48 protein-coding genes (1 of these 48 cut by a window edge) are annotated in these 55719 nt (G+C 60.2%); 40 read left to right on the top strand and 8 right to left on the bottom strand.

Annotated elements, in window-relative coordinates; all coding sequences use genetic code 11:
* Positions 1–351: 351 nt before the first annotated feature.
* The 5 genes from RAC79_RS14000 (at position 352) to RAC79_RS13980 (ending at position 6382) form a co-directional block, all read left to right on the top strand.
* Positions 352–1416 (top strand): HlyD family secretion protein, encoded by a 1065-nt coding sequence (locus tag RAC79_RS14000; RefSeq protein WP_065657681.1) that lies wholly within the window; start codon positions 352–354, stop codon positions 1414–1416.
* An 11-nt stretch (positions 1417–1427) separates the two neighbouring features.
* Positions 1428–4196 carry a ribosome-associated ATPase/putative transporter RbbA gene (gene rbbA / locus RAC79_RS13995; protein WP_374997166.1) on the top strand — a complete coding sequence of 923 codons (2769 nt, stop codon included), beginning with the start codon at positions 1428–1430 and terminating at the stop codon, positions 4194–4196.
* The gene (locus RAC79_RS13990) at positions 4193–5299 is read left to right on the top strand and encodes an ABC transporter permease (protein WP_374997165.1); all 1107 of its coding nucleotides are present in this window, start codon (positions 4193–4195) and stop codon (positions 5297–5299) included. Before rbbA ends, RAC79_RS13990 begins: the two co-directional genes overlap by 4 nt.
* Before the next feature lie 115 nt (positions 5300–5414).
* The gene (locus RAC79_RS13985) at positions 5415–6017 is read left to right on the top strand and encodes a hypothetical protein (RefSeq protein ID WP_162934241.1); all 603 of its coding nucleotides are present in this window, start codon (positions 5415–5417) and stop codon (positions 6015–6017) included.
* Between the two features lie 218 nt (positions 6018–6235).
* Positions 6236–6382, top strand: a complete 147-nt coding sequence (locus tag RAC79_RS13980) for a DUF1127 domain-containing protein (RefSeq protein WP_003521716.1) — start codon at positions 6236–6238, stop codon at positions 6380–6382.
* A gap of 432 nt (positions 6383–6814) precedes the next feature.
* Here RAC79_RS13980 and RAC79_RS13975 read toward each other — a convergent pair whose 3' ends face one another.
* A complete protein-coding gene (locus tag RAC79_RS13975; protein ID WP_065657684.1) occupies positions 6815–7258 on the bottom strand; it encodes a response regulator in 444 nt (147 codons plus the stop codon).
* Between the two features lie 477 nt (positions 7259–7735).
* Between RAC79_RS13975 and ftsZ the strand changes: the two genes are divergently transcribed.
* The 3 genes from ftsZ (at position 7736) to RAC79_RS13960 (ending at position 10717) form a co-directional block, all read left to right on the top strand.
* Positions 7736–8698, top strand: coding sequence for a cell division protein FtsZ (gene ftsZ / locus RAC79_RS13970; RefSeq protein ID WP_003521714.1), 963 nt, complete (start codon positions 7736–7738; stop codon positions 8696–8698).
* Between the two features lie 245 nt (positions 8699–8943).
* Positions 8944–9642 carry a GntR family transcriptional regulator gene (locus RAC79_RS13965; protein WP_031234148.1) on the top strand — a complete coding sequence of 233 codons (699 nt, stop codon included), beginning with the start codon at positions 8944–8946 and terminating at the stop codon, positions 9640–9642.
* Positions 9643–9751: 109 nt separating this feature from the next.
* A complete protein-coding gene (locus RAC79_RS13960) occupies positions 9752–10717 on the top strand; it encodes a dihydrodipicolinate synthase family protein (protein WP_003521712.1) in 966 nt (321 codons plus the stop codon).
* Between the two features lie 289 nt (positions 10718–11006).
* On the opposite strand, the gene RAC79_RS13955 is transcribed toward RAC79_RS13960, so the two are convergent.
* On the bottom strand, positions 11007–12044 hold the full coding sequence (locus RAC79_RS13955; RefSeq protein ID WP_374997164.1) for an Ldh family oxidoreductase: 1038 nt from the start codon (positions 12042–12044) through the stop codon (positions 11007–11009).
* A 440-nt stretch (positions 12045–12484) separates the two neighbouring features.
* Between RAC79_RS13955 and RAC79_RS13950 the strand changes: the two genes are divergently transcribed.
* The 7 genes from RAC79_RS13950 (at position 12485) to RAC79_RS13920 (ending at position 19412) form a co-directional block, all read left to right on the top strand.
* Positions 12485–13291, top strand: a complete 807-nt coding sequence (locus RAC79_RS13950; protein WP_003521709.1) for a transporter substrate-binding domain-containing protein — start codon at positions 12485–12487, stop codon at positions 13289–13291.
* A gap of 72 nt (positions 13292–13363) precedes the next feature.
* Positions 13364–14029 (top strand): amino acid ABC transporter permease, encoded by a 666-nt coding sequence (locus tag RAC79_RS13945; RefSeq protein ID WP_078053901.1) that lies wholly within the window; start codon positions 13364–13366, stop codon positions 14027–14029.
* A gap of 12 nt (positions 14030–14041) precedes the next feature.
* A complete protein-coding gene (locus RAC79_RS13940) occupies positions 14042–14695 on the top strand; it encodes an amino acid ABC transporter permease (RefSeq protein WP_078053900.1) in 654 nt (217 codons plus the stop codon).
* On the top strand, positions 14688–15410 hold the full coding sequence (locus RAC79_RS13935; RefSeq protein ID WP_078053899.1) for an amino acid ABC transporter ATP-binding protein: 723 nt from the start codon (positions 14688–14690) through the stop codon (positions 15408–15410). The genes RAC79_RS13940 and RAC79_RS13935 overlap by 8 nt, the downstream gene beginning before the upstream one ends.
* A complete protein-coding gene (locus RAC79_RS13930) occupies positions 15410–16651 on the top strand; it encodes an FAD-binding oxidoreductase (RefSeq protein ID WP_078053898.1) in 1242 nt (413 codons plus the stop codon). Before RAC79_RS13935 ends, RAC79_RS13930 begins: the two co-directional genes overlap by 1 nt.
* A 12-nt stretch (positions 16652–16663) precedes the next feature.
* The gene (locus RAC79_RS13925) at positions 16664–18373 is read left to right on the top strand and encodes an aconitase X (protein ID WP_078053897.1); all 1710 of its coding nucleotides are present in this window, start codon (positions 16664–16666) and stop codon (positions 18371–18373) included.
* A 10-nt stretch (positions 18374–18383) separates the two neighbouring features.
* Entirely contained in the window at positions 18384–19412 is a 1029-nt protein-coding gene (locus RAC79_RS13920; protein ID WP_078053896.1) for a proline racemase family protein, read from the top strand.
* Positions 19413–19474: 62 nt separating this feature from the next.
* Here RAC79_RS13920 and RAC79_RS13915 read toward each other — a convergent pair whose 3' ends face one another.
* Positions 19475–20497, bottom strand: a complete 1023-nt coding sequence (locus tag RAC79_RS13915) for a LacI family DNA-binding transcriptional regulator (RefSeq protein WP_174037898.1) — start codon at positions 20495–20497, stop codon at positions 19475–19477.
* A 157-nt stretch (positions 20498–20654) separates the two neighbouring features.
* Positions 20655–20975 carry a hypothetical protein gene (locus RAC79_RS13910; RefSeq protein WP_003505663.1) on the bottom strand — a complete coding sequence of 107 codons (321 nt, stop codon included), beginning with the start codon at positions 20973–20975 and terminating at the stop codon, positions 20655–20657.
* 294 nt (positions 20976–21269) lie between these two features.
* Here RAC79_RS13910 and RAC79_RS13905 point away from each other — a divergent pair, with 294 nt between their 5' ends.
* From RAC79_RS13905 to RAC79_RS13880, 6 genes are all read left to right on the top strand, one after another.
* Positions 21270–22073 (top strand): transporter substrate-binding domain-containing protein, encoded by an 804-nt coding sequence (locus RAC79_RS13905; protein ID WP_220317878.1) that lies wholly within the window; start codon positions 21270–21272, stop codon positions 22071–22073.
* Between the two features lie 67 nt (positions 22074–22140).
* Positions 22141–22845 carry an amino acid ABC transporter permease gene (locus tag RAC79_RS13900; RefSeq protein WP_003505665.1) on the top strand — a complete coding sequence of 235 codons (705 nt, stop codon included), beginning with the start codon at positions 22141–22143 and terminating at the stop codon, positions 22843–22845.
* On the top strand, positions 22842–23501 hold the full coding sequence (locus tag RAC79_RS13895; protein ID WP_374997163.1) for an amino acid ABC transporter permease: 660 nt from the start codon (positions 22842–22844) through the stop codon (positions 23499–23501). Before RAC79_RS13900 ends, RAC79_RS13895 begins: the two co-directional genes overlap by 4 nt.
* Positions 23482–24213, top strand: a complete 732-nt coding sequence (locus RAC79_RS13890; protein ID WP_003521699.1) for an amino acid ABC transporter ATP-binding protein — start codon at positions 23482–23484, stop codon at positions 24211–24213. Before RAC79_RS13895 ends, RAC79_RS13890 begins: the two co-directional genes overlap by 20 nt.
* Positions 24214–24236: 23 nt before the next feature.
* Positions 24237–25172 carry a 2-hydroxyacid dehydrogenase gene (locus RAC79_RS13885; protein ID WP_374997162.1) on the top strand — a complete coding sequence of 312 codons (936 nt, stop codon included), beginning with the start codon at positions 24237–24239 and terminating at the stop codon, positions 25170–25172.
* 229 nt (positions 25173–25401) lie between these two features.
* Entirely contained in the window at positions 25402–27576 is a 2175-nt protein-coding gene (locus tag RAC79_RS13880; RefSeq protein ID WP_174000733.1) for a bifunctional diguanylate cyclase/phosphodiesterase, read from the top strand.
* A gap of 23 nt (positions 27577–27599) precedes the next feature.
* Here the strand turns inward: RAC79_RS13880 and RAC79_RS13875 are convergent, their stop codons facing one another.
* Complete coding sequence (locus tag RAC79_RS13875; protein WP_143240761.1) at positions 27600–28043, bottom strand: hypothetical protein; 444 nt, start codon at positions 28041–28043, stop codon at positions 27600–27602.
* Here RAC79_RS13875 and RAC79_RS13870 point away from each other — a divergent pair.
* From RAC79_RS13870 to RAC79_RS13835, 8 genes are all read left to right on the top strand, one after another.
* Positions 28036–29187 (top strand): porin, encoded by a 1152-nt coding sequence (locus tag RAC79_RS13870; protein WP_374997161.1) that lies wholly within the window; start codon positions 28036–28038, stop codon positions 29185–29187. The genes RAC79_RS13875 and RAC79_RS13870 overlap by 8 nt on opposite strands.
* A gap of 318 nt (positions 29188–29505) precedes the next feature.
* A complete protein-coding gene (locus tag RAC79_RS13865; protein WP_078053892.1) occupies positions 29506–30135 on the top strand; it encodes a flavin reductase family protein in 630 nt (209 codons plus the stop codon).
* 349 nt (positions 30136–30484) lie between these two features.
* Entirely contained in the window at positions 30485–31420 is a 936-nt protein-coding gene (locus tag RAC79_RS13860; RefSeq protein WP_003521693.1) for a LysR family transcriptional regulator, read from the top strand.
* 106 nt (positions 31421–31526) lie between these two features.
* Positions 31527–32006 (top strand): formate dehydrogenase subunit gamma, encoded by a 480-nt coding sequence (locus RAC79_RS13855; protein WP_065657697.1) that lies wholly within the window; start codon positions 31527–31529, stop codon positions 32004–32006.
* The gene (locus RAC79_RS13850; RefSeq protein ID WP_174040636.1) at positions 32003–33559 is read left to right on the top strand and encodes an NADH-quinone oxidoreductase subunit NuoF; all 1557 of its coding nucleotides are present in this window, start codon (positions 32003–32005) and stop codon (positions 33557–33559) included. Before RAC79_RS13855 ends, RAC79_RS13850 begins: the two co-directional genes overlap by 4 nt.
* 4 nt (positions 33560–33563) lie before the next feature.
* Positions 33564–36446, top strand: coding sequence for a formate dehydrogenase subunit alpha (gene fdhF, locus RAC79_RS13845; protein ID WP_059756356.1), 2883 nt, complete (start codon positions 33564–33566; stop codon positions 36444–36446).
* 71 nt (positions 36447–36517) lie between these two features.
* Positions 36518–36862 (top strand): formate dehydrogenase subunit delta, encoded by a 345-nt coding sequence (locus RAC79_RS13840; protein ID WP_080858059.1) that lies wholly within the window; start codon positions 36518–36520, stop codon positions 36860–36862.
* A gap of 115 nt (positions 36863–36977) precedes the next feature.
* Positions 36978–38630 (top strand): OFA family MFS transporter, encoded by a 1653-nt coding sequence (locus tag RAC79_RS13835; RefSeq protein ID WP_003521686.1) that lies wholly within the window; start codon positions 36978–36980, stop codon positions 38628–38630.
* A 90-nt stretch (positions 38631–38720) separates the two neighbouring features.
* Here the strand turns inward: RAC79_RS13835 and RAC79_RS13830 are convergent, their stop codons facing one another.
* Genes RAC79_RS13830 through RAC79_RS13820 form a run of 3 tightly spaced genes read right to left on the bottom strand, consistent with a single transcriptional unit; the run spans position 38721 to position 41308 of the window.
* Positions 38721–39617, bottom strand: coding sequence for a dihydrodipicolinate synthase family protein (locus RAC79_RS13830; protein WP_080858061.1), 897 nt, complete (start codon positions 39615–39617; stop codon positions 38721–38723).
* A 31-nt stretch (positions 39618–39648) separates the two neighbouring features.
* A complete protein-coding gene (locus RAC79_RS13825) occupies positions 39649–40530 on the bottom strand; it encodes an SMP-30/gluconolactonase/LRE family protein (protein WP_374997160.1) in 882 nt (293 codons plus the stop codon).
* Positions 40531–40588: 58 nt separating this feature from the next.
* Entirely contained in the window at positions 40589–41308 is a 720-nt protein-coding gene (locus RAC79_RS13820) for a FadR/GntR family transcriptional regulator (RefSeq protein WP_374997159.1), read from the bottom strand.
* Between the two features lie 301 nt (positions 41309–41609).
* Here RAC79_RS13820 and RAC79_RS13815 point away from each other — a divergent pair, with 301 nt between their 5' ends.
* The 11 genes from RAC79_RS13815 to RAC79_RS13765 all read left to right on the top strand — a co-directional run.
* Complete coding sequence (locus RAC79_RS13815; RefSeq protein ID WP_374997158.1) at positions 41610–43559, top strand: ABC transporter substrate-binding protein; 1950 nt, start codon at positions 41610–41612, stop codon at positions 43557–43559.
* A 120-nt stretch (positions 43560–43679) separates the two neighbouring features.
* Positions 43680–44666, top strand: coding sequence for an ABC transporter permease (locus RAC79_RS13810; RefSeq protein WP_003521681.1), 987 nt, complete (start codon positions 43680–43682; stop codon positions 44664–44666).
* 9 nt (positions 44667–44675) lie between these two features.
* Complete coding sequence (locus RAC79_RS13805; protein ID WP_003521679.1) at positions 44676–45800, top strand: ABC transporter permease; 1125 nt, start codon at positions 44676–44678, stop codon at positions 45798–45800.
* A gap of 8 nt (positions 45801–45808) precedes the next feature.
* The gene (locus tag RAC79_RS13800) at positions 45809–47533 is read left to right on the top strand and encodes an ABC transporter ATP-binding protein (RefSeq protein ID WP_374997157.1); all 1725 of its coding nucleotides are present in this window, start codon (positions 45809–45811) and stop codon (positions 47531–47533) included.
* Between the two features lie 44 nt (positions 47534–47577).
* Entirely contained in the window at positions 47578–48765 is a 1188-nt protein-coding gene (locus RAC79_RS13795) for a galactarate dehydratase (RefSeq protein WP_104680032.1), read from the top strand.
* A complete protein-coding gene (locus tag RAC79_RS13790) occupies positions 48752–49618 on the top strand; it encodes an aldose 1-epimerase (RefSeq protein ID WP_374997156.1) in 867 nt (288 codons plus the stop codon). The genes RAC79_RS13795 and RAC79_RS13790 overlap by 14 nt, the downstream gene beginning before the upstream one ends.
* A gap of 160 nt (positions 49619–49778) precedes the next feature.
* Entirely contained in the window at positions 49779–50552 is a 774-nt protein-coding gene (locus tag RAC79_RS13785; RefSeq protein WP_065657709.1) for a FadR/GntR family transcriptional regulator, read from the top strand.
* A 78-nt stretch (positions 50553–50630) separates the two neighbouring features.
* Complete coding sequence (locus RAC79_RS13780; protein WP_338808894.1) at positions 50631–52139, top strand: ABC transporter substrate-binding protein; 1509 nt, start codon at positions 50631–50633, stop codon at positions 52137–52139.
* Positions 52140–52207: 68 nt separating this feature from the next.
* Positions 52208–53155, top strand: a complete 948-nt coding sequence (locus tag RAC79_RS13775; protein ID WP_020810606.1) for an ABC transporter permease — start codon at positions 52208–52210, stop codon at positions 53153–53155.
* A 12-nt stretch (positions 53156–53167) separates the two neighbouring features.
* On the top strand, positions 53168–54040 hold the full coding sequence (locus tag RAC79_RS13770; protein ID WP_174016266.1) for an ABC transporter permease: 873 nt from the start codon (positions 53168–53170) through the stop codon (positions 54038–54040).
* 21 nt (positions 54041–54061) lie between these two features.
* Positions 54062–55719 carry the 5' portion of a gamma-glutamyltransferase family protein gene (locus RAC79_RS13765; protein ID WP_104680035.1) on the top strand. 127 nt of this gene lie beyond the right edge of the window, so only the first 1658 of its 1785 coding nucleotides appear in the window; it begins with the start codon at positions 54062–54064; its stop codon lies off the right edge, out of view.

Genomic DNA, 55719 nt, shown 5'->3' with positions numbered 1-55719 from the left:
AATCAACACCGTGCGCCATGTCCACCAAATTTAAACCGGACAGCAGTGGATCAAGCCCCGGGGTGACGGGGTGCGGATGTTGCGGCTTTGCCGAACGAGGCCGTTTCATAGGGCTTTGCAACCCCTGAGGCCTGCCATCATCAGCCGGTTTAGGCGCCTGTCCGAAACCCTCAAAGCATTTGACTTGTGTCAAGGCCACAAGACACCTTGACGTCTAGACATCACCTGAACCCGATCTATCCCCTCTTAAATAGGAGAAATGTCGGGTGCGAATACTAAACGCAATGGTGGGTGGCTTCTTCGGTTTCATCGTATTAGGGTTGAAATTCGAAGGGTTCATGGGGAAAACGGATGTCTAAAAAAGGCTTGCTCGTTGGTCTGGTGATTCTGGTTCTTGCCGGTGTCGCCTATTTCTCCTGGTCAAAGCTGAAGGGTGAGGGACTTCCCGCCGGTTTCGTGGCCAGCAACGGCCGTATCGAGGCCGTCGAGATCGATATTTCCACCAAGACCGCCGGTCGCCTTCAGGACATCATGGTGCGTGAAGGCGATTTCGTGAAGGCCGGGCAGGTGCTTGCCCAAATGGATACGGCGCAACTGGAGGCGAGGAAACGTCAGGCGGAAGCACAGTTTCGCCGTGCGAAAATAGCAATCGATACGGCCCACAGCCTTGTCGCCCAGCGGGAGGCGGAAAAGACCTCGGCACTGGCAGTGGTGGAACAGCGCAAGGCCCAGCTCGATTCCGCCTCCAAGACCTATGCGCGCTCGAAACAGCTGCTGACCGGCAACGCCGTCTCGCAGCAGATTGTCGATGACAGTGAAGCCGCCGAGCAGTCCGCCCGCGCCACGCTCGCTTCCGCCGAGGCCTCGCTTGCCGCCTCCGATGCCGCAATCAACGCCGCCAAGGCGCAGATCGTCGATGCCGAGGCGGCGGTGGATGCCGCGCAGGCCGATATTGAAAGCATCGAGACGGATATCGCCGATGCGACGCTGAAATCGCCCCGCGATGGCCGCGTGCAATATCGGATCGCCCAGCCCGGTGAGGTGCTGTCCGCCGGTGGACGGGTTCTGAACCTGGTAGATCTCGGCGATGTCTATATGACGTTCTTCCTGCCGACGGCCGAGGCCGGCCGCACGTCCATGGGCTCGGATGTGCGCCTGATATTGGATGCCGCCCCGCAATATACCATCCCCGCCAAGGTTTCCTTCGTCGCCGATGTTGCGCAGTTCACACCGAAAACGGTCGAAACCGAAGAAGAACGCCAGAAGCTGACATTCCGGGTGAGGGCGCAAATCCCGCAGGAGCTGCTGCAGAAATATATCCAATATGTCAAAACCGGGCTGCCCGGCATGGCCTATGTCCGGCTTGATCCGCAGGCCGCCTGGCCGGAAAACCTCGAACGCAATCTCGTCAAGTGACGGTGGCCACCATGGTCGCGTCTCCCGCAACGAATGACAGGCATGCACCGGTCGCGCGATTGGCCGATGTGCGGTTGACCTTCGGAAGCACCATCGCGCTGGCCGACATATCGGTCGAGATCCCCGCCGGGCGGATGATCGGGCTTATCGGGCCTGACGGTGTGGGCAAATCGAGCCTGTTGTCGCTCGTCTCGGGCGCGCGCGCCATCCAGAAAGGCAAGGTGGAGGTTCTGGGCGGCGACATGTCCGATCCCCGCCACCGCGAGGATACCTGCCCGCGTATCGCCTATATGCCGCAGGGTCTTGGCAAGAACCTCTATCCCACCCTTTCCGTCTTCGAGAATATCGATTTTTTCGGGCGGCTGTTCGGGCAGGGCGGCAGGGAGCGGCAGACGCGCATTGCCGAGCTGCTGAAAAGTACCGGCCTCGAGCCCTTCGCCGACCGCCCCGCGATGAAACTTTCCGGCGGCATGAAGCAGAAGCTGGGGCTCTGCTGCGCGCTGATCCACGATCCCGACCTGCTCATTCTCGATGAGCCGACCACGGGCGTCGATCCGCTGTCGCGGCGGCAATTCTGGGAACTGATCGATTCCATCCGGGCCGGGCGTCCGGGCATGAGCGTTATCGTTGCCACGGCCTATATGGAAGAGGCCGCCGGTTTCGACTGGCTGGTCGCGATGGATGGCGGCAAAATACTCGCCACCGGCTCGCCTGCCGAACTTCTCGAGCGCACCTCCGCACCCAATCTCGATGCGGCCTTCATCGCGCTCCTGCCCGAAGAAAAGCGCGAAGGCTACCACGAAGTCCATATCGCGCCGCGCAAGGTGGCGGGTGAGGGCGATTATGCCATCGAGGCGTCGCATCTCAGCATGCGTTTCGGCGATTTCACCGCCGTCGACAATGTCAGCTTCAAGATTCCGCGTGGCGAGATTTTCGGCTTTCTCGGCTCGAACGGTTGCGGAAAATCCACCACCATGAAAATGCTGACGGGGCTTCTGGCCGCCAGCGAAGGCGAGGCGAAGCTTTTCGGGCACAGGGTGGATGCCAGCGACATGGCGATCCGTCACCGCGTCGGCTACATGAGCCAGGCCTTCTCGCTCTATTCCGAGCTGACGGTGCGGCAGAACCTCGATCTTCACGCCCGCCTGTTCAAGCTGCCGGAAGAGAAAATTCAGCCGCGTATCGCCGAAATGGCCGAGCGTTTCGATCTCGGTGCGGTCATGGACACACTGCCGGACGACCTGCCGCTCGGCATCCGGCAGAGGCTGTCGCTGGCGGTGGCGATGATCCATTCGCCTGATATTCTCATCCTCGATGAACCGACCTCAGGTGTCGATCCGGTGGCGCGGGACGGGTTCTGGCAAATCCTTGCCGATCTCTCCCGCAACGACGATGTCACCATCTTCATCTCCACCCATTTCATGAACGAGGCGGAGCGCTGCGACCGGATTTCGCTGATGCATGCCGGCAAGGTGCTGATCAGCGATACGCCTGACGCGATTACCAAAAGCCGCAATGCGGCAACGCTCGAAGAGGCTTTTGTTGCCTATCTCGAGGATGCTTCAGGCGTCAAGAAGGCGGCACCTGCCGCCGCTCCTGTCGCGGCAGCGCAGGTGCCGGCGACGCAACATGCTGCACCCAATCGTAAGAGGTTTTTCGATTTCAGGCGCATGTTCAGCTATACCCGCCGCGAGGCGCTGGAACTGCAGCGGGATCCCATTCGCGGCACGCTGGCGGTGCTCGGCAGCGTCATCCTGATGTTCGTCATCGGATACGGTATCAATCTCGATGTCGAGGACCTGACCTTCGCGGTGCTGGACCGTGACGATTCCACCATCAGCCGCGATTATGTGCTCGACATTGCCGGCTCGCGTTATTTCATCGAGAAGGAACCGATCCGCGATTATGCCGATATGGACCGGCGGATGCGTGACGGGGAACTGAGCCTTGCCATTGAAATTCCCCCTGGTTTCGGCCGCGATGTCTTGCGCGGCAAGACGGTGGAGGTGGGCGCCTGGATCGACGGCGCCATGCCGCAGCGGGCGGAAACCGTTCGCGGATACGTGCAGGGCATGCACCAGACATGGCTGGCGCGCAAGGCGGCCGAGATTTACGGCAGCGCGGCGACGCAAAGCACTTTCAGCATCGAAACGCGCTATCGATACAATCCGGACGTCAAAAGCCTCGTCGCCATGGTGCCGGCGGTCATTCCGCTGCTGCTCATGCTCATTCCCGCCATGCTGGCGGCGCTCAGCGTCGTCAGGGAAAAGGAACTCGGCTCCATCGTCAATCTTTACGTGACGCCGACCACCCGGCTGGAATTCCTGATCGGCAAGCAGCTTCCTTATGTCGCCCTCGGCATGCTCAATTTCCTGCTTCTGACGGCCTTCGCCATCTTCATCTTCCAGGTGCCCTTCACCGGAAGTTATCTCGCCTATGCGACGGGAGCGCTGCTCTATGTCGTCATCGCCACCTCCATCGGCCTTCTCATGTCGTCCTTCATGAAGAGCCAGATCGCGGCGATCTTCGGCACGGCCCTGCTGACGCTCATTCCGGCAACGCAATATTCGGGAATGATCGATCCCGTTTCGTCGCTACAGGGGGCGGGCGCCTTTATCGGCAATATCTATCCCGCCACCTATTTCATGACCATTTCGCGCGGCACCTTCTCCAAGGGGCTGGATTTCGCCGGGCTTTCCGGCTCGTTCCTGCCGCTTCTCATTGCCATTCCGCTGCTTCTCATTGCCGGCGCCGCACTTTTGAGGAAACAGGCGTCATGAGGCTGTTTTCGTCCAACATCTTCCAGCTCGGCATCAAGGAACTGCGCGGCCTTGCGCGTGACGGCATGTTGCTGCTGCTCATCGTCTACGCCTTCACGCTGCAGATCTACACCGGCTCCAGCGCGCTGCCGGAGACGCTGAACAATGCCGCTATCGCCATCGTCGACGAGGATCAGTCGCCGCTTTCAGGCCGCATCAGCACGGCTTTTTATCCGCCCTATTTCTCTCCGCCGAAGCAGATTTCAATTGCGGAAATGGACAAGCGCATGGATGCGGGCCTCGATACATTCGCGCTCAACATCCCGCCGGATTTCCAGCGCCGGCTGATGGCCGGGCAACAGCCGGCCATCCAGCTCAATATCGACGCCACCCGCATGAGCCAGGCTTTCAGCGGGGGTGGTTATGTGACGAGCGAAGTTCAGGAATATATCAACCGCTATCGCGGTGCGACTTCGGTGCCGGTGGACCTGGCGCTACGCTCCCGTTTCAACCCGGAGCTCGACAAGTCGTGGTTCGGGTCGATCAACAACATCATCACCGCCATCACCATGCTGTCGATCGTGCTGACGGGGGCGGCGCTCATTCGCGAGCGCGAGCATGGCACGGTCGAGCATCTGCTGGTCATGCCGGTCACGCCGCTGGAAATCATGCTCAGCAAGGTCTGGTCCATGGGCCTTGTCGTGCTGGTGGCCTCCGCATTTTCCCTGTTCGTCGTCGTCAGGGGCCTGCTCGCCATTCCAATCGAAGGCTCGCTCTTGCTCTTCCTGCTCGGAACGGCGTTGCAGCTCTTCGCCATGACGTCGATGGGTATCTTCCTTGCGACCGTCGCAGGGTCCATGCCGCAATTCGGCATGCTGCTGATCCTGTTCCTGCTGCCGTTGCAAGTGCTCTCCGGCGCCATGACGCCGCGTGAAAGCATGCCTGATATCATCCAGTACATCATGCTTCTCGCACCCAACACCCATTTCGTCATACTGGCGCAATCGGTGCTTTTCAGGGGGGCGGGGCTGGATGTGGTCTGGCCGCAATTGCTGGCGCTGCTGGCCATCGGCTCCGCGCTTTTCGTTTTCGCGCTTCGCCGTTTCAGGCGTTTCCTGCGCTGATTCCGCCTATTTCCGCGCAAGTTGAATTAATTGTGTTCGGTAACGGTATGTTCGCCTTCCGTGAATATGCCTATGAGGACGGCTGGGTAAGCGGGCTTTGTTCAGGAGTAGCAAAATGAATATTGCAGCACGTCTGTCACTGGCAGCCATGATTGCACTGGCGGCAACCCCATCTCTTGCGTCAGAAGATATGACGTCGGAGACGAGCGAAGCGATATTCGGTTTCGGCGGCGTCCTGACGAAAGAGGACATGCTGAAAAGTGCAGCCCTCATTCCGGTGGAATATGAGCGCAATGCCATTCTGGGCGGCGGCTATCAGTTCTACCCCTACCACATCGGCAACGTGAAACTCGGCGGCGAAATCGGCGTCGCCGCCAGATTTGGCAAGGGCTTTACCAGTGAAGTCTGGGCGGGTCCGGTTGCACGTTACGAGCAGATCAGGCTCGGAGAACGGCTGTTTATCACGCCGAGCTTCACGGCGGGCCTCAGCCTCGTGACGGATGCGCAGCCTGGCCGCGAGCGGGAACAGGAAATCAAGGACAACGGCAATGCCAATGTCCTGTTTTATCTGGGACCGGAAATCAACGTGTCCTTCAGCGAGGATTCCTCGACGGAATTCTTCTGGCGTCTTCACCACCGCTCCGGTGGCGGCAAGACGCTCGGCAACATGAAGGGCGCGACAAACGCCAATGTCTTCGGCGTCCGCTACAAGTTCTGAGCGGCAGGGGGCGGTTCCAGGCCCGGCGAACCGTCTCAATTTTAGTCACGTTTCTTTTTCGTCGCAAAGCGTCATGGGGAACCCTTGCGTCTGGCGCATGGGTGGATTGCCTTATTCTGCCTGTTAATTCGTCATCGAAAAGCGCATATAGGGGGCATCAAAGGACGCCGGAACGAAAACGTTACTGACGTCACCTAAACCTCAGAAAGGGTAATGTCATGAACGTAGCACGCAGCTTCAATAACTGGCGCAAATATCGTCAGACCATCAACGAACTCGGCCGTATGAGCACCCGTGAACTGCACGATCTCGGTATCGATCGTAGCCAGATCACCAGCGTCGCCCGCGCCGCCGTTGGCAGGTAATCAAGGCGATATCGCCTCTTTTGAATGCCTAAACGCCCGCTCAGCGGGCGTTTTTGTTTTGGAGATATGGGATGCTTCTACGGCGAATATCCGGCAGATAATCCGGCGATGTCGAAGTGCGAGCCGAAGGGTGGGGTTTCTCGACGTCGGGCGATGAATATCGCCATGCAATGAATGCATATCTGTACTGCAAGCTTATGCCTGTCAAATACGCAGAAAAATGTTATCTTCCAATCATCGAAAGGGATGTACCTCCTCCCACATCCTTTTGGTAAAGCGGGTGATCCTACTCCTCCTCCCAAAGGATTGCCCCGGGGACAGCGGTTTTCCTCCTCCCATATCGCTGTTCATCTTTTCAAAAAGCCTGCCGCACCTCCTCCCGCGGCAGGCTTTTTTGTTTTCAGAAACTTGCCTTTGTCTTCAGGAAATATCTCAGTCGAAAGCCATCATGCCGATGGGCGTCACGGCGTGGGCGCCTGCACGTTTGGCAAGGGCATAGGCGAGGCACTGCTCCACGGCATCCTGCGGCACGGGTTTGGCGATTACGCCGGCGCCGATGCCGAGATTGACGACGACTTCGGGGTTTGCCGTCATGAAGATCACCACCACGCCATGATCTTGTGAAAGCCGCCGTCCGATTTCCGGGCCGGTCTGTCCGTCTGCAAGGTTGACGTCGACAAAGGCGATATCGGCGCGGCTGCCAAGCGCCACGGCGTCTTCCAGCCGGTTGGCGATACCGATGACATCTGCCTCTTCTTCCGCCTGCAAAATGGAATCCTCTATATCCATGGCGATGAGGAATTCGTCTTCCACGATCAGCACACGCGGCTGTTCCGTGCGGAAACCCGGTTCGTTTTGCAAGACGTCTGCCAACATATGCCTGCCTCCATTCTGTGTTTCAGAGCAACGGATTGAAAACTGAATCGCGGTTGCGGATCATCCGAGGCTTCAACTAAACCCGGAGCGGCGGGACCGGTTCCGTTTTATTTCCCGCCGCTCCAGCGCGGTCGGCATGCAAACACTTCTCGGCGCAACTCGTTCCAAAGTGAGATAAACATAGTGAATGGAGTGTAAACGGTGTGCCTTTTCGGCTATCACCTTACAAGAGCGAAGCAGTTGATTCGGTTCGGTTTTCATCCGGGGAAGGGGTCGGAGAACGTCGCCGTGGAGCATCTTTCGCCCCCTGGAACACCGTTCTTTCGCCATTATGGGGTGAAAGGCCGGCATGAAAATTCAAAGCGTTACAGCCTCTTTTCCCCATCGGGGAGGAAGCGCTGGAACCTTGCCGATCATTCGCGTGCCGCAGTCAAAGAACGGCGCGGGACCCTATGAGTTTAGAAAGAGAATAAGACGATGACCCAGTCTCCGCGCGCCACCATTGCCCGCAACACGCCCAATATCGCCGTCGTCGGCGTCGGTGGCGGTGGCGGCAACGCGATCAACAACATGATTGCCGAGGGCATCGGTGGCGTCGATTTCATCGCCGCCAATACGGATGCGCAGGCGCTGAAGAAGACCAACGCGCCGCGGCTCGTGCAGCTCAGCTCCGAACTGACCGGCGGGCTCGGCGCAGGCGCCGATCCCGAGGTTGGCCGGCAGGCAGCGATCGATTCACTTGACGAGATCATGGATCACCTGAGTGGCTACGACATGTGTTTCATCACCGCCGGCATGGGCGGCGGCACCGGCACGGGCGCTGCCCCCGTCATCGCCGAAGCCTGCCGGGCGAAGAACATCCTCACCGTCGGTGTCGTGACGCTTCCCTTCAGTTTCGAAGGCGCGCGCCGCATGCGGGCTGCCGAATATGGCTTCGCCAACCTGCTCAACACGGCAGATACCGTCATCGTCATCCCCAACCAGAACCTGCTGCGCATTGCCGATGCCGGCACGACCTTCGAAAATGCGCTGAAGACGGCTGACAAGGTTCTGTCGCTTGGCGTGCGCTGCATCACCGATCTCATCCTGCGCGAAGGCCTGGTCAATCTCGATTTCGCCGATGTGCGCTATGTCATGAAGAATGGCGGCCGGGCGCTGATGGGCACGGCGCAGGCCAAGGGTGAAAAGCGCGCCTCGGAAGCGGCGGCCGCAGCCATTGCCAACCCGCTGCTCGGCGAACCGTCGCTGAAAGAAGCACGCGGCGCATTGGTTTCCATCTCCGGCGGCAACGATCTGACGCTCTATGAAATCGATGAGGCAATGACGCTGGTGCGCGAGGCGGTCAGCGAAGAAACCGATGTGGTGATGGGCGCTTCTTTCGACCCGACGCTGGACGGCGCTTTCAAGATTTCGGTCGTCGCCACCGGCCTGCGCAACTGAGGCTTGCCTGAGAAGCGGCGTACTCTTTGCTTCCCAGGGAAATCGCCTTCTTGAGTTGGCGATACCCTAAAAACAGCGTCCACGCCACAAACTGAACGTTCAAAAGCCGTCGCGGGCAATTTTCGCGACGGCTTTTTATTGTTTTTGAACAATTATTCCGCCATTCGAAGCGGCTGTGGTGCTGCGCGGCGTTGATCGGGAAAAAATATAATAGTACTCTTTATGTCGACAAGAGGGATTTGATGATGACGGATATAATTGCTTCTGCCGAGCGCAAGCGCGGCTCCGGCGTGAAGATGGTCTATGATCTGCTGCGCGACGAGATTCTCGATCTGGTTCTGCCGCCGGGCAGCCCCATCGATGAGGTGCAACTTGCCGAAAGATTCAAGATGTCGCGCACGCCGATCCGCGAGGCGCTGGTGCGGCTTTCGGGTGAGGGGCTGATCGATACGCTGCCAAACCGTTCGACCATGGTGTCGAATATCGATTTCCTCAACATGCACACCTATTTCGATGCGCTGGTGCTGATGTATCGGGTAACGACGCAGCTTGCCGCGCAATATCACCGCCCGGAGGATCTGGCCGGCATCCGCGCCCATAATGCGGAATTCGCCATTGCGGTGGAGGAGCAGGATGCGCTGGCGATGATTTCCACCAATGCCGCCCTTCACCTTTCCATCGCCGAAGCCGGGCGTAACCCCTATTTCACCAGCCTGTTCAAGCGGCTACTGGACGAGGGGCGACGCATTCTCAGGCTTTATTATCAGTCCTATGACGATCGTTTGCCGAAGCGCTTCGTCGACGATCATGATGAGATCATCGCTGCTATCGCTGCGCGCGATACCGTTCTTTCCGAGAAACTGGCCCGCGAGCATGCCGAACAGATCGTGCGGCAGGTGCAGAAACTACTGGTGCGAAACGAGCGTCTGGAAATAAATCTGTAGCTTGTCGATTTCTTGTCGACAAATAAAATACAAGATTGTAATGTCCTTGTCGAAAGGGTGGCGCGGAGGTGCGTCCATTCCTGAAAAACATGTCCCTTAGGAGCTTGAAATGACGGCCAGCATTTTTTCCGGCGTGATTCCCGCCTTGATGACCCCCTGCAAGGATGATCGCACCCCTGATTTCGATGCGCTTGTTCGCAAGGGCAAGGAACTGATCGCCGATGGCATGTCGGCCGTCGTTTATTGCGGCTCCATGGGCGACTGGCCGCTCCTGACGGACGAGCAGCGCATGGAAGGCGTGGAGCGCCTGGTGAAAGCCGGCATTCCGGTTATCGTCGGCACCGGCGCGGTCAACACGGCCTCTGCCGTTGCCCATGCCGCTCACGCCCAGAAGGTTGGCGCCAAGGGCCTGATGGTCATTCCGCGCGTCCTGTCGCGCGGTTCGGTCATCGCCGCCCAGAAGGCCCACTTCAAGGCCATCCTCTCGGCCGCACCGGAAATCCCGGCCGTCATCTACAACAGCCCCTATTACGGCTTCGCTACCCGCGCCGATCTCTTTTTCGCGCTGCGCGCCGAGCACAAGAACCTCGTCGGCTTCAAGGAATTCGGCGGCCCGGCCGATATGCGTTACGCCGCTGAAAACATCACCAGCCGCGATGACGACGTCACCCTGATGATCGGCGTCGATACCGCCGTCTTCCACGGCTTCGTCAATTGCGGCGCCACCGGCGCCATCACCGGCATCGGCAATGTTCTGCCGAAGGAAGTCATTCATCTCTGCAAGCTGTCGCAGGCCGCCGCCAAGGGCGATGCAGATGCCCGCGCCCGCGCGCTGGAGCTGGAACAGGCGCTCGCCGTTCTCTCGTCCTTCGATGAAGGCCCGGATCTGGTTCTCTATTTCAAGCACATGATGGTGCTGAAGGGCGACAAGGAATACACGCTGCACTTCAACGAAACCGACGCCCTGACCGACAGCCAGCGCGGTTATGTCGAGGCGCAGTTCAAGCTGTTCAACAGCTGGTATGCCGACTGGAGCAAGCTTCCCGGCGCCGTTCAGGCCTGCAAGGCTGCCTGATCAGTCGCTGACGTGAAAACAAAAGGCCCGCAACTGCGGGCCTTTTTTGCATTTATGAGATTTGATGTCTCTTTTCCGTCATGCCGGACTAGATCCGGCATCCAGCCACGGCGCGTCTGCGCCGTGAAAGGACTCTTCCGCGATCAAGGACTTGATCGCGCTGGACCCCGGATCTAGTCCGGGGTGACGGAGCGGGGATGCTATGCAGTCGCAAAGAAAGCTGAGTGACGCTGTCGTTATGAGAAAGCCCGCGATTGCGGGCTTTTTTTATTTCCACATCCAAACGCGGTCAGGAAACCGCGTCCAGCCCCTTTTCCAACAGCCGGTCGAGCCCGGCCATTTCGGCGGCGGTGAGGGTAATGCCTTCGCTTTCGGACTTCGCGCGTGCAGTGAAGCGGCGGCCCGAGGGCAGGCGGGCGCCCTGGCCGATGATGGCGTCGAACAGCACTTCCGCGCGCTGGAAAGGATCGCCGGGGCGCCCCTTGGCGAAGGCCTCAGGCGAAAAAGCGACGATCAGCTCGCCATGGGTCGGGGCAAGCGTGGTGGTGCCGAGAAATTCGAGCGCTTCGGGGCTGGTGAGATCGCCGATCATGATGCCGGCGAGAAGCTCGATCATCGTGCCGATGGCCGATCCCTTGTGGCCGCCAAAGGGCAGCATGGAGCCGGCAAGGGCCGCTTCCGGGTCAGTCGTCGGCTTGCCGTCGGCATCCAGAGCCCAGCCTTTTGGCAGGGGCTTTCCGGCCCGCCGGTGTAGTTCTATTTCACCTCGGGCCGCAACCGAGGTCGCGAAATCAAAGACATAAGGGGAGGTGTCCTTGCGCGGCCAGCCGAAGGCAAAGGGGTTGGTGCCAAGCAGAGGCTTGGTTCCGCCGGTGGGCGCAACGGTGGAATAGCTCGGGCACATGACCAGCCCGGCGAGACCATTCGAGGTAAGGCCCTCGACTTCCGGCCAGAGCGCCGAGAAATGCGTGCAGTCATTGATGACGAGTGCAGCGATCCCCGCACGTTTCGCTCGCTCCACCAGAACCGGCAGACCAAGTTCGAAGGCGGGGTTGGCGAAGCCGCCACGGGCATTGACCTTGACGATGGCCGTGGCGTCGTCTTCAGCCACTTCAGGTATGGCGTCGGGCTTCACCTTGCCCGCCTTGACGGTGCGGAGCGCGCCTTCGATACGGTAGATGCCGTGGGACTTGCAGGCGTCCCGCTCACCGGCAGTAATGACCCGCGCCAGCGCTCCAGACTGTACATCATTCACCCCGGCCCTCAAAAAAATCGACTCGACCCGCTGGAAAAGTGCCTCAATGGTCAAAGTGGTCGTGTCGCTCATCATAGTCCTCCGATAGGGCTCGCACATTTTGAATACATAAAGTATACAAAGGCGTGAGTATTGCAACGTGTCTTTTCGATGAAGCTCAGTCAGAGCAGAAGGTGACCCTCTCAAAACGCGAAGACAACTTAAGCCGTCATTCCTGTGCTTGTCACAGAAATCCGGTCGGAGCGTCTGCGCGTCGGAAAGCCTCTTTCAGCCCAAAGATTTGGGCTGGCCAGATTCCTGTGACAAGTACAGGAAGGAGGGATTCTGGATGTCTCGCCCATCTTGTCGCTCCCCCCGCGCTGGCTTGCGTAATCATCCGCGATACCTCATCAGTTCGCACATGCAAAAATTCTTTTTGTATACTCGTTGTATTTTTATGTTGATTTATCGCCGCCATAGGGAAATAGTGACCGCGCCTTCAAGGGCAGACCAATTGTGGGAGCAAATAAAGAATGAAAAAATCGGTCATCGTCGCCGGCCTCCTGGCCGCCACTTTCGCTATTACGCCGGCCAAGGCCGACAAACTTGACGACATCATTTCGTCCGGCACGCTGCGTTGCGCCGTCGTGCTCGATTTCCCGCCCATGGGCGCGCGTGATGACGCCAACAACCCGATCGGCTTCGATGTCGATTATTGCAACGATCTTGCCAAGGCGCTCGGCGTCACGGCTGAAATCGTCGAAACGCCGTTCCCCGAGCGTATTCCGGCGCTGATGTCCGGCCGCGTCGATGTGGGCGTTGCGTCCACCTCCGATACGCTGGAGCGCGCCAAGACGGTCGGCATGACCGTGCCTTACTTCGCTTTCGAAATGGCCGTTACCGCCAACGACAAGTCGGGCATCAAGTCCTTTGAGGACATGAAGGGCAAGACGGTCGGCGCGACTGCCGGCACGTTCGAAGCCATCGCGCTCGAAAAGACGGTCAAGGAATGGGGCACTGGCGAATTCCGTCCGTACCAGACGCAGGCCGATGTGTTCCTCGCGCTCAGCCAGGGCCAGATCGACGCCACCGTCTCCACCTCGACGGTTGCGCAGTCCAACGTCAAGGGCGGCAAGTTCGCGGGCATCTCCGTGGTAGGCAAGGCGCCCTATGACATTGACTATGTCGCGCTCTTCACCAACCGTGACGAATACGGCTTCATCAACTACCTGAACCTCTTCATCAACCAGCAGGTTCGCACCGGCCGTTACGCCGAACTCTATGAAAAATGGGTTGGCGGCGAAGTTCCTTCGCTCACCGTCAACGGCGTTTATCGCTGATCAGGACTTTTCGTAAACGGCGCGGTCAAGATGATCGCGCCGTTGATCGTTTCTGAAAAGGCGGGACGCTTAATGTTCAATTATACATTCCACTGGAATCAGGCGCTGAAGGCTCTGCCGCAGCTTCTGGACGGTGCGGTGGTGACGCTGCAGATCGCCATTCTGTCGATGGTGATCGGTCTTTCCTGCGCCATCGTGCTGACGCTGTTCCGGCTCTCCGGCAACCGCATTCTCGGCGCTTTCGCCGCCGTCTGGGTGGAAGTCGCCCGCAACACGCCGGCGCTGTTCCAGATTTACATGGCCCATTTCGGCCTTGGCAATTTCGGCATTCACCTCAGCCCCTATACGGCGCTTCTGGTCGGTATAGCCTTCAACAACGCCGGTTATCTCGCGGAAAATTTTCGCGGCGCGCTAAAGGCCATTCCCGATACGCAGACGCGCTCCGGCCGTTCGCTCGGCATGACCTCGATGCAAACCTTCCGGCTTATCATCCTGCCACAGATGCTGCGCGTCGCCTTTCTGCCGGCCACCAACCAGATGGTCTGGGCAATCCTCATGACCTCGCTCGGCGTCACGGTCGGCATGAATACGGATCTCGCCGGCGTCACGCAGGCGCTCAATGCGCGCTCGTTCCGCACCTTCGAATTTTTCGCGCTCGCCGCGGTCATCTATTACGTGATCGCCAAGATCGTCACGCTCGCCGCCCGTCTGCTGGCAGCGCGTCTGTTCCGTTATTGAGAGAGGTGAGCCATGTTTGAAACCGCTCTCACCTGGAGTGATCTCGCCTTCCTGGCCAAGGGTGCCGGTATGACGCTTGCCGTCACCGCCGTCGCCGTCACGGCGGGCACCATCATGGGGATCATCTTCGGTATCATCCGTGTCCAGTTCGGCCCCTATTGGTCGCTGCCGCTGACCTTCGTGCTGGATATTTTCCGTTCCGTGCCGCTGCTCATCCAGCTCGTGCTCGGCAACGCCTTCCAGTCGATCGCCAAGCTCGGCTGGCCGCCATTCACCACCTCCTGCGTGGTGCTGTCGCTTTATACGGCGGCCTATTGCACCGAGATCGTGCGCGGCGGCATCGATGCCGTGCCGTCGAATACGCGCCGCGCCTGCCGTTCGCTGGGCATGACCTGGTCGCAGGACATGCGCTACATCGTGCTGCCGCTCGCCACCCGCGTGTCGCTGCCCGCATGGATCGGGCTCACGCTCGGTGTCATGAAGGATTCGGCCCTGGTGCTCTGGCTCGGCCTCATCGAGCTTCTGCGCGCCTCGCAGATCCTCGTCACCCGCCTGCAGGAACCGCTGACGATCCTGATGATCTGCGGCGCCATCTACTTCCTTATCAGTTTCCCCATCGCCCGTTTCGGCGGGTATCTCGAAAGACGGTGGTCCCCCAATGATTGAGATCGAAAACGTCCGCAAATCCTTCGGCCCGCTGGAGGTTCTGAAAGGGATCAACCTCACCGTCAACAAGGGCGAGGTGGTCACCATCATCGGCGGCTCCGGTTCCGGCAAGTCGACGTTGCTGACCTGCATCAACGGCCTGGAGCCGATCGATAGCGGCAAGATCGTCATCGACGGCACGGAAGTGCATGCGAAGTCCACGGACCTCAACAAGCTGCGCCGCAAGGTCGGCATCGTCTTCCAGCAGTGGAACGCGTTTCCGCATCTGACAGTGCTTGAAAATGTCATGCTGGCGCCGCGCAAGGTGCTCGGGATTTCCAGGGAGCAGGCCGAGGAGATCGCGGTAAAGCAATTGACCCATGTGGGTCTTGCCGAAAAGCTGAAGGTCTATCCGAACCGCATGTCGGGCGGTCAGCAGCAGCGTATGGCGATTGCCCGTGCGCTTGCCATGTCGCCGGAATATATGCTGTTCGACGAAGTCACCTCGGCGCTCGACCCGATGCTGGTGGGCGAAGTGCTCGATACGCTGAAGATGCTGGCGGATGAGGGCATGACGATGATCTGCGTCACCCATGAAATGGCCTTCGCGCGTGATGTCTCGAATCGCGTTGCCTTCTTCCATCAGGGTGTGATGGCGGAAATCGGCACGCCGAACCAGCTGTTCGGCGCGCCGCAGCATGCTGAAACGCAGAAATTCCTGGCGAGCGTGCGGTAATGCCAGCCAATGATGTCATCGTCATCGGGGCCGGCGTCGTCGGCCTCTCGGCGGCAATTGCGGCGCAGGGCCGTGGCCTCTCGGTCACGGTCATCGACCGCGAGGGACCGGCGGCGGGCGCGTCCGCCGGCAATGCCGGTGCCTTCGCCTTCACCGATATCCTGCCGCTGGCATCGCCCGGCATTCTGTGGAAGGCGCCGAAGTGGCTGCTCGATCCGCTCGGTCCGCTCAGCGTGCCGCCTTCCTACGCGTTGAAAATTGCGCCGTGGATGTTCCGGTTCTGGCGGGCCTGCGCCGCTTCGAAGGTGGAGCATTCCACCGCTGCCCAGACCGCGCTGATGGATCTCGCCAAGGCCGAGCTGGAGCCGTTCCTGAAAAAGACCGATACCATCGCCATGCTGCGCAAGGAGGGCAACCTCCAGGTCTATGAAAGCGAGGTGGAATTCGAAGCCTCGCTTCCCGGCTGGAAGGCGCGCGAGCGGCACGGCATCGAGTTCCGGCATCTCAATGCCGAACAGATGGCTGAGATACAGCCCGGCATCGCGCCGCGTTTCACCTGCGGCACGTTCACGCCCGGCTGGTATTCCATCGCCGACCCCAAGCTTTATACGCTGGCGCTGGCCGAGCATTTCCGCACCATTGGCGGCCGTATCGAATGCCTCGATATCGCTTCGCTCAGGCCGCTGGAAGACGGTGTCGAGGTAGTGAGCCATGATGGGCGCACCCGCAAGGCCGCCAGGGTGGTGCTGGCGGCCGGCGCCTTTTCGCATCGCATCGCCCGTTCGCTCGGGGAAAAAATTCCGCTGGAAACCGAACGGGGGTATAATACGACCCTGCCGTCTGGCGCCTTCGATCTGCGCACGCAGGTGACCTTCGGCGGCCATGGTTTCGTCGTCACGCGGCTTTCCTCCGGCATCCGCGTCGGTGGCGCGGTGGAATTGGGCGGACTGGAGCTTCCGGCCAATTTCGCCCGTTCCGAAGCGCTGCTCACCAAGGCGAAAGCCTTCCTGCCGGGCCTGAAGACCGAAGGCGGCAAGCAGTGGATGGGCTTTCGCCCCTCGCTGCCGGACAGCCTGCCGGCCATCGGCCAAGCAAGGCACACGGCGCGGGTGGTCTACGCTTTCGGCCACGGGCATCTGGGGTTGACGCAATCGGCGGGCACGGCCCGCATCGTCGCCGATCTTCTGACGGGGCAAAAACCCGCCATCGATACAAGGGCATTTTCGCCGCAACGTTTCTGACGGGGATTTCCGATGTCTTCTTCCCTCTCGACAGCAGCCGTTCCTGAAGCCCGCAGCATTTTGGCCGGTTCGGCCGAAGGTCCCGTGATTGCGACGACCGAAGCGCTGAGTTTCTGGGGCGGGGTCGATCCCGCCACCGGCCGGGTCATCGACGTGCACCACCCGTTGCATGGCATCTGTCTCACCGGCGGTGTGCTGTTCATGCCCACCAGCCGTGGCTCCTGCACCGGTTCGGGCGTCTTGCTCGATCTTATCCTGACGGGCCGTGCGCCCTCGGCGCTGGTCTTCTGCGAGGCCGAAGACGTGCTGACGCTGGGCGCGCTGATCGCCGCGGAAATGTTCGGCAAGCCTTTGCCGGTGCTGCGCCTCGACGCGGAAAATTTCGCCCGGTTTTCCAAAGCCGTTCATGTCCGTATCGATGAGAAGGCCATTGAAGCCGATGGCGTTTCCCTTGCCATCACCCCGCCGGCGACGGCGCATCTCGATCTTGGGGATGACGACCGGGCCAAGCTCGAAGGACGCGATGGCATCGCCGTGCAGCAGGCCATGCGCATCACCGTCGCCATGGCCGCCCAGCAGGGGGCATCGGCGCTTGTCGATGTCACGCAGGGCCATATTGATGGCTGCATCTATGCCAGCCCCGCCAATCTCACCTTCGCGGAAAAAATGGCGGAGATGGGCGCGAAGGTACGGGTGCCGACGACCATGAACGCCATTTCGGTGGACAAGGCGCATTGGCGTTCGCAGGGCATGCCGGAGGATTTCGGCGACCCGGCCGCAAGGCTGGCGGATGCCTATGTGCGCATGGGCTGTCGCCCGACTTTCACCTGTTCGCCTTACCTGCTCGACAGCGCGCCGCAGGCCGGCGACATGATCGCCTGGGCCGAATCGAACGCGGTGATCTTCGCCAATACGGTGCTTGGCGCGCGCACGGCGAAACATCCGGATTTTCTCGATCTCTGCATCGCGCTGACGGGCAGGGCGCCGCTTGCCGGCGTCTATCTGGAGGAAAATCGCCGTCCTCAGCGCATCCTCAATGTGGCTTTGCCGCAGGGTGTGGATGATGCCTTCTGGCCGCTCGTCGGTTATCTGGCGGGCAAGGCCGCGCCGGATTGCATTCCGCTGCTGCGCGGCCTTGGCCCTGCGAAGCCGTCACGGGATGATCTAAAGGCGCTTTGCGCGGCTTTCGGCACCACATCCGCTGCGCCCATGCTTCATATAGAGGGCGTAACGCCGGAAGCCGGTCTTCCGCCTCTTGAAACGGCCGATATCGTCACTGTCTCACCCTCCGATATGGCCGCCGGCTGGTCGCTTCTCAATGAAGGGCCGGAAGAGGTGCAACTTGTCGCCATCGGCAGTCCGCACGCCTCGCTGGAGGAGTGCCACGCGCTTGCGGCTGAATTTGCAGGCCGCCGGCGTCACGCGGATGTCGCCGTCATCGTCACAGCCGGCCAGCAGGTCATCGATGCGGCCGGGCTGGACGGCACCCTGCAAAGCCTGCACGACAGCGGTGTGCAGGTGCTGCCTGATCTTTGCTGGTGCTCCATTTCCGAGCCGGTCTTCCCGACGAAGACCCGTGCCCTGATGACCAATTCCGGCAAATACGCCCATTACGGACCCGGCCTCAGCGGTCGCGCAGTGCGCTTCGGCAGCCTTGCCGATTGCGTGGAAAGTGCGCTGACCGGCCGTGCTCCATCCCTTCTTCCTTCATGGCTTTCCTAAGGAGTTTCGAATGCGCAGCATCAAGACCGTTCATGTCATTTCCGCCCATGCGGAAGGGGAAGTCGGTGACGTGATCGTCGGCGGTGTCAGGCCGCCGCCGGGCGAGACGATCTGGGAGCAGAGCCGCTTCATCGCGCGCGATGAGACCCTGCGCAATTTCGTGCTCAACGAGCCGCGTGGCGGCGTGTTCCGGCACGTTAACCTGCTGGTGCCGCCGAAACATCCCGATGCGGATGCCGCCTTCATCATCATGGAGCCGGAAGACACGCCGCCCATGTCCGGCTCCAACTCCATCTGCGTTTCCACCGTACTTCTGGATGGCGGCATCGTACCGATGCAGGAGCCGGAAACCCATATGCTGCTGGAAGCGCCAGGCGGGCTGGTGAAAGTGCGCGCCGAATGCCGCAACGGCAAGGCCGAGCGCATTTTCGTGCAGAACCTGCCCAGCTTTGCCGCAAAGCTCGATGTCGAACTCGAGGTTGAAGGCCTCGGTACGCTGAAAGTGGACACGGCCTATGGCGGCGACAGCTTCGTCGTCGTCGATGCCGAAGCTATGGGCTTTAGCCTGAAGCCGGAAGAGGCGCATGAGATTGCCCGCCTCGGCGTGCGCATCACCAATGCCGCCAACAAGGCTTTGGGCTTCGACCATCCCGAGAACCCGGACTGGCGGCATTTTTCCTTCTGCCTGTTTGCGGGCAAGGTGGAGCGCACGGCCGAAGGCCTGCGGGCAGGGGCGGCCGTCGCCATCCAGCCGGGCAAGGTGGACCGTTCGCCGACCGGCACGGCACTTTCGGCCCGCATGGCGGTGCTGCATGCACGTGGCGAAATGAAGGAGGGCGAAACCCTGACGGCGGTGTCGCTGATCGGCTCTACCTTCACCGGCCGTATTCTTGGAACGACAACGGTCGGCGACCGTCCAGCCATCCTGCCGGAAATCTCCGGTCGCGGCTGGATCACCGGTATCCACCAGCACATGCTCGACCCGTCCGATCCGTGGCCGGAAGGGTATCGTCTGACGGATACGTGGGGTGCGCGGTAAGGAGGACACGTCTCTTCTCCCTCATCCCTGTGACAAGCACAGGAATGAGGGAAGAGAGTGGATCACCCACCCAGCCGCTTCGTCGTCTCCCGCACGATCAGCTCGAAGCCGACATCCACCCTTGCGCCTTCGGGAACAACGGCATCCTTTTCTGCCTCCAGTATCGAAAGCAGCAACTCGCCCGCCCTGCGGCCGATCATCTGGGCATCGACGCGGATCGTTGAAATCGCCGGGTAACATTGCCGGCCGATATCGAAGTCGCCGAAGCCGAGGATGGAAATGCGGTCCGGGACACTGATTCCCCGTCGATGACATTCCATCAGTGCGCCGACGGCGGAAATATCCGATACGGCGAAGATGGCCTCGACATCCGGGGCCTTGGCCAGTAGCGAGCCGAGGGTCTTTGCCCCATGGTCATAGGAGACCGGGGCGCTGCCTTCGCGGATGATGAGATCGTCGGCAATGCCGGCTTCCCGCAGGGCCGCGCCAAAACCGAGCAGGCGGCTTTCGCCGCGCCAGTCCTTCACATCGCCATCGGCCCTCGATCCGAGCGCACCGATCTTCTTGAAGCCAAGCGATATCAGATGCTTGGCGGCAGTTCTTCCCACTTCGTAGTTGGAAAAACCGACCGCATGGTCGATCGGGTGTTCGGGAACATCCCAGATTTCCACGATCGGGATACCGGCGCGCATCAGCACCTCGCTCGCCATCTTGGTATGCACCGTGCCGGCGACGACGATGGCATCGGGGCGGCGCTCCATCATGGTGCGGATGACGCGTTCTTCCTCCTGCAGATCGTACATGGTGTAGCCGATGAGCAACTGGTAATCGGCCGCGCGCAGCGCATTGGCAAGCCCCTGTGCGCTATCGGCGAAGTTGGAGTTGGTGAGCGTCGGCAGGATGGCGGTGATGAAATTGGTGCGGCGGGAAGAGAGCGAACCGGCGATGCGGTCCGGCACATAGCCCAGCTTCTCGATGGCTTTCATCACCTTCTGGCGGGTCTCTTCCGACACCAGGGCGGGATCGGCCAGCACCCGCGAAACGGTCATCTTGGAGACGCCCGCGAGTTTCGAGACATCGCTCATGGTTGCTTTTTTTGACGTGACTAACGCTGCGGCCAAGGGCGTGCGCTCCACCAAAGCATGTCTCCCTAAATTCGAACCGGTTCAGGACAAGACATACACGAAGACAATAAGGGAAAGCACGCCGTATGATTGCAGATCGATGCGGCGTGCACCGGATTTATGCGACGCGGCTATAGACGAGATGGTAAAAACGCCCGTCGCACATGCTCATCATCTCATCCGTCAGCACCCGGCCTTCCAGCCGGACGGGGGAAACCAGCGCTTCCTCCACTGCTTCCATCGACGGATAGTCGATTTCCTGCACCATGATGATTGAGGCCGCGTCCGGGTCCGTGCGCTCGGTGCGCATCACCCGCACGGCCTGCGCATTCGGCATGCGTTTCCAGACCGGCAGCAATTTCTCCTCGACGATGCGGAAAAACTCCTCCTCCCGACCGGGGTGAATCCTGCCTTCGAAAATTGCCGAGCGTGTATACATGTTTCCTCCCGAATGAATGCCGACCCAAACAGTTCTGTAGATCGGACTTGCAATGATACCGATAACATGCATTATTGATCCTGCCAAGAACGTGAAGCGGTGTCGAACAGAGGAAAATCGATAACCAGCCGAAAGCATTGAATTTCATGGGAAATTCATCTGGTTTTGTGCTTTCGCAGTTTCTTGGGAGGAGTTTTTAGTCAATCGCGTTAAAATGTTATCGAGAACATTTTCCGGTTTGCGCAAGGCCGCTGTTCCATTCTGGGCAGCCACTATAAGGTTGGAGGAGAAACCATGAGCATATCCAGATTTCTGAAGAACATGACCGTCGCCGTCGGTGTTGCAGCAGCAACGCTTGCCGCCACCACGTCTGCCCAAGCCGTCTCGCTCAGCGAGATCACCGCGCGCGGCAAGGTCAAGATTGGTGTTCTGACCGGTGCGCCGCCGATGGGCATGGTGGATGAGAAAGGCAATCCCTCTGGTTACGACGTCGATGTCGCCAATCTCATTGGTTCTTATCTGTCGCTGCCGGTTGAACTGGTGCCGCTGACGCCGCCTGCGCGTATTCCCGCACTTCAGACCGGCAAGGTCGATTTCCTTGTTGCCACGCTTGCGCCGACCGGCGAGCGCGCCAAGACCGTGATGTTCACGCAGCCTTACAGCGCCTTCAACATGGACATCATTTCCGGCAAGGACCAGAAGTTCGAAAATCTCGGCAGCCTCAAGGGCAAGCGTGTTTCGGTCAATCGCGGTTCCTCGCAGGAAACCGCGCTGCGCAAGGCCAATGTCGAAGGTCTTGAAATCGTCGTTTACGAAGACGATTCCACCAGCGCCCAGGCACTGCTCGCCGGTCAGGTGGATGCTGTCGCCTTGCCGTCCACGGTTGGTGAGGCGATCATCAAGCAGCGTCCAGAAGCCGGTCTGCAGGTTGGTTTCACCTTCTTCCAGCAGGGCAACTCCATGGCGACCAAGCTTGAGGACTTCGAGCTGCGCCAATGGCTGAACACCTCCATCTACCTCATGAAGATGTCCGGCGATCTCGACCGCATCTCGGTCAAGTGGACCGGCCGTCCGCTGCCGCAATTGCCAAGCTTCTGATTGAGCCTTTCAACGCGCCCGCCGGGAAGATTTTCGGCGGGCCCGGGAAATGTCAACGGAGTGACGCATGTCCTATACATTTCAATTCGGCGCGCTCGCCCAGTATCAGAACGAGATTCTGAACGGGATATGGCTGACGATCAAGCTGTCTGTCCTGTCCATCGTGCTCGGCTGCGCTTTCGGCATTCTTTTGGCCTCGCTGCGGTCCATCAATGGCGGCATCGTCCGCATCATCGTGGACGGTTATGTGGAAGTCATCCGCAATACGCCGTTTCTCGTGCAGCTTTTCATTGTGTATTTCGGCCTGCCGGGCCTCGGCTTCAGGGTAGGGGCGGATACGGCGGCGCTGATCGGCATGACGATCAACCTCGCGGCCTATTCGACGGAAATCATCCGTGCAGGCATCGAGGCGGTGCACAAATCGCAGATCGAGGCGGGCGAGGCGCTCGGCTTCACCAAGTACCAGATCTATCGCCACGTCATCATCGTGCCGGCCATCGCCAAAGTCTATCCCTCACTATGCAGCCAGTTCGTGCTGATGATGCTGGCATCGAGCATATGTTCGGCCATTTCCACCCATGAGCTTGCGGCTGCCGCAGCCTTCGTGGAATCGCAGACCTATCGCTCCTTCGAGGTCTATATCGTCGTCACGCTCATCTATCTTGCGCTGGCGCTCAGCCTGCGGCTCATCCTTGCCCTCGTCGGCATGTGGCTGTTCGGCCGTCGCGTTGCCCGTAAGACGATGACCGCCATGCCGGAGGTGCAGTCATGACTCTTCGAACTTTCGGCTGGAACGAATTCGGCTTCCTGCTGACCGCCCTGCAATGGACCGTGCTTCTGACGATCATTGCGCTTATCGGCGGCGGCATCGTCGGCTTCTTCGTGGCGCTGGCCCGCACCTCGAATTTCAAGGCGCTGCGCATTGCGGCCGGCACTTATATCCAGGTGATCCAGGGCATTCCGGTGCTGATGATCCTGTTCCTGTCCTATTACGGCCTCAGCCTTGCCGGGCTGGAACTGCCGCCGCTCTTTGCCGCCGGCGCCTCGATGACGATCTATACATCGGGTTACCTCGCGGAAATCTGGCGCGGCTGCATCCAGGCGGTGCCGAAGCAGCAATGGGAAGCGTCGGAATCGCTGGCGCTGACCCGCGCCCAGCAATATCGCTACATCATCCTGCCGCAGGCTATCCGCATTTCGCTACCGCCGACCGTCGGTTTCGCCGTTCAGGTCGTCAAGAATACGTCCATCGCATCGATCATCGGTTTCGTCGAACTGGCGAGAGCGGGGCAGCTCATCAACAATGCCACGTTCCAGCCGTTCCGCGTCTTCGTCGCCGTGGCCGTGCTTTATTTCATCGTCTGCTACCCGTTGTCCCAGCTGTCGCGTTGGCTGGAAAGGAGGCTTCATGCCGGAAGTAATCGTTGAAAACGTTCACAAGAGCTTTGGCGCTCTGGAAGTCCTCAAAGGCGTGTCGCTGACGGTCGGCCGCGGTGAAGTCTTCGCCCTCATCGGCCGCTCGGGTTCGGGCAAGAGCACGCTGCTTCGCTGCATGAACGGGCTGGAGAAGATCAATTCCGGCCGTATCGAAATCGCCGGTCACGCCATCGGGGAAGATGCCAAGGCGCTGCGCAAGCTGCGCACCGATGTCGGCATCGTGTTCCAGAGCTACAACCTTTTCCCGCATCTGACGGTCGGCGAAAACATCATGCTTGCGCCGCGCATCGTCAAGGACGTGGCGAAATCGGAAACGAAGGATATTGCCCGCGAGGTTCTGCAACTCGTCGGCCTTTCGGAGAAATTCGATTCCTATCCGGACCAGCTGTCCGGCGGCCAGCAGCAGCGCGTGGCGATTGCCCGCTCGCTCGCCATGCGGCCGAAGGTGATGCTGTTCGATGAGGTGACCTCGGCGCTCGACCCAGAACTCACCGAGGAAGTGCTGACCGTCATGGAAAACCTCGCCAAAGACGGCATGACCATGATCCTCGTCACCCACGAAATGGCCTTTGCGCGCCGCGTGGCGACCGAAACCATCTTCATGCACAAGGGCAAGATCTGGGAGCAGGGCCGTTCTTCCGAACTCTTCGCCAACCCGCAAACGCCGGAACTCCGGCAATTCGTCAAGGCCGATGTGAAGTAGTTCACCGGCGCAAAGGAAACTTCATGACCACTGAAATCGTGCAATTGTGCCCGCTCATCCCGGCACTGGAAGGCGAACTCGCCGAGCGCTTCACCGTGCATCGCCTGTTCGAGGCTGCTGACAAGGCGGCGTTCCTTGCTGAAAAGGGTGCTTCAGTCCGCGGCGTCGTCACCGGCGGCCATATCGGCCTGCCGGCGGATATCGGCGCTGCACTTCCCAATCTTGAAATTGTCGCCATCAACGGCGTCGGTTTCGACAAGGTCGATCTGACTGACGCGAAACAGCGCGGTTTCCGCGTCTCCAACACGCCTGACGTGCTGACCGCCGATGTCGCCGACCTCGCGCTCGGCCTCGTTCTGGCGCAGGCACGCAAGCTGCCGCAGGCCGACCAGCATGTGCGCACCGGCCAATGGCTGAAGGGCGATATGGGGCTTTCCACCCGCGTGGCCGGCCGCCGTTACGGCATTTTCGGCCTCGGCCGCATCGGTCAGGCAATCGCAAAGCGGCTGGAAGGTTTCGATGCGCGCATTTCCTACACCGCCAGAAACCGCCGCGATGTCGCCTATGATTATTATGACAGCATCGAGGCGCTTGCCGCCAATTGCGACGTGCTGATCATCGCCGCCGCCGCTACTGCCGAAACGCGCCATATCGTCGATGCGGATGTGCTGAAGGCTCTCGGGCCCCAGGGTGTGCTCGTTAATGTGGCGCGCGGTTCGCTGGTGGATGAAAAGGCGCTGGTCGAAGCGCTTGCGAACGGCACGATCGCAGGTGCTGCGCTGGATGTCTTCGAGGATGAGCCGCGTGTGCCGGAAGCGCTTTTCGCCTTCGACAATGTCACGCTCGCGCCGCATGTCGGCAGCGGCACGCACCAGACGCGGCGCGCCATGGCCGATCTCGTTCTCGCCAATCTCGATGCCCATTTTGCCGGGAAAGAACTGCCGACACCGGTGGTGTGACCGTCAACGAATTGCCGCCTGTGGCCTTGACGGCGCAGCTTCGGTTGCGCCGTTTTGATTCAAGCCGGCAGGGCTTCAGGGAGGCTGCTGCAAAAGGCGGGTTTCCCGGCAATCTCCCGCCGTTGTTCATATTTATATAATACGTATAATCCTACTATTCTGCTTCCTTATAAAATGATGAGGCGGAGAGGTGCGTTCCAAAGGCCCGAAGACACCCGAAGAAAACCGGATGTCGCGAAAAAAGCGCGATGTCACCCCGTCCGCCACTCGTGACATGAGCGAAAACAGCAATCCTTCCGACCGGCACGCGCTTCTGGAAGCGATGATCGACCACGTGCCGGATTTTATCTATGCCAAGGATCTGGAAGGGCGCTTTCTTTTTGCCAATCGCGCCATCGTCACCGAAAACGGCTTTGACACGGTCGAGCAACTGATCGGGCTCACCGACTACGATATTCACGGCGAAGCGGCGCGGCGTGCCGGCATTCCCGATACCGAGGCGCGAGTGATGCGCACCGGCGAACCGGATCTCGGTTACGAAGAGCGCGCCATGCGCGGGGATATCGACCGCTGGCTCATGATGTCGCGCGTGCCGCTGAAGGACAAGGCCGGCAACATCATCGGCGTGGTCGGCGCCTCGCGGGACATAACCCAGAAAAAGGCCTCTGAAAGACTGCTTCAGGCGCAGGCGCATATTCTGGAAATGATCGTCGCGGCAGCGCGTATCGAGGATTTTCTTGAGGAATTCGTCAAGGCCATCGAAAATCTCGCGACCGGACTGGCCTGCGCGGTGCGGGTGTTCGATGCGGCGGAAGGGGAACCTTCCGTTTACGCCTCGCCGGCGCTTGCGCAGCAGGAGGGGCTGGTCGCACTTGTCTCCAGTGTCAGCGATCCTGAGAGCCTTATCCATCCGGCAGAACACATGGCCTTCAGTTTCGATATTCCCGCCAGCGAAGGCAAGGCGCATGGTTTCGTCTGGTGCATGCTGGCCGGCCGCCAGCCGGATGCGGCGCTGGTGGAGTTCATAGGTGCGGCGGCGCGCATGGCGGGGCTGGCGATCGACCGCAAAAGGGCGGCGGAACATATCGCCTTCCTGGCGGATCACGACATGCTGACCCGGCTGCCGAACCGCCGTTTCCTCGATACGAGACTGCCGGAAATACTGGCGGCGGCGGCAAAGGCGAACCGAAGGGTCGGTATCGGTTTTCTCGATCTCGACAATTTCAAGCAGATCAACGATACGCTCGGCCACAGCATCGGCGACGCATTGCTGTCGAAAACCGCCGAGCGCATTGCGAAAAGCCTCCGGAAGAACGATCTCGTTCTCAGGGTCGGCGGCGACGAGTTCGTCATCATTCTTGAAGAGCGCAGGGACGATGTCGAAAACCGCCTGCAGCGCATCCGCGCCGCTGTCTCGCAGCCATTGCGTATCGGCAATTACGATATCAGGGTCACCTGCAGCATCGGCATGGCCTTTTTCCCGGAACATGGGGAAACCACGGCGGAAATCGTCGCGGCGGCCGATCTCGCCATGTATGAGGCCAAACATACCGGGCGCGATAGCATTGCCACCTTCACCCCGAATATGGCGGATGATCTGAGAAAGAAGTTCACCCGCATCGAGGAATTGCGAAAGGCAGTAAAGAGGGACGAGTTCGTGCTGCACTTCCAGCCGCAGGTCGATCTTGTCAGCGGCCGGATCAGCGGCGTGGAGGCGCTGGTGCGCTGGCAGCACCCCACGGAAGGTCTGCTCGGTCCTGCGGAGTTCATCGGGCTTGCGGAAGAAACCGGCCTGATCGTCGAACTCGGAGAAAGCATTCTCGAAAAGGCCTGTCGTCAGGCACAGGCATGGGCCGCCGGCGGCCTGTCGCCCGTCAAAATGGCGGTCAATATCTCTCCGCGGCAGTTTCAGGGCGGGCTGGTGCAGCAGATCAGGTCGGTGCTCAAGGAAACTGGCCTTGCGCCATCCCTGCTGGAAATCGAAATCACCGAGACGCTCATCATTCAGGATGTCGAAACATCGGTGCGGATCATGCGGGCCATCAAACAGATGGGTGTCAGCCTGGCGCTGGATGATTTCGGTATCGGTTATTCCTGTCTCGGCATGCTCAAGACATTCCCGCTCTCGTGCATGAAGATAGACCGCTCGTTCCTGACCCATCTGCCGGAAAAGACCAAGGACAGCGCCATCGTCTCGATCATGATCCAGCTTGCCGGATCTCTCGGCATCGATGTCATTGCCGAAGGTGTGGAGGCCAGCGAGCAGGCGACATTTCTACGGGATGCCGGCTGCCCCTACGGTCAGGGTTATTACTTCAGTCGCCCGGTGCCGGCAGAGGCGATCGAAGACATGCTGGCGAAGACGACGATATTCGCGACCGGCTTACCCGAACACCGCCTATAAGCTGCCTCGGGCGACCGGTTGTTTCAGATCGTCCAGATATGGCTTCCAGGGAGAGGCCGGGCGGACGTTTTGTCGCCTGCATCCTTTCTTCTTCCTCGATGAAAACCACTTTGCTTCCCCATGCCCGCGCGTGCTGACGCCTCCTGATCCGGACGGGACGGGAGCGTTTGTTGTTTTTGTGTCTTATAATTTAGAAATTTAAGGCAATATTTAAAAGTAATAAATTCTATTATTTTGAAATAATAATAAGAAGTATTATATTTTAAACTATTAAATTGTTGTAATTTTACTACGAAATTGAATTGTGTACTTTGTCTGTATTTGTATTTTGTCGATTTAAATTGCGAGTCTGCGGCAACTTCTGTCATTTGCTGAATCAGCGCAGGGAAGCGGGCGGCAGGGAAAGACCAGCCCTCAAATTTGCGCATTCGTTGAAAAATTTTTGACTGGAGATTACAAATGAACATCAAGAGCCTTCTTATCGGCTCCGCTGCGGCTCTCGCAGCAGTATCCGGCGCACAGGCCGCTGACGCCATCGTCGCTGCCGAGCCGGAAGCCATGGAATATGTTCGCGTCTGCGACGCTTTCGGCACCGGCTTCTTCTACATCCCCGGCACCGAAACCTGCCTGAAGTTCGACGGTTACGTACGTTTCCAGACGGACTTCGGTCGCGGCAAGGCTGGCGACTCGGATTGGGACAGCTTCTCGCGCGCCCAGTTCAACATCGATACCCGCACCGACACCGAACTGGGCGCTCTGCGCGGCTATATCGGTTTCCGTGGCGATGCCGACCAAGACAGCAGCCGCGGCGTTGTCGTCGATCAGGCATTTATCGAGCTCAGCGGCCTCAAGGTCGGTTTCTACTACAACTGGTGGGATGATGGTCTCGCTGGCGAATATGACCAGCTCAGCTCCAACAAGACCCGTCTGAACGCTATCCGTTACACCTACGATGCCGGCTCGTTCTACGCTGGTGTTGCAGTTGAAGAACTCGAAGGCGTTATCGCTGGCAACGATGCTGATTTAGCAGCTACAGTAATCTCTGGAAGGGTTAGCGGTGGTTACACCGCCATCAACAAAACAAACAACCTCGGCGTAGCCCAAGGCAACTGGACCACCGCCAACGGAAAAAGCGCCACCGACAACAACGTCGGTATTAGCGCTATCATCGGCGGAAAGTTCGGCGCTGTTAAGGCCAACGTCCTCGGCGGTTACGACACCAATGCTGAGAATGGCGCAATCCGCGCAATCCTGACGGCAGACCTCGGTCCGGGCACGTTCGGCCTTGCTGGCGCATGGGCATCGGGTGCCAATGCATATTACGAAGAATCGGAATGGACCGTGGCCGCCGAATATTCGATCAAAGCAACCGACAAGCTGACCATCACCCCCGGCTTCCAGTACTTCGGTACGCTGGATATCGGTAAGGACGGCAAGTTCACGGGTGATCGCGATGCATGGCGCGCTGGCGTCGCTGCTGGCTACAAGATCACGTCTGGTCTCTCCACCAAGGTTGCGGTGACCTATCAGGACGTCGACGGCCGCGAAGGTCGCGACAGTGGTGCTGGCGACAGCTGGACCGGTTTCGTTCGTCTCGAGCGCGCGTTCTAATAGTCTACAAAAAGCATAGTAGGGTTAGACAACTCAGATCCACCCCGTTTCCGAACGGGTGAGTCACTAGCTCCAGTCAAAGTTCCTGACATGATGTCAGGTTTACTCCCCGGACCCCTCCAGGCCGGGGAGTTTTTGCGCTTATAGTCGATACGTGGATGGCGGCTCCGTCCATTTGGTCGGAGAATGCGCGCAGGCTTGCTGCTCTTCCCTTGCTCGCAAATGTGATACAGCAAAATCGGCTATCCCGTGAGGAGGGCAATTGAGTAATTGTCTGCAATATGAAATATTATTGTATACAATAAATCAGGTACTCCCATGGAATTCGATTTTACCGCGCTTGAGCCGCAAAGCCGTTATCGTTTGCTGACCAATTTTATCGGTCCACGGCCGATAGCGCTTGTCACGACGCGCTCGGCCGCTGGTCACAACAATGCCGCGCCGATGAGCTTTTTCAACGTTTTCTCCCATGATCCGCCGATCGTTGTTCTCGGCATCCAGCCGCGTGTGACGGGCGAGGAGAAGGATACGATGGCCAATATTCGTCGCACCGGCGAATTCGTCATCAACATGGTCGATATGGCTCTGTCCGAACAGATGCTCGTCTGCGGCCTGGGTTTCGAGAGCGAGGTCGATGAACTTTCGATTGCCGGACTGACGGCCATGCCCTGCAGCAAGATCGATGCAAGCTTTGCGGCGGAATCGCCCTGCGCCTTCGAATGCCGTGTGGAGCGCCTGATCGATTATCCACGCCGTACCCTTGTTCTGGGCGAAGTCGTGCACATGCATGTCCACAAGGATTGTCTCGATGCGGAAGGGCGTTATGTCGATCCGGACCGATATCAGCCCATCGCGCGCCTGCATGCCGATAATTACATCAGCTCGGATCGCCAGTTCGTCCTCAAGGCGCCTGCGATGAGCGACTTCATCAAGCCGACTGGCGAGTGAAGGTTTCTGCGACTGAAGCGCCGAATACCTTTTGCCTGCCGCCGCAAACTCGAGAAAATGAGAGGGTAGGGCATCGCGGCGGCGATGACGATTGGTTTCGTTTCCCGGCGCTGTGCGGCAGGTCAGGCGAAACGACGGATGGGTCAATGCCGCGATAAAGCTGCGTCCAGTGCGGTTGGAGTGGTTGACCGAACGTCGCGGCCATGACTGCCCGTGCCTGATGGAATCCAGTCTCGCCACCCCGTGCGGTTTCAGGAAAACAACGGCATTCATTTGCGGGCTTCCCCGCCTCGTTCTAGTGTTCTCCTGCTCGCACCATCGCAGGGTCGCGAGCGACGCGGGAGGACGCATGATCGACAAGCTGGAATTTTTCATTGCATTGGCGCGCGCAGGGCATTTTGGCCGCGCGGCAGAGGAGTGCGGCGTTTCCCAACCCAGTCTCTCGGCCGCGATCCGGCAGCTGGAGGACCAGCTTGGTGTCGTTCTTGTGGTGCGTGCGGCGCGTTATCAGGGGCTGACACCGGAGGGCCAGCGTGTTCTCGAATGGGCGCGTCGCATCGTCGCCGATACGCGCACCATGCGTGAGGAAATGCGTGCGGCGCGCAAGGGTCTGGCGGGCCACATCCGCCTTGCGGTCATTCCGACGGCCCTTGCGATGGTGCCGCGATTGACGGAATCCTTTCAGGCGCGGCATCCCGACGTGACCTTTTCCGTGACGTCACGCACCTCGCTTCAGGTCCTGAGCCAGATCGAAAACCTCGAGATCGATGCGGGAATCAGCTATCTCGACAATGAACCTCTTGGCCGAGTGACCACGGTACCGCTCTATTCGGAGCGATATCACCTGATTGCAGCAGCCGGCACGCCGCTCGCCGATCAGGAAAGCGTTACCTGGAAGCAGGTTTCAGGTCTTAGGTTATGCCTATTGACTTCGGATATGCAGAACCGTCGCATCATCAACAAGCATATGGCGGAAGCGGGCGTTGAGGTGAAGCCGACATTGGAGTCCAACTCCATGATTGTGCTGTTTTCGCATATCCGAACCGGACAATGGGCTTCAATAATGCCGCGTAACATAGCGGAATCATTCGGTTTTCCAAAACAGATCAGAATGATACCGATTACCGAGCCGGATGCGGAACATCTGGTGGGGCTGATCGCGACCTATCGTGAACCGCACACCCCGCTCGTTTCTGCGCTTCTTCATGAGGCGCGTCAGCGCGCAGCGGCGATGGCTTTTGATAGGAATTTCCTATCGGTTGACGAAAACACATTATTGACCTGATCCGGCCGACCTCGCCATTCTCCAGAACCATGCAGGGGCTGCGCCGGGACTGAAAAACATGTGCCGCTCGCCATACCTGCCCCTGTCGGTTTGGGAGGACTGGCTTATGAATATCCGTGCGGTTGCCGCAGATGAGGCGGCTCGTGTTTCCGCCATCATTGACGAACTTCTCCACCTGGAGGGGCCATTGCTGCCCATTCTGCACGCGGTGCAGGAAGAATTCGGCTACATACCGGAAAGCGCCAAGCAGATCGTCGCATCCGCGCTGAATATTTCGCGCGCCGAGGTCCATGGCGTCGTGACCTTCTATCCCGATTTTCGAGATCATCCGTCCGGCCGGCATGTGCTGAAGCTCTGTCGCGCCGAGGCTTGCCAGTCGATGGGTGGCGAGCCTCTTGCGGAAACCATCAAGAACCGGCTCGGCCTTGACTGGCACGAAACCGCAGCCGACGGTTCCGTCACGCTGGAGCCGGTTTTCTGTCTCGGGCTTTGCGCACAGGCGCCCGCGCTGATGCTGGATGGCGAGCTTCATGCGCGACTGGATGAGCACTGTCTTGGCGACATTCTGGCGGAGGCGCGCCGATGAGTGTCACCGTTTTTGTTCCAGGCGATTCCGCCGCGCTTGCCGTTGGCGCAGACCGTGTCGCCGAAGCAATCGGCCGCGAGGCGGCCAGCCGCAACCTCGAGGTTCATATTGTCCGCAATGGCTCGCGCGGCATGCTCTGGCTTGAAGTGCTGGTGGAAGTGCGCACCGAACATGGCCGTATTGCCTACGGGCCGGTCAAGGCCAGCGACGTTGCTTCGCTTTTCGATGCGGGTTTTCTCACCGGCGGCGAGCATCCTCTCTGTCTCGGGCCGACGAAGGACATTCCGTTCCTGAAAAGCCAGACGCGCCTGACATTTGCCCGCTGCGGCGTTACCGATCCATTGTCGCTTGCGGATTACCGCGCCTATCAGGGCTTGAAAGGCCTCGAAAAAGCCGTCGCCATGGCGCCGGCCGATATCGTTGCGCAAGTGACCGAAAGCGGCCTGCGCGGACGCGGCGGCGCGGGTTTCCCGACCGGTATCAAATGGAAGACCGTCGCCGATGCGGTGGCCGACCAGAAATATATCGTCTGCAATGCCGATGAGGGCGATAGCGGCACCTTCGCCGACCGCATGATCATGGAAGGCGATCCCTTCGTGCTGATCGAAGGCATGGCGATTGCCGGCCTCGCCGTCGGCGCGACGAAAGGTTTCATCTATACGCGCTCGGAATATCCTTACGCCATCAAGGTCATGGAGCAGGCAATCGCAATCGCCCGCCGCGAAGGCATCATTGGCCCATCCGTGCTTGGTTCCGGGCGGGCCTTCGATCTCGAAGTGCGCATGGGTGCCGGCGCCTATGTCTGCGGCGAGGAAACCTCGCTTCTGAACAGTCTGGAAGGCAAGCGCGGAACCGTGCGCGCCAAGCCGCCGCTTCCTGCTTTGCAGGGCCTGTTCGGCAGGCCCACCGTCGTCAACAATGTGATTTCGCTCGCCTCCATTCCGGTCATCATGGATCGCGGCGCGGCGTTTTATCGCGATTTCGGCGTCGGCCGCTCGCATGGCACCATTCCCATCCAGCTTGCCGGAAACATCCGGCATGGTGGGCTTTATGAGACCGCCTTCGGCCTGCCGCTCGGGCAGCTGATAAATGATATCGGTGGCGGCACGATCACCGGCCGCCCGGTCAAGGCGGTGCAGGTGGGCGGTCCGCTCGGGGCCTATTTCCCGGTTTCGCTGTTCGACACGATCTTCGACTATGAAGCCTTCACGGCCGCCGGTGGCCTGATCGGCCATGCCGGCATCGTGGTTTTCGACGATACTGCCGATATGCTGCATCAGGCCCGGTTCGCGCTGGAATTCTGCGCCGTCGAAAGCTGCGGCAAGTGCACGCCCTGTCGCATCGGCTCCACACGCGGCGTCGAGACGGTGGACAGGATCGCGCTCGGCATCGAGCCGGAGAAAAATACGGCACTCCTCGCAGATCTCTGCGAAACCATGAAATTCGGTTCGCTATGTGCGCTCGGCGGTTTCACGCCCTATCCCGTCATGAGCGCACTTCGGCATTTCCCTGATGATTTTGCCCCCATCCCACGTGTTGAAGCGGCGGAGTAAGACCATGGCCCTTGTAACGGAATTCGACTATGGAACCCCCAAATCCCACGCAACTGACATGGTGACGCTCACCATCGACGGCAGGCAGGTGACTGTGCCTGCGGGAACCTCGATCATGCGCGCCTCGCGCGAAGCGGGTATCGATGTTCCAAAGCTCTGCGCCACCGACATGGTGGATGCCTTCGGTTCCTGCCGCCTCTGTCTGATCGAGGTGGAGGGCCGCAATGGCACCCCCGCCTCCTGCACCACGCCTGTCGCCCCCGGTCTCGTCGTGCACACGCAGACGGAGCGGCTGAAGCAGATCCGCAAGGGCGTGATGGAGCTTTATATCTCCGATCACCCGCTCGACTGTCTGACCTGCGCCGCCAATGGCGATTGCGAGCTGCAGGATATGGCCGGCGCCGTGGGCCTGCGCGATGTGCGCTACGGATACGAAGGCGACAACCACGTCAAGGCCCGCACTGGCGATGGCGATCTTAACGCGCGCTGGATGCCGAAGGATGAAAGCAATCCCTATTTCACCTATGATCCTTCCAAATGCATCGTCTGCTCCCGTTGCGTGCGCGCTTGTGAGGAAGTGCAGGGCACTTTCGCGCTGACGATCGAAGGACGAGGTTTTGAAAGCCGTGTGTCGCCCGGCGCGCATGAGGCGTTCCTCGATTCCGACTGCGTTTCCTGCGGCGCCTGCGTGCAGGCCTGTCCGACGGCGACGCTGACGGAGAAATCGGTGATCGAGATCGGCCAGCCGGAGCATTCGCTGGTCACGACCTGCGCCTATTGCGGCGTTGGCTGCTCCTTCAAGGCGGAAATGCGCGGTGAAGAGCTGGTGCGCATGGTGCCGTGGAAGGACGGGCAGGCCAATCGCGGCCATTCCTGCGTCAAGGGCCGCTTCGCTTATGGTTATGCCACCCACAGGGACCGCATTCTCAACCCGATGATCCGCGAGAAGATCAGCGATCCATGGCGGGAAGTCACATGGGAGGAGGCCTTCTCCCATGTCGCGTCAGAGTTCCGGCGTATCCAGGGTCAATATGGCCGGGAATCCATCGGCGGCATCACCTCGTCCCGCTGCACGAACGAAGAAACCTTCCTCGTCCAGAAACTCATCCGCGCCGGCTTCGGCAATAACAACGTCGATACCTGCGCCCGCGTCTGCCATTCGCCGACGGGCTACGGTCTCGGCCAGGCCTTCGGCACCTCCGCCGGCACGCAGAATTTCGATAGCGTCGAGCAGTCCGATGTGGTGCTGGTGATCGGCGCCAATCCGACGGATGGGCATCCTGTTTTCGGTTCGCGGCTGAAGAAGCGGCTGCGACAGGGCGCGAAGCTGATCGTCATCGATCCGCGCCGTATCGATCTCGTCCGCACGCCGCATGTGGAGGCGTCCTTCCACCTGCCGCTGAAGCCCGGAACGAATGTCGCGGTGCTGACGGCGCTTGCGCATGTCATCGTCACGGAAGGGCTGTTCAACGAAGCCTTCATTCGCGAGCGCTGCGACTGGTCGGAATTCGAGGATTGGGCCGCTTTCGTCGCAGAACCCCAGCATAGCCCGGAAGAAACCGAAAGCTTTACCGGTGTGCCGGCGGAAGAGGTGCGCGGCGCCGCGCGTCTTTATGCCAGGGGTGGCAATGGCGCCATCTATTACGGGCTCGGTGTCACCGAACACAGCCAGGGGTCTACCACGGTGATGGCAATCGCCAATCTGGCCATGGCGACCGGCAATATCGGCCGCCCCGGTGTAGGCGTTAATCCGCTGCGCGGTCAGAACAATGTTCAGGGTTCCTGCGACATGGGGTCTTTCCCGCACGAGCTTCCCGGCTATCGGCATATTTCCGACGATGCCACGCGCGACATCTTCGAGAAACTCTGGGGCGTGAAGCTTAACAACGAGCCGGGGCTGCGTATTCCCAACATGCTCGATGCGGCCGTGGATGGCAGCTTCAAGGGCATCTATATTCAGGGCGAGGACATTCTCCAGTCCGATCCGGATACGAAGCACGTCTCGGCCGGTCTCGCCGCGATGGAATGTGTCGTGGTGCACGATCTCTTCCTGAACGAGACGGCGAATTACGCCCATGTCTTCCTGCCGGGATCCACGTTCCTCGAAAAGGACGGCACCTTCACCAATGCCGAGCGCCGCATCAACCGCGTCCGCAAGGTCATGTCCCCGAAGAACGGTTATGCCGACTGGGAAGTGACGCAGAAGCTGGCGCAGGCCATGGGGCTTGCATGGAACTACGCGCATCCGTCCGAGATCATGGACGAGATCGCGGCGACGACACCGAGCTTTGCCGGTGTTTCCTATGACTATCTGGAGGAGAAGGGCTCGGTGCAGTGGCCCTGCAACGAGAAATTCCCGGATGGTTCGCCGATCATGCACGTGGATGGTTTCGTGCGCGGCAAGGGCAAGTTCATCCGCACCGAATATGTGGCGACGGACGAACGCACCGGTCCGCGGTTCCCACTGTTGCTCACCACCGGCCGCATCCTGTCGCAATACAATGTCGGCGCGCAGACACGGCGCACGGAAAACGTCGTCTGGCATGAGGAGGATCGGCTCGAAATCCATCCGCACGATGCCGAACAACGCGGCGTGAAGGATGGCGACTGGATCAAGCTCGCCAGCCGGTCGGGCGATACGACGCTGCGGGCGCTGATCACCGACCGCGTGGCGCCCGGCGTGGTCTATACGACCTTCCACCATCCCGGCACGCAGGCGAACGTCATCACTACCGACTTCTCCGACTGGGCGACCAACTGTCCGGAATACAAGGTGACCGCCGTGCAGGTATCGCCTTCCAACGGGCCGACGGAATGGCAGGAGGAATATGATGCGCTTGGCCGACGTTCGCGGCGGATCAGCGGCAAGCTCGAAGCGGCGGAATAAGGAGAGCCGGGTGCGCCCGGCCTTGTCACACACAGAGGCGTCGGCCGGCAGCCGGCGCGGGGGAAGAGGTCATGTTGCTCAACCACACCGATGAAAAGCTGGTGAGAATGGCGAACCAGATCGCGACATTCTTTCTGTCGCAGCCGGAAGACGTTCGCATCGAAGGTGTCGCCACCCACATCAACAAGTTCTGGGAACCGCGCATGCGACGCCGGTTCTTCGAGATGGTGGATGCCGGGGCAGGTGATTTTCTGCCGCTTGTGCTTGCCGCGTCGAAGAAGATCAAGCGGCCCGACGATCCGGCGGCCGATGCCGTGGGTCTCGGCGACGATGCGAAGGGCGCGCCGGGCGGCAAAGGACCAATTGCGGGTGAGTCCCTTTCGGAACCGAGCGTCCCGGAAAGCACAGAGGCTTGAGCGGCGCGACCGCAAAATCACACTTTCGGCCGGACGGGGGACGTTCGGCGATATCGATGTTCGCCCGGCGGGGTGAACGTGACATGTCCAGACATCCACGAGGGAGGTAATGTCAATGGCAGTAGCAGGTGCGACAGCGGGAGAGGCGGCGCAAGCCGGGTTTTTGGACCGCGAACGAATAATCGCAAGACCGGGTTTCAATCGCTGGCTGGTGCCGCCGGCGGCCCTTGCCATTCATCTATGCATCGGCATGGCCTATGGCTTCAGCGTGTTCTGGCTGCCGCTGTCGAAGGCTCTGCCGGCCACGGACCCCAGTTGTTCCAGCCTCACCCTTCTGGGGGCGCTGTTCACCACTGAGTGCAACTGGCGCGTGGCCGATCTTGGCTGGATCTATACGCTTTTCTTCGTTCTTCTCGGCTGCTCGGCGGCCATCTGGGGCGGCTGGCTGGAAAGAGTGGGGCCGCGCAAGGCCGGCTTCGTTTCCGCCTGCTGCTGGTGCGGCGGCATTCTGGTGGCGGCAATCGGCGTCATCACGCATCAGCTGTGGCTGATGTGGCTGGGCGCCGGTGTCATCGGCGGTATCGGCCTCGGCCTTGGCTATATTTCGCCCGTATCGACGCTGATCAAATGGTTCCCGGACCGTCGCGGCATGGCGACGGGCATGGCCATCATGGGTTTCGGCGGTGGTGCGATGATCGGCGCGCCGCTTGCTAATCTGCTGATGAACAACTTCAAGACGGACGTTTCGGTCGGCGTCTGGCAGACTTTCGTCGTCATGGCCCTGATCTATTTCGTCTTCATGATGGCGGGCGCTTTCGGTTACCGCATTCCGCCATCGGGCTGGCGTCCGGAAGGCTGGACCGCGCCCTCCGCCAAAAGCGCGATGATAACCCATCGCCACGTGCACCTGCGCGACGCACATAAGACGCCGCAGTTCTGGCTCATCTGGGCGGTGCTGTGCCTCAACGTTTCGGCAGGTATCGGCGTCATCGGCATGGCTTCGCCCATGCTGCAGGAAATCTTCGCAGGCTCGCTGATCGGCTTACCCGGCGTGGGCTTTGCGGATCTCGATGCAGGGCAGAAGGCGCAGATCGCGGCGATTGCTGCCGGTTTCACCGGGCTGCTTTCCCTGTTCAACATCGGCGGCCGCTTCTTCTGGGCGTCGATGTCCGACAAGATCGGCCGCAAGAACACTTATTTCTGCTTCTTCATTCTCGGCATCATTCTTTATGCGCTGGCGCCGACGCTTGCGACGATGGGCAACAAGGCGCTCTTCGTTCTCGCCTTCGGTATCATCCTGTCGATGTATGGCGGTGGTTTTGCGACCATTCCCGCTTATCTCGCCGATATTTTCGGCACCCAGTTCGTCGGCGCAATCCACGGCCGCCTGCTGACGGCGTGGGCGACAGCGGGCATCGCCGGCCCTGTCGTCGTCAACTACATCCGTGAGGCGCAGATCGCGGCGGGCGTGGCGCCAGGACCCGCGCTCTACACCAGCACCATGTATATTCTGGCGGGCATGCTGGCGATTGGCCTCGTGGCCAATGCCTTCGTGCGGCCGCTTTCGGACAAGTGGTTCATGTCGGATGCGGAGGTCGCGACGCTGCAGGCAAAGACGGCGGCCGCCAATGCCGGCCCGACAGGCTCCTTCGGCATCGGACGTGGCGGGCTGGACACCAAGGCGGCACTTGCCTGGGTTGCTGTCGGTATTCCGCTTCTGTGGGGCGTATGGGTTACCGTGAAGAGCAGCCTTGCACTCTTCGGCTGAGGCAATCAGGCCCGGAAAGCATATGCCGGCTCATGGCCGGCATATGATCTGATAAAAGCGAAAACGTGCAGCTTGCCGGTACGGCGTCCATCAACGCCAGCTGGCAAGCAGTCCTTCGAGTGTTGCGCGGTCTTCTTTGTCCAGACGGGCAAGTCCCGGCGCACGCACGGGGCCAACCTTCATCCCCAGAATTTCCATGGCTTCCTTCACCACGGTCACGTTTGCGCCGTTGCGATATCGTGTCCGCAGCCGTTCGAACAATTCGATCTTTTCGATGATCTTCCGTGCGGCCGGGAAATTGCCGGCCGTCAGGGCGTCGTGAACCTGCAGGGAAAATTGCGGCGCGACATTGACGAGACCGGATGTAAAGCCGCGCGCACCAACCGCCGCGAAGGCGGGCGCCCAGCTTTCAGCCAGTCCACAGACATATAGAGCGCCGTTCGGATCGGAAGCGGCAATCGCGCGCGACAGAAGCATGATGTCGGTCGTCGCGAACTTGATGCCGGCGACATTCGGGTGGCCGGCGAGCCTTACCATGTCATCTACCGAAAAGCCGTCCGCCCGGACATAGGCGACCAGCGGCAATTCGCTGCCCTCCGCAAGGCCGATAAAATAGTCGATCTGCGATTGCGGGGCTGCAAAAGGGTCGACCGGCTGATGCGACATGACGGCGGATGCGCCCATTTCTTTTGCCTGACGCGCCATGGAGAGCGCCTCGCGCTGCGAGCGGCCAATCGCCGCCGTAACCGGGGCTTTGCCGCTGACACCTTTTACTGCGGCCTCATAAACCTTCAGAATTTCCGCGGGCGTCAAGGCGTAGAATTCGCCCGTATTGCCCGCCGCGACGATATTGTGGATGCCTGCCTTCGCGACGCGGGCGTAAACCTCGGCGGTAACACCGGTCTCCACTTCGCCGCCTGCATCGTAAGCCGTTACCGGAACACCGGAGATGCCCTGCAGGGCCTGGCGAAAATCGAATGTCGTCATCAACTGGGTTCCTTAAGATCAAAAGTCATCTTCAGATGGAGAATTTGTGAACGGGCGTGCCGGCGACCGGGGCATCGAATGCGACAACCGTGCCTGCGGTGGTTATTCCGTCCGTCTCGGTGACGAGACTTGTGAGGTAGATTGTCTTGAGGTCGGGACCGCCGAAACACGGCATGGTCGGCCCCTTGAACGGCAGCCGGTAGACCTCGAACAATTCGCCGTCCGGTGAAAAGCGGTTGAGACGTCCCGCCTGAACGCCGGCGCTCCAGTAACAGCCTTCGCAATCGGTCGCCGCACCGTCCGGCCTGCCTTCATCCGGCGCGAAATCGTGCAGGCGTTCGGCCGGGCCGAGCCTGCCGGTCGCGACATCGAAATCGAACGCCTGATACATGAGGCCGCTGCTGTCGGAATGGTACATGCGCCTGCCGTCCGGGCTCCAGGCAAGCCCGTTCGATGTGAACATGTTGCCATCGATGATGCATTCGATGCCGCCATCCGGGGCGACGCGATAGAGGCGGGCATTGCCTGTCTGTATCGCGGCCTCGTCGCGGGTCCCCACCCAGAAATGGCCGTCCGGACCGACCTTTCCGTCGTTGAGGCGGCTGTCGGGCCGCCCGTCGTCCGGGTCGCAGAGAAGATCGAGCTTGCCGCTCGCGGGATCGAGAAGATGCACACCGGTCTTGAGGCCCGCCACGATCAAGCCATTGTCGCAAAGGCCGAGACAGCCCACTTGAGCGGGCATGTCGTATCTGTCGAGTTTTCCACCGGGATGCAGGCGAAAAATGGCAGGCGCGAGAATATCGACGAACCACAGATCGCCGGTTCGCTCGTCCCAGGCAGGCGATTCGCCGACCTTCAGCGGGGTATCGATCAGGGAACGGAGCTTCGGTTCCATGATGTGTGGCTGGCTCACTGGTTCCTCTCCCTCATCCGCCCTTTATGATTCTGTTTTCGACATTGCAGGGTGCGGCCTAGCTGCCGACGCCCTGAAACATGCGGGCGCGCGCCTTCAATATGTGGTCTTTCATCGCGTCATGCGCGGCCTGCTCACGCCGCGCAAAAATCGCTTCCACGATGGCCGTGTGCTCGTTCTGGACTTCGCGCACATGCTGCGGCGTCCGCTTGAGGCTGAGGCTGCGTGTCACCGACTGGCCGATGGCGAAATGGGGCTTGAACCAGATCCGCACCGTGATGTGGAACTGGTTATGGCTCGCCTTCGCGATGGCTTCGTGCAGGGCGAAGTCTTCCTCCGCGCCGAGATCGTTGCGCTCGAGACACTGTTCCAGCGAGGCAATCGCCTGCTCGATACGCACCTTGTCCGCTGCCTGCCAGTTGCGTGCCGCAAGCTCGGCCGCGGAAGCCTCCAATCCGGCCCTGAACTCAAAAAAACGCTGCACGTCGGCCAGCGAGCCGACCGGCACCTGTTGCAACACGGAAGAATCCGGCTGCTGGCGTACATAGGAGCCGGATCCCTTTTGCGAAACAATAAGCTCGTCGTTCCGAAGCCGCTCCAGCGCTTCCCGCACAACCGGCCGCGACGCGCCAAACAGCGACGCCAGATTCTGTTCCGATGGCAACCGCTCGTTCACGGGAAACCGCCCGTCCGAAATCATGCCCACGATTTTTTCGTAGATGATGTCGCTCAGCCGAGTCTCGCCTCGAGCGGCGGCAGATGCAGTGTGATTGTCCATCAGCAGCCCTTCCGTTGCAAATCGCTGAAGTTAATGGGTTTCCTGCATTTCAATCGCAACAGAAATACCGGGGTTTTTGTGAGCGAGAGGGCTGTCCTGCCGATTTTTTCTTTAAGCCTGATCCTGAAAACCGGCCTACAAATAAAAAAGATGTAAAAATCTGTCAATACTTGTAATCATCTGAAAACGCTCATATGGTCTGCCCCTGCCGATGGAGGATCGGCGTGCTGGCTGGCCGGGAGGGCCGTCGCGGTTCGGTGAAAGCCGTTTCGCTGCCGGTGATTTTTTGGGAGGATTGTCGATGCGCGATGGCGAAGCATTTTCACTGGGCGTAACGCGCCGAACCTTTATGGCGGGTGTTGGCGGCGTGGCCGCCCTTTCCGTCATCGGGACCTCGGCGCGGGCTGCCGCCGGCAAGCAGGCGCCGGAACTGGAGGCGCTGGTAAAGGACGGCAAATTGCCGCCTTTAGCCGAACGTCTGCCGAAAAATCCGATGGTGGTGACGCCGCACGAGAAAATCGGCACCTATGGCGGCACATTGCGCCGTGGCCTGCGCGGTTCGTCGGACCATAACGGCATCCTGCGCATGGTCGGCAATCAGGGCCTTGTCCGCTGGAACATGGATTTCACCGAGGTTCTGCCGAACCTTGCGGTGAAATGGGAAGTCAACGACGATGCCTCGCAATTCACCTTCCACTTGCTGGAAGGCGCAAAATGGTCGGACGGCCACCCCTTCACCGCCGATGACGTGGTGTTCGCCATCGAGGACTGCATCAAGAACAAGGAACTTTACAGCGCCACGCCGGCGCAGCTTTCCGTGGCCGGTAAGGCGGTCGATGTCGAAAAAGTCGACGATTTCACGGTAAAGTTCAAATTCGCCGCGCCGAATGCGCTTTATCTCGAAAACCTCGCCACGCCGCTCGGCCAGCATCCGACGCTGTTTCCCAAACACTATTGCAGCAAGTTCCTGCCGAAATACAACACGGCGCTCGATGCCAATGTGAAGGCGGCGGGTGTCTCCAGCTGGACCGAGCTGTTCCGCGCCAAATGCGGCGATATCGAAATTCCGTCCCGCTGGTCGAATGTCGACAAGCCGACGCTTGATCCATGGGTGGTGAAAGAACCCTATTCCGGCGGTGCGACACGCGTGGTTATGACCCGCAACCCTTACTTCTGGCAGGTCGATACCGAAGGCAACCAGTTGCCCTATATCGACGAAATCAATTTCGGCATTTCGCAGGATGTCGAATCGCTGATGCTGAACGTCATTTCCGGCAAGATCGACATTCAGGAGCGCCATATCAGCGTTCTTGCCAACAAGCCGACCCTGTCTCAGAACATGAAAAAGGGTGACTACCGCCTGCTGACGCTGGTGCCGTCTGCCGCACAGCAGTGCCAGATTTACCTGAACATCACCCATAAAGACCCGGCGATGCGCAAGATGTTCGCCGACAAGTCGTTCCGCCAGGCGTTGTCCATCGCGCTCAACCGGCAGGAAATCATTGACATCGTCTATTTCGGTCAAAGCGAGGGCTATCAGGCCGGGCCGCGCCCGACACACCCCTGGTACAATGAAAAGCTGGCGCGGCAATTCACCGAATATGATGCGGACAAGGCGAACGAGCTTCTCGACAAGGCCGGTTACGACAAGAAGAACGGCAACGGCATGCGGTTGCGGCCTGACGGTCAGCCCGTCTTCTTCTCGATTGACGTTATCCCGACGCTCTATCCCGATCTGGTCGATGCGCTGGAACTGGTGAAGGCGCAATGGGCGCAGATCGGCGTCGACATCAAGGTCAACACCATCGAACGCGCGCTCTATTACACGCGCGGCGATGACAATGCCCATGATGCGGCCGTCTGGCCCGGCCCCGGCGGTCTCGATCCGATGCTCGATCCGCGTGATTTCTTTGCCTTCCATCCGCAGGGGTCGCGTTACGCCATTCCGTGGGCGCTCTGGTACACCTCGAATGGCCAGAAGGGCGAAGAGCCGCCGGAAAGCCAGAAGCAGCGCTTCAAGCTGTTCGATGAGGCGCGCTCGACGGCCGACCTTGCCAAGCGCGGCGAGAAGATGAAGCAGATCTTCGACATTGCGGCGGAAGAGTTCGAGACAATCGGCCTCTGCCTTGCGGTGGGCGGTTTCGGCATCATCCGCAACAATCTGCGCAATGTGCCGGAAACGGAACCAGACAGCTGGACCTGGCCCAATCCCGGCCCGGCGCTGCCGCAACAGTTCACCTTCACAAGCTGACATCGCCACATGGGTGTCGCTGCCGCAACGCGGCGACGCCTCTCAGGTTGTTTCGACCACCCACAGCCGTCTCCCTAGTGGAAGGCGGCGCGTGCGGCACAATGTGATTGCGAGAACGACATGCTGCTTTTTATCGTAAAACGCCTGCTGTGGATGATACCGTCCCTGTTTGCCGTCAGTTTCCTTGCCTTTGTCCTGATCCAGCTGCCGCCCGGCGACTATGTGACGACCTATATCGCCACACTGGCCGCCTCGAACGAGGTCATCGACCACAATACGGCGGCGCAGCTGCGCGAACGTTTCGGCCTCGATGACCCGATGATCGTTCAATATCTGAAATGGATCTGGGGCATCGTCAGCCGCGGCGATTTCGGCATTTCGTTCGAATGGCAGCAGCCGGTTTCAGGCCTCATCTGGGAGCGCATGGCGCTGACGCTGGTTCTGGCCATCGCAAGCCTTCTTGCAACCTGGGCCATCGCGCTTCCCATCGGCGTCTTCTCCGCCGTGCGCAAATATTCGATTGGCGATTATCTTTTCACCGCCTTTTCCTTCTTCGGCCTTTCCATACCCTCGTTCCTGCTGGCGCTGGTGCTGATGTATGTCGCGGCGGTGGAGTTCGGGGCCGATGTCGGCGGGCTGTTTTCAGCCGAATACGAGACCGCCTCGTGGAGTATCGCCAAGATGATGGACCTGATGGCCCATATCTGGCTGCCGGTCGCCATCCTTGCCGTGTCTTCCACCGCAAGCCTCATCCGCGTCATGCGCGCCAATATGCTGGATGAGTTGCCCAAGCCCTATGTCACCACCGCGCGGGCAAAAGGCTTGTCCGAGTTCAAGCTGCTGACGAAATATCCGCTCAGAATTGCGCTCAATCCGTTCATCTCCACCATTGCATGGCTGTTGCCCAATCTCATTTCGGGCTCCGTGGTTGTCGCAATCGTGCTCAACCTGCCGACGGCCGCGCCGCTGCTTTTGCAGTCGCTGATGGCGCAGGACATGTATCTCGCCGGCGCTTTCGTGCTGCTGATCTGCGCGCTGACGCTGATCGGTTCGCTTATCAGCGACATCCTGCTTGCGCTGGTCGATCCGCGCATCCGGCTCGAATAGGAGGGCGCCATGAGCGATATCACCATGACCACCAATGCCCGGCAGGACCGCGCCGCCGTCGCCTCGCAGTGGCAGCTCATCTGGTGGGCCTTCAAGCGCCACAAGCTGGCCATGGCAGCCCTGTTCATCACCGTCGCCATGTATATCGTTGCGCTGGTGCCCGGCTTTTTCGCCATCAACGATCCGGTGCTGCAGAATGCCCGCGCCACCTTCCATCCGCCGCAGCGCGTCCATTTCATCGATACGACCGAGGGTTTCTCGCTCGGGCTGCATTATTATCCGTTGAAGCTGACCCGCAATCCTGAAACGCTGGCGGCCGTCTTCGTTGAAGATACGGCGAAGAAAATTCCGGTCCAGCTTTTCGGTCGCGGTTACGAATATTCCGTATTTGGCCTGTTCACCACGGATATACATCTGTTGGCCTCCACCGATAAAACGCGCCCGCTCTTCCTCTTCGGTGCGGATCGTCTCGGCCGAGATGTCTTCAGCCGCGTGGTGCAGGGGGCGCAGGTCTCCCTGTCCATCGGTCTTGTCGGCGTGTTCTTCTCGTTGCTGCTCGGCGTCGTTCTGGGAGGCATTTCGGGATATTACGGCGGCCGCATCGATTTCGTCATGCAGCGCGTGATCGACTTCGTGCTGTCGCTCCCCACCATTCCCATCTGGCTGGCGCTGGCCGCCGCCCTGCCGCAGGGCTGGCCTGCCACGCTGCAATATATGATGATCACCATCATCCTGTCGCTGACCGGCTGGGCGCAGCTTGCCCGCGTCGTTCGCGGCCGGTTCCTGTCGCTCAGGACCGAAGAATTCGTGGCTGCGGCCAGGCTGGATGGCGTGCCGGAAGGGCGCATCATCTTCCGCCATATGCTGCCCAGTTTTTCGAGCCATATCATCGCTTCTGTCACCCTTGCGGTGCCGGCGATGATCCTTGCGGAAACATCGCTGTCCTTCCTTGGTCTCGGACTCCAGCCGCCCACCATTTCCTGGGGCGTGCTGCTTCGCGAGGCGCAGAACATCCGCTCGATTGCGACTGCACCCTGGCTGTTCCTGCCCGGTGTGGCGGTCGTCATTGCCGTCATGGCGCTCAATCTGCTCGGCGACGGTCTGCGCGATGCAGCCGACCCCTATAACAAGTGAGGCCCCGGATGAGCGATATTCTCTCCATGAAGCCAGCCAAACCCCTGCTCGAAGTCCGCAATCTGGTGACCGAATTTCCGGTCAGAAACGGTGTGTTCCGGGCGGTCAACGACCTGTCTTTCTCCATCGATCCCGGCAAGACGCTCTGCGTCGTCGGCGAAAGCGGCTCCGGCAAATCCGTCACCGCCCGTTCGATCCTGCAAATCATCGACAGCCCCGGCCGCATTGCGTCCGGCTCGATCATCCTCAACCGCGCCGACGGCACGTCTCTCGATCTGGCAAAGCTCGATCCGCGCAGCCGGGCCATCCGCTCGGTGCGCGGCGCTGACATCGCGATGATCTTTCAGGAGCCGATGTCGTCGCTTTCACCCGTGCATACCGTGGGTGACCAGATCACCGAAGTCCTGCGCCTGCATCTGAAGATGAGCAAGGCAGAGGCGCGGGCCGAGGCCATCGAACTGTTGCGGCAGGTGGAAATCCCTAACCCTGAAAAGGCGCTGGATCGTTACGCCTTCCAATATTCGGGCGGCATGCGCCAGCGCGCGATGATCGCCATGGCGCTGGCCTGCAAACCGCAACTCCTGATCGCCGACGAACCGACGACGGCGCTCGATGTCACCACACAGGCCGAAATCCTCGACCTGATATCGCGGCTGCAAAAGGCGCACGGCATGGCTGTGCTCTTCATCACCCATGACATGGGCGTGGTGGCGCAGATTGCCGATGACGTGCTGGTCATGCATCACGGCGTCGCCAAGGAATATGGCACGGTCGACGAGATATTCCACAATCCGAAAGATCCCTATACCCGCATGCTGATCGGCTCCGTTCTGAAGCTGGAGCAGAAGGCGGAAATCCGCCTGGCCCGCCCGCCGCTCGATCTTGCGGCCGCGCCCATCCTCGAGGTCAACGACCTCTCCATGCATTTCGGCGAGATGAAGGCGCTGGACGGCGTATCGATCCGGCTGCTTCCCGGCGAAACGCTCGGCATCGTCGGCGAAAGCGGCTCCGGCAAGACCACGATGGGCCGCTCGATCATGCGCCTCTACGATCCGACCGGCGGTGCGATGCTCTATCGCCGTGCGGATGGCACGGTGGTCGATTTGGCGAAAATCGAGGGTGCGGAGCTGAAAGCCGCGCGGCGCGAATTACGCATGGTGTTTCAGGACCCGTTCGGATCGCTCAATCCACGCATGACGGTGGCGCAGGTGATCGGCGAGCCATTGCTCGTGAACGGTATTGCAAAGGGCAGGGAACTGGATGAACGCGTCTGCGCGCTGATGGAGCAGGTGGGTCTCGACCCTGCCGGGCGCGAGCGTTATCCGCACGCTTTTTCCGGCGGCCAGCGCCAGCGTATAGGCATCGCCCGCGCCATCACGCTGAAGCCGCGCATCATCGTGGCGGATGAGGCAACCTCGGCGCTCGATGTTTCGGTGCGGTTCCAGGTGCTGGATCTTTTGATGCGGCTGCAGGACGAGCTTGGCCTCGCTTATATCTTCATCAGCCACGATATCGGCGTCATCCGCTATATGTGCGACCGCGTCGGGGTGATGTATCGTGGCAAGCTGGTGGAAGTGGGAGACGCCGAAAAGGTCTGCAACGCGCCGGATCACCCTTACACACAGGCGCTTCTTTCCGCCATTCCGCGCCCGGACCCGCGCGACCGGGATCGCACCCGCAGATTCCGCTACGTCGAACCATCCGAAGTCAAGAACGGGGCCGTCGCCCGTTAGTGCCGGGCCTGTCGCAAGCTGCAATTTATGAGGAAGACTGAAGCATGAAAATCGATCGCATGCGGGTATTCGTCACCCGCGACAAGGACCGCCCCCGCGTCATCGTCGCTCTCGATACGGATGACGGTTTGACCGGTTGGGGCGAGTGTTACAATCACGGCCCCGATCTCGCCCTGCCGCCGGTGCTGGACTACCTCTACAGCTTCCTTGCCGGGCAGGACCCGACGCGAGTTGAATATCTCTACAACCTCCTGCTCCAGCAGAACCGCTTTCCGCCCGGAGCGCTCGGTCTGTCGGCAATCTCGGCGCTCGATCATTGCCTCTGGGATCTCGCGGCCAAAGCGGCGGGGGTGCCGGTCTACAAACTGCTGGGCGGCGAAGTACGCGACCGTATCAAGGTCTATGCCGGTGTCTATACGGCCCCGGACGCACCGGCGGCGAAGGAGGAGTTCGACCGGCTGAACGAGGACTGGGGCTTCACAGCCTTCAAGCTCAGCCCATGGCGCGTCGATATTCACGCCCATCGCTGGGGGGAGGTGGTGCGCAGTTCGGCCGAATATTTCCGCTCGCTTCGCGAAACGGTGCGGCCCGACTACGACATCGCCTTCGACGCCCATGCCAAGATTTTCGAGCCAGCGGCCGCCCGCCAGCTTGGCAATGCGCTTGCCCCTTACGACCCGCTGTTCTTCGAAGAGCCTTTGCGTCCCGAAAATATCGAGATGTGGGGAGACCTGAAACAGGGGCTGAACTGCACGCTGGCGACCGGTGAAAGTCTCTATAATCGCAATGAGTTCCTGCGTCTTCTTCAGGTAAAGGGTGCGGATATCATCCAGCCCGACATCTGCGTTGTCGGCGGCATTTCGGAGATGCGCCGCATCGCCACGCTGGCGGAAGCGCATTTCGTCAGCATCGCGCCGCATAACCCGATGGGACCGCTCGCCACCGCCGTCAACGTGCACTTCTCCGCCGCCCAGCAGAATTTCCGCATTCTCGAATACCGGCTGCCGAAAGGGCAATGCTACGTCTATGGCGGCACCGATCTTGAAAAACGCGAGGACGAAACCCGTTATGTCGTCGACCCCTATCTGCCGAAGGACGGATATCTGGAACTGAGGCCGGACCGCCCCGGCTGGGGCGTGGAGATGGATGAAAAAGCCATGCAGGAGGATGGCTATGTTCATTGGCAAAGACGGGTACCCAAACGGCCTGACGGCTCCTATGCCTTCGCCTGAAACGGTTGCGATTGCCTGCGGGCGGCTCTCTGCCCGCCTGCGCCCCGCTTGGGGAGGCAGAATGACCCATCTGCGGCACGCGGACTACGGCGATATTCTGGTGCCGACAACGGAGCAGGAGTTCGAGCCGTTCGACTGGCCGAGGGCCGGCGCATATCCGCTGTTTCCCTATCACAACCGGCTCTATGACGGGTCCTTTGTCCATGCGGGTATCCACCATGACCTGCTGCCGCATCCGGCGCTTGCGCCTGACGCCATGCATGGCCCGGCTCATCGGCGGCCGTGGGAGATTTCATATCTGTCTTCGGATTGGGTCTCACTGGTACTGGACTATGAGGCTGACCGGGAGTGGCCTTTTTCCTTCCGCGCCGAGCAGTCTTTCCTGCTGGAAGATGCCAGCCTTACCGTCGAACTGTCGATAACCAATCGCGCGAATGGGCCAGCGCCGATGTCGCTGGGCTGGCATCCCTATCTGGCGGCCGGGCTCGGTTGCGATGCGCGGACGGACGCCAAACTGCATCATCCGCTGGATGCGCAGAACGTGCCAACCGGCCAGCCGCCGGCACCTCGCCCGAAACCCGCCATTCCCGCCGCAACGGGATACACATTGCATTTCACCGATTGGTCAAGCGCACAGGTCGACTTCGACAGGTTTTCACTACGGCTTAAGGCCGATCCCGTTTTCCGCCATCTCGCCGTGCACCGCATGGAGCGCTATCTCTGTCTTGAGCCCGTTTCCATGGCCGCCGGAGCGCTTGGTTTGCCGCAGGCGCAGCGGGAAGGGCAGGTTCTAGGGACGGTTGCCCCCGGCGAGCGCCTGTCGGGGCGCATCAGGCTCTCCATCGATCTTTAGGAGGGGTGGGTGCGTCTATGACGCCCACCCTTCACCTTCAAAAAAAGCCGTATGCCCATATTTTGAGCGCCAATTATTGCCGCTCAAAAATAAGCTTGACGACGGCAAAAATTTCTCACCAAATGAACCAATATAGGATTGGTTCAGTAAATGGTGCGACTTGACGGTGAACCCCAACGATAACTCCAACTACGCGCTGGCGAAGTTGCGGGAGTACATTCAAACGCAGGATCTTGCGAAAGACCGTCGCCTGCCGACGGAGCGGGCCTTCGCGGAAACCTTCAATGTCGGCCGTCGTGCAGTCCGTCGTGCTCTTGAGGTTCTGGAAGCCGAAGGTCTGATCTGGCGACGGCAGGGGGCGGGAACCTTTGTGGGCGAAAAGCCGGACGATTGGTCCGCCCAGGTGACGGAACTGGTCGCCGGCACGGATATCATGGAAATCATGGAAGTGCGCCTGCGCATCGAGCCGCAACTGGCGCAGCTTGCGGCCATGCGCGCCAAGCCCGCCGAGGTGGAGCGCATGCGCGCCCTTGTCCAGAAGACAGGCCAGAGCACGGATGCCGACGCCAAGGAATTGTGGGATGGTTCGCTTCACCGCCAGATCGCCCAGAGCGCTGGCAACAAATTGTTCCTGTCCATCTTCGATGTCGTCAACCGCATTCGCCAGGACGATGCATGGCAATCGATACGGGAACTGGCGCGCCGCAGCGGCACGAACGGCAAGGCTTCCTTCGAACAGCACATAGCGATCGTCGATGCCATCGCCGATCGCGACCCCGCAAGAGCCGGCGAAGCGATGCGCCAGCACCTTCTCATGCATCAGGAAAGGCTGATCCGCGCCACCTCGCTCGGCTTTCTGGAGGAGAAAACCGGAGAAGACATTGCCGCCCGCAGCACGGGCGATGCCGACAATCCGCTCACGCCGGCCTCATAGGCAGCAGGGCAGACCTGCCGGCCTTTCCGGGCCGGCCAATCAAAAAAAAACAAAGATAACCAGACCAGAGGATAGAACATGAAGAAAATCAAGACATTGACTGCCGCCTTATTGGCCGGTGCATTCCTGTCCACGCCGGCCATCTCGTCCGAATTGCGCATCGGCCTTAACGATGACGCCGACGTTCTCGACCCCGCGCAATCGCGCACTTTCGTCGGCCGTATCGTTTATACCGCCATGTGCGACAAGCTCGTCGACATCTCGCAGGACATGAAGATCGTTCCCCAGCTTGCCACCGAATGGGCCTGGTCCGAGGGCGGCAAGGTGCTGACGATGAAGATCCGCGACGGCGTGAAATTCCACGACGGCGAGACACTGGATGCGGCGGCTGTGGTCGCCACCATCGAGCGCAACATGACCCTGCCGGAATCCCGCCGCAAGAGCGAGCTTTCCTCGGTCGAAAAGGTCGAGGCCACCGGGCCGCTGGACGTCAAATTCACCCTGAAGACGCCGGATGTCACGCTGCTTGCGCAGCTTTCCGACCGCGCCGGCATGATCGTCGCGCCGAAGGCGGCCAAGGAACTGGGCGCGAATTTCGGTTCGAAGCCGGTCTGCGCCGGGCCGTTCAAATTCGTCGAGCGCATCCAGCAGGACCGTATCGTGCTCGAGAAATTTACCGATTATTGGGACAAGGACAAAATTCTGGTCGACAGGGTCGTTTATCTGCCGATCCCCGATACGACCGTGAAGCTTGCCAATCTTCGCTCGGGAGACCTCGATATCGCCGAGCGCATCTCGGCCTCCGATGCCGAGTCCGTCAAGAACGACGCCAATCTGACCTATGCGGATGTCATCGGACCGGGCTACATGGCCATGTATGTCAATATCAACAATGGTTCGCGTGCGGATAATCCGCTCGGCAAGGACAAGCGCCTGCGTCAGGCCTTTTCTTATGCGATAGACCGGGAAGCGATTGGCCAGATCGTCTTTGAGGGCACGTCAAAGGCAGGCAATCAGGCCTTCCCGCCCACAAGCCCGTGGTTCAACCAGAATCTGCCGGTGCCGGCGCGCGATATCGACAAGGCCAAAGCGCTGATGAAGGAGGCGGGTTACGAAAAGCTCGACATCGAGCTTCAGCACGCCAACAACACAACGCAGACGCAGATGATGCAGGTCATCCAGTCCATGGTCGCGGAAGCCGGCTTCAACGTCACCCTGAAGGCCACGGAATTCGCGACTCTTCTGTCCGAACAGACCGCCGGCAACTACCAGCTCAGCCGTTCCGACTGGTCGGGACGTATCGATCCGGATGGCAATCTGCATCAGTTCGTCACCTGCAAGGGCGGCATTAACGATGTGAAATATTGCAATCCCGAGGTCGACAAGCTGCTGAACGAGGCCCGCGCCTCGACCGAGGATGCGGTGCGCAAGGAAAAATACGATGCCGCAAGCGTCATCCTCAACGATGACATGCCGATCATCTATCTTGGCCACCAGCCCTATGCCTATGCCATTTCCAACAAGGTCAAGGGCTGGGCGCCGTCGCCGGATGGCATGATCCGCCTTCTCGGCGTCTCCAAGGACTGAACGCTTCGCATGCGCCGCACGGCCTTGCCGTGCGGCCCTCACGAATTGGCACGAACGAGGGCCATGCCATGCCTGTTTATATCGGCAAGCGACTGCTGGTCGCGATCCCGACGCTTCTGATCATCTCCATCTTCGTCTTCTCGCTGCAGAAACTGCTACCGGGCGATCCGGTGCTTGCCATGGCGGGCGAGGAGCGCGATCCGGCGACGATTGAATTCCTGCGGGAGAAATATCGCCTGAACGACCCTGTGCCGCTGCAATATGTCAACTGGCTGGGCGGCGTCGTGACGGGCGATTTCGGCATTTCGCTGCGCACCAACCAGCCGGTGCTGGAGCTTATCGGCCAGAAGCTGCCGGTCACCATTCAGCTGGCGGTGATGGCGATGTTCTTTGCCATGGTCATCGGCATTCCCATCGGCATTCTGGCCGCCGTCAAGAAGAACACGTGGATCGACTACACGGCCAATATCGTGGCGCTTTCCGGCCTCTCCATCCCGAACTTCTGGCTCGGTATCATGCTGATCCTGCTGGTGTCGGTCAAACTCGGCTGGTTGCCGGCATCCGGTTATGAGTCGATCTTTGTCGATCCCGTCCGCTCCATCGAAACCATGATCATGCCCGCCTTCGTGCTGGGCAACGCGCTTGCGGCGACGCTGATGCGGCATACACGTTCGGCGATGGTGGCGGTGCTCAGTTCCGACTATATCCGCACCGCCCGCGCCAAGGGGCTTTCGCCGCGCGAGATCATCCTGTCGCATAGTTTCCGCAACGCGCTTCTGCCCGTCATCACATTGCTGGCGCTGCTCTTCGGCGAATTGCTGGCCGGGGCGGTGCTGACGGAGCAGATTTTCACCATTCCCGGCTTTGGCAAGATGACGGTCGATGCGGTGTTCACCCGCGATTACGCCGTCGTGCAGGGCATTGTTCTTTGCACCGCCGTCGGCTTCATCCTCATGAACCTTCTGGCCGACATTGCCTATGTCCTGCTCAACCCCCGCCTCAGGGCGACGATCTGAGGCCCCGATATCATGACCGTTCTCGATCAAAACCTCTCCGTAGCGGTAACGCGGCAGGAAAGCCGCGCCTGGAAGAAGATGAAGCGCAACAAATCGGCGCTTGTCGGCATGGTTATCGTGCTGTTTTTCGCCGTCCTTGCCATCGCCGCGCCGATCCTGCCGATTGCCGATCCGGTGGCGACCAGCTGGTCTGCCATCCGCAAGGCGCCCTCGGCCGCCCATTGGCTCGGCACCGATGATCTCGGCCGAGACATCCTTTCCCGCATGATCTATGGCGCGCGCGCCTCGCTGATGGCGGGCGTGGTCTCGGTGATGATCGCCGTGGTCATCGGCGTGCCCTTTGGCCTGATTTCAGGTTATTTCGGCGGTTGGGTGGATATGGTCATATCCCGCATCACCGAAGCGTTGCTGGCCATGCCGTTTCTCATCATGGCGATTGCGCTTGCCGCCTTCCTCGGCCCGAGCCTCACCAATGCGATGATCGCCATCGGCCTTTCCGCCATGCCGATTTTCGTGCGGCTGACGCGCGGGCAGGTGCTGGCGGTCAAGACCGAAGATTATGTCGAAGGCGCAAGGTCCATCGGGCTCAACCACATCGACATCATGACGCGTTACATCCTGCCGAATGTCTTCGCCCCCATCATCGTGCAGGCGACCCTGACGGTGGCGACCGCCATCATCGCGGAGGCGAGCCTTTCTTTCCTCGGCCTCGGCCAGCAGGTGCCGGCGCCCTCCTGGGGTTCGATGCTGAATACCGCGAAGAATTTCCTCAGCCAGGCGCCGTGGATGACGATGTGGCCCGGCATCGCCATCTTCCTCGTCGTCATCGGCTTCAATCTTCTGGGCGACGGCCTGCGCGACGCGCTCGATCCGCGCGAAGCATGATCTTTTAAAGGAAATATCCGAATGAATGAGTTCACCACACGCCCTGAAATCCTTGGCACCTTCGGCGTCGTTACCTCAACGCACTGGATCGCATCGGCCGTCGGCATGGCGATCCTCGAAAAAGGCGGCAATGCTTTCGACGCGGCCGTCGCCACGGGTTTCGTCCTCCAGATCGTCGAGCCGCATCTTTGCGGTCCGGGCGGAGATATGCCCGCCGTGTTTTATTCGAAGCAGAAGGACAAGGTGGAAGTCATCTGCGCACAGGGCCCGGCCCCGAGCGGTGCGACAATTGAACATTATACGTCGGAAGGGCTGAAGCTGATCCCCGGCGACGGGCTGCTCGCCACCGTCATTCCCGGCGCTTTCGACGGCTGGATGCTGATGCTGCGCGATTATGGCACCATGAGCGTGCGCGAAGTGCTGGAACCCGCCATCTATTATGCCGAGCACGGGCATCCGACATTGCCGCGCGTCTCCGCCACCATAAAGGGTCTGGCCGATTTCTTCGAGAAGGAATGGCCGACATCGCATGAGACGTGGCTGCCGGGTGGCGCGGCACCCGAGCCTCACGCCAATTTCCGCAATCCGGTTCTGGCCGCGACCTATCAGCGGATCGTCACCGAAGCCGAAGCGCGTTCCGGCCGCGAAAACCAGATCGAGGCGGCACGCGATGCCTTTTATCGGGGTTTCGTTGCGGAAGCTATCGACGGTTACGTGAGGACAGCGGAAGTCATGGATGCCAGCGGTGCTAAGCACAAGGGCGTGCTGACGGCGCAGGATATGGCGGACTGGAGCGCGACCGTCGAAGCGCCGCAGACGCTCGACTATCACGACTGGACGATTGCCAAGACGCCCGCCTGGGGGCAGGGCCCGGTTCTGCTGCAATCGCTTGCGCTTCTGAAAGGCTTCGACATTGCGGCCATGGACCCCTCCGGTCCCGATTTCATCCACACCATCGTCGAAGCCATGAAGCTCGCTTATGCAGACCGCGAGGTCTATTACGGCGATCCGGAATTCGGGCAGATCCCGACGGAATATCTCCTGTCGGAAGGCTACAATGCCGGCCGCCGCGCGCTGATAAGCGGCGAGGCCTCGCTGGAGCTGCGCCCCGGCACCGTGCCGGGTTACGAAAAGCAGGTGGACGCCACCATGGCCATGCTGGCCGAGATGAGCGGCACCGGCACGGTCTACGAGCCGACCATGTCGCATCTGACGGAGAAGCGTGGCGATACGGTGCATATCGATGTCATCGACCGCTGGGGCAACATGGTCTCCACCACGCCTTCGGGCGGCTGGCTGCAATCCTCGCCCATCGTGCCCGGCCTCGGTTTCGCGCTCAATTCCCGCGCCCAGATGTTCTGGCTGAAGGAAGGCCTGCCGACCTCACTTGCACCGGGCAAACGCCCGCGCACCACGCTGACGCCTTCGCTTGCGCTGCATCAAGGGCGTCCCGCGATGGTGTTCGGCACGCCGGGCGGCGATCAGCAGGACCAGTGGCAACTGCCCTTCTTCCTGCGTTATGCCCATCACGGCAAGAACCTGCAGGCCGCCATCGATATGCCGCTGTTCCACACCGCGCATTTTCCGGGTTCGTTTTATCCGCGCACCAGTTCGCCGGGTGAAATCACCGTGGAGAGCACCGTGGGCGAAGCGACCTTGCAGGAGCTTCGCCGCCGCGG

This window comes from Agrobacterium sp. LR_9 (assembly GCF_041954855.1).
Taxonomy (GTDB): Bacteria; Pseudomonadota; Alphaproteobacteria; order Rhizobiales; family Rhizobiaceae; genus Agrobacterium; species Agrobacterium leguminum.
The sequence above is the reverse complement of the archived record's forward strand: the minus strand, read 5'-3'. Positions and strand labels throughout refer to the sequence as shown.

Bases quoted from the DNA above. Each gene is read 5' to 3' on its own strand.
- RAC79_RS13770 (WP_174016266.1), top strand. From the start codon at position 53,168: ATGACCGTTCTCGATCAAAACCTCTCCGTAGCGGTAACGCGGCAGGAA.
- fdhF (WP_059756356.1), top strand. From the start codon at position 33,564: ATGGCCCTTGTAACGGAATTCGACTATGGAACCCCCAAATCCCACGCA.
- RAC79_RS13975 (WP_065657684.1), bottom strand. From the start codon at position 7,258: ATGTTGGCAGACGTCTTGCAAAACGAACCGGGTTTCCGCACGGAACAG.
- RAC79_RS13870 (WP_374997161.1), top strand. From the start codon at position 28,036: ATGAACATCAAGAGCCTTCTTATCGGCTCCGCTGCGGCTCTCGCAGCA.
- RAC79_RS13890 (WP_003521699.1), top strand. From the start codon at position 23,482: ATGCCGGAAGTAATCGTTGAAAACGTTCACAAGAGCTTTGGCGCTCTG.
- RAC79_RS13950 (WP_003521709.1), top strand. From the start codon at position 12,485: ATGAAAAAATCGGTCATCGTCGCCGGCCTCCTGGCCGCCACTTTCGCT.
- RAC79_RS13945 (WP_078053901.1), top strand. From the start codon at position 13,364: ATGTTCAATTATACATTCCACTGGAATCAGGCGCTGAAGGCTCTGCCG.
- RAC79_RS13985 (WP_162934241.1), top strand. From the start codon at position 5,415: ATGAATATTGCAGCACGTCTGTCACTGGCAGCCATGATTGCACTGGCG.
- ftsZ (WP_003521714.1), top strand. From the start codon at position 7,736: ATGACCCAGTCTCCGCGCGCCACCATTGCCCGCAACACGCCCAATATC.
- RAC79_RS13965 (WP_031234148.1), top strand. From the start codon at position 8,944: ATGACGGATATAATTGCTTCTGCCGAGCGCAAGCGCGGCTCCGGCGTG.
- RAC79_RS13865 (WP_078053892.1), top strand. From the start codon at position 29,506: ATGGAATTCGATTTTACCGCGCTTGAGCCGCAAAGCCGTTATCGTTTG.
- RAC79_RS13900 (WP_003505665.1), top strand. From the start codon at position 22,141: ATGTCCTATACATTTCAATTCGGCGCGCTCGCCCAGTATCAGAACGAG.
- RAC79_RS13915 (WP_174037898.1), bottom strand. From the start codon at position 20,497: ATGAGCGATGTCTCGAAACTCGCGGGCGTCTCCAAGATGACCGTTTCG.
- RAC79_RS13910 (WP_003505663.1), bottom strand. From the start codon at position 20,975: ATGTATACACGCTCGGCAATTTTCGAAGGCAGGATTCACCCCGGTCGG.
- RAC79_RS13795 (WP_104680032.1), top strand. From the start codon at position 47,578: ATGAAAATCGATCGCATGCGGGTATTCGTCACCCGCGACAAGGACCGC.
- RAC79_RS13800 (WP_374997157.1), top strand. From the start codon at position 45,809: ATGAGCGATATTCTCTCCATGAAGCCAGCCAAACCCCTGCTCGAAGTC.
- RAC79_RS13905 (WP_220317878.1), top strand. From the start codon at position 21,270: ATGAGCATATCCAGATTTCTGAAGAACATGACCGTCGCCGTCGGTGTT.
- rbbA (WP_374997166.1), top strand. From the start codon at position 1,428: ATGGTCGCGTCTCCCGCAACGAATGACAGGCATGCACCGGTCGCGCGA.
- RAC79_RS13920 (WP_078053896.1), top strand. From the start codon at position 18,384: ATGCGCAGCATCAAGACCGTTCATGTCATTTCCGCCCATGCGGAAGGG.
- RAC79_RS13880 (WP_174000733.1), top strand. From the start codon at position 25,402: ATGTCGCGAAAAAAGCGCGATGTCACCCCGTCCGCCACTCGTGACATG.
- RAC79_RS13840 (WP_080858059.1), top strand. From the start codon at position 36,518: ATGTTGCTCAACCACACCGATGAAAAGCTGGTGAGAATGGCGAACCAG.
- RAC79_RS13775 (WP_020810606.1), top strand. From the start codon at position 52,208: ATGCCTGTTTATATCGGCAAGCGACTGCTGGTCGCGATCCCGACGCTT.
- RAC79_RS13805 (WP_003521679.1), top strand. From the start codon at position 44,676: ATGAGCGATATCACCATGACCACCAATGCCCGGCAGGACCGCGCCGCC.
- RAC79_RS13935 (WP_078053899.1), top strand. From the start codon at position 14,688: ATGATTGAGATCGAAAACGTCCGCAAATCCTTCGGCCCGCTGGAGGTT.
- RAC79_RS13875 (WP_143240761.1), bottom strand. From the start codon at position 28,043: ATGTTCATTTGTAATCTCCAGTCAAAAATTTTTCAACGAATGCGCAAA.
- RAC79_RS13855 (WP_065657697.1), top strand. From the start codon at position 31,527: ATGAATATCCGTGCGGTTGCCGCAGATGAGGCGGCTCGTGTTTCCGCC.
- RAC79_RS14000 (WP_065657681.1), top strand. From the start codon at position 352: ATGTCTAAAAAAGGCTTGCTCGTTGGTCTGGTGATTCTGGTTCTTGCC.
- RAC79_RS13925 (WP_078053897.1), top strand. From the start codon at position 16,664: ATGTCTTCTTCCCTCTCGACAGCAGCCGTTCCTGAAGCCCGCAGCATT.
- RAC79_RS13860 (WP_003521693.1), top strand. From the start codon at position 30,485: ATGATCGACAAGCTGGAATTTTTCATTGCATTGGCGCGCGCAGGGCAT.
- RAC79_RS13955 (WP_374997164.1), bottom strand. From the start codon at position 12,044: ATGAGCGACACGACCACTTTGACCATTGAGGCACTTTTCCAGCGGGTC.
- RAC79_RS13790 (WP_374997156.1), top strand. From the start codon at position 48,752: ATGCCTTCGCCTGAAACGGTTGCGATTGCCTGCGGGCGGCTCTCTGCC.
- RAC79_RS13830 (WP_080858061.1), bottom strand. From the start codon at position 39,617: ATGACGACATTCGATTTTCGCCAGGCCCTGCAGGGCATCTCCGGTGTT.
- RAC79_RS13815 (WP_374997158.1), top strand. From the start codon at position 41,610: ATGCGCGATGGCGAAGCATTTTCACTGGGCGTAACGCGCCGAACCTTT.
- RAC79_RS13835 (WP_003521686.1), top strand. From the start codon at position 36,978: ATGGCAGTAGCAGGTGCGACAGCGGGAGAGGCGGCGCAAGCCGGGTTT.
- RAC79_RS13885 (WP_374997162.1), top strand. From the start codon at position 24,237: ATGACCACTGAAATCGTGCAATTGTGCCCGCTCATCCCGGCACTGGAA.
- RAC79_RS13980 (WP_003521716.1), top strand. From the start codon at position 6,236: ATGAACGTAGCACGCAGCTTCAATAACTGGCGCAAATATCGTCAGACC.
- RAC79_RS13810 (WP_003521681.1), top strand. From the start codon at position 43,680: ATGCTGCTTTTTATCGTAAAACGCCTGCTGTGGATGATACCGTCCCTG.
- RAC79_RS13990 (WP_374997165.1), top strand. From the start codon at position 4,193: ATGAGGCTGTTTTCGTCCAACATCTTCCAGCTCGGCATCAAGGAACTG.
- RAC79_RS13930 (WP_078053898.1), top strand. From the start codon at position 15,410: ATGCCAGCCAATGATGTCATCGTCATCGGGGCCGGCGTCGTCGGCCTC.
- RAC79_RS13820 (WP_374997159.1), bottom strand. From the start codon at position 41,308: ATGGACAATCACACTGCATCTGCCGCCGCTCGAGGCGAGACTCGGCTG.
- RAC79_RS13850 (WP_174040636.1), top strand. From the start codon at position 32,003: ATGAGTGTCACCGTTTTTGTTCCAGGCGATTCCGCCGCGCTTGCCGTT.
- RAC79_RS13780 (WP_338808894.1), top strand. From the start codon at position 50,631: ATGAAGAAAATCAAGACATTGACTGCCGCCTTATTGGCCGGTGCATTC.
- RAC79_RS13940 (WP_078053900.1), top strand. From the start codon at position 14,042: ATGTTTGAAACCGCTCTCACCTGGAGTGATCTCGCCTTCCTGGCCAAG.
- RAC79_RS13895 (WP_374997163.1), top strand. From the start codon at position 22,842: ATGACTCTTCGAACTTTCGGCTGGAACGAATTCGGCTTCCTGCTGACC.
- RAC79_RS13960 (WP_003521712.1), top strand. From the start codon at position 9,752: ATGACGGCCAGCATTTTTTCCGGCGTGATTCCCGCCTTGATGACCCCC.